This window comes from Armatimonadota bacterium (genome assembly GCA_017993055.1).
Taxonomy (GTDB): Bacteria; Armatimonadota; UBA5829; order DTJY01; family DTJY01; genus JAGONM01.
In genome coordinates, this window is sequence record JAGONM010000001.1 from 114,786 (window position 1) to 172,456 (window position 57,671).

Below are 57,671 nucleotides of genomic sequence, written 5' to 3' on the forward strand. Positions count from 1 at the left end.
TTCGTGGAGGAAGGTCACTTCAGTGCCTCTCGAAAGCGTTCCGGCAGGCTTGCCGTTGGCCACCAGCGGGACGTTGTCTTTCGCGATGCGGGCGATCGAACCGGCCGACAGCTCATCCGACGGGATGACGAGTTTCTGCTCGGCCCGAATCGGCTTGCCGGGGGCCAGACCGTTGGCCTTCTCGATGTCGGATACGGTGACGGAGTACTTCTTCGCTATGGAGTAGAGGGTGTCTCCCGCGCGGACCGTATGCGTCTGGTCCGCGAGGGCTTGACCTGAAATGAACAACAGTGCTGCCAGTGATGCCACTGCTGCCAGGATTCTCCGTAAGGTACGATTGGCGTCTGATAACAAGGCGCTTTTCTCCCTTCGGGCCTGCAGCCCGTGTTTGATTTCGCATGCAGCAAGTCGGATACGAGCGTCCTCTGAGGCCGGGATACGGCTCCCGGGGGGAAGCGCGACCCGATCAGAACACTATCCTGCCATGCGGCACTGCGCGCAATAATACCTGAATGCGCGAGCGATGTCAACCCCGGCCTGCAAGCAGAGCAGTCGGAGTGAACCGCGTCATGCTCTGGTTCTGCGACCGGCAGTCTATCTCCTCCCCGTCCGAAGAAAGATTCTTCGCTTTGCTCAGAATGACGCGAGTTCAGCGTCAGAGACTGGCCACCTTCACCGGCCGGCCGAGTTCCGCGGACTTCCATGATGCCTCGGTGAGCTCGATCACGCGCAGGCCGCAGATCGGCGGCGCCCACACTGTGTCGCGGCCGAGGATGGCGTCCGCCAGGTTCTGATCGGGGTTGCCTCCCTCGGGGAGCTCCTCGGGCGTAAAGATCTTGCCGTCCGGGCCGCAGTGCGTGAGCTGGCCGTTGCGGTAGAAAAGCACACCCTGCTCGCCCCAGATCGTGAAGTCCTCGTACCAGCAGGGAGCATCGCCGACGACGCTGACCGTTGCCTGGGCGCCGTTCTTGAACTTCATCGAGAGCGCGGAGTTGATGTCCACGAGCGTGCCGAGGTTGTCTATGTAGCCGCAGACCTCGTCCACGGCGAGGCCGGTCGTCCAGAGGATGATGTCAACCAGGTGGCTGCCGGAGTCATTGAGCTGCCCTCCCCCGCTGAGCGCCGGGTCCTGGCGCCACTTGCCGGCCTGACTGCGCTTCCAGTCCTGGCACAGGAGAGCGGATACGTACGTCACTTCGCCCAGCTTGCCCTCGCGGATGACGTCGCGCATGTATCGGAACGCGGGCTGATAGTGCCGCTGATAGGATAGCACGAGGACACGGTCCTTCTCCTCGACCTTCGCGAGCAGCTTGTGAGCATGGTCCACCGTGCAGACCATCGGCTTCTCCAGTAGGACGTGCTTGCCCGCGTCGAGGCAGTCCATCGTCTGCTGGAAATGCAGGGTGTGCGGGGTGGCGATCTCGACGGCGTCCAGTTCGACCTTCTCGAGCATCTCCCGATAGTCGTAGAAGACGGGGAGTCCCTTCACCTCAGGGATGAACTCGTAGAACCTGCCCAGCATCTCGTCGCTTATGTCGTCGAGCGCGACGATCTCGACCTCGGGCATTCCGAGCAGCCTCCTCGCGTGCCCCCGCATGATTCCGCCGCATCCGATGAGTCCGATTCGAATCTTGTCTGACATGGATGTCCTCCGATCAGGGTTCAAAGTTCAAGGTTACAGGTTGCAGGTTCAAGGTTCGGCCCGCGCGTTCTTCACCAGAGCATCCACCGCCCGGGCCTCGCTGAGCACCGATTCCAGCGTGTCGAGCGAGATCATGGTCGCCGCGTCCGAGAGGGCCTTCGACGGATCGGGGTGCGTCTCGATGAAGAGGGCGTCTATGCCGACGCCGCACGCGGCGCGGACCAGGTAAGGCACGAACTGAGGGTCGCCCCCGGAAGCCGTCCCAAGCCCGCCCGGGCGCTGAACGCTGTGGGTCGCGTCGAAGACGACCGGGTAGCCCAACTCTCTCATAACGACGAGGCTGCGCATATCCACGACAAGGTTGCCGTAGCCGAAACTCGATCCGCGCTCCGTGAGCAGGATGCTCTCATTGCCGGTGGACGCGGCTTTCTCGGCGACCGGCCTCATCTCGGCGGGGGACATGAACTGCGCCTTCTTGAAGTTGACCGGCTTCCCGGCCGACGCCGCCGCGAGCACGAGGTCGGTCTGCCGGCAGAGGAATGCCGGTACCTGAAGCACGTCAACGACCTCGGCGACCGGCTTCACCTGCCAGACTTCGTGTACGTCGGTGAGAACGGGCACCCCGAGGGAGGCCCTGATGTCCGCCAGCGCCCCGAGACCGTGCTCCATCCCGAGGCCGCGGAACGAAGACACCGACATGCGGTTGGCCTTGTCGAAAGACGCCTTGAAGACGTAGCCTATGCCGAGATCATCGCAGATTGACTTCGCTCGTTCGGCTATCTCGAAGCAGATGTCCCGGCTCTCGATGACGCATGGGCCGGCGATGAGCGCGATCGGCTTGTTGCCGCCGACGCTGATGTCTCCGATTCTGATCTCTCTTGTCATGCTGCTTGCTCCAGTGCCGCCCGAACCTTCTCGAGGTCGTCGGGCGTATCAACGCTGGTCGGCGCGAAATCGGTCGCGACCATCCTGATCGGGTAGCCGTTCTCGAGCGCGCGAAGCTGTTCCAACGATTCGGCCTGCTCCAGCGGAGTCGGGCAGAGCATCGGGAACTCCAGCAGGAAATCGCGGGTGTACGCGTAGACGCCGATATGCTTCCACGACTCCGCAGGCTGTCTGGGATACGGGATGCGCGCCCGGCTGAAATAGAGAGCGAAACCACGCGGGTCGGTCACGACCTTCACGACGGCGGGATCGTCGGCCTCGTCGTTCTGCAGAGGGCACATCAGGCTCGCCATCGGCACCGTCGGGTCCGCGAGGATCGCCTCCGCCAGCAGATCAATCGCCGCGGGGTCGAGGAGCGGCTCGTCGCCCTGGATGTTCACTATCACGTCTGCATCGGGACAGGCCGGCGACTGGGCGGCTTCCGCGAGGCGGTCGGTGCCGGACAGGTGTTCGGCAGAGGTAATGACGGCCTTGCCGCCGAAAGCCTCGACCGCGCGGAATATCTCCTCGTCGGGAGTCGCCACCAGCACTTCCGTGAGCGATCTGGCCTCACTGGCGTGCTCGTAGACCCACTGGATCATCGGCTTCCCGGCGATGTCGAGCAGGGGCTTGTTCGGCAGTCGCGTCGCGGCAAGCCTGGCGGGGATGATTCCGACTGCGGCGCGTCCGGCGACGTCGGGCCTGCACTGCCCCTCCCGACCCGGCATCGCGGAGTGCATCCTCTTCACGAGATTGGTGGTTGACTTCCCCTCGACTTCCGGGAGGATGCGGACCTCGCCTCCGTAGGACTTGACGATTTCGGCCTCCGGGAGATCATCTGCCCGATAGTCGCCGCCCTTGGCATGGATGTCCGGCCTGAGCTCGTCGATCAGCGAGCAGGGAGTCTCCTCGCAGAAGAGAGTAACGTAATCCACGCATTTCAGCCCGGTGAGCAGCTCCGCGCGATCGAACTCGGACACGAGGGGGCGGTCCGGGCCTTTGATCTGCCTGACGGACTCGTCGGTATTGACACCGACGACCAGGCAGTCGCCGAGGGACCTCGCCTCCTGCAGATAGCGCAGATGGCCCACGTGAAGGATATCGAAGCAGCCGTTGGTGAAGACGATCCGTTTGCCCTGCCCGCGCATTTCGTCGAGGAGGCCCTTCAGCACCGAACGCCGCACGATCTTCGTGATGGTCATCTGCTTCCTCCTTCGCCCAACAGGAAACGAATCTCGTCCGCCGTCACGGTCGCGACGCCGACCTTGCGGACGACGGCGGCCCCGGCGCAGTTGGCGAGGACGGCCGCATCACGGATCTCCGCTCCGGCGGCGAGTGACAGGGCCAGCACGCTCACGACGGTGTCGCCCGCGCCCGCGGCATCGTACACCTCAACGAGGTGCGGCGGGATATCCTCGGACTCGCTGCCGGTCACGACCCTCATTCCGCGAGGTCCTCGGGTGATCACGAGTGCCTCAGGCTTCAGGGACTTCATGATGCGCGCGGAAGCGCGGTCGAGGTCTCGGTCTTCGGTGATCGCGATACGGGACAGCGCCTCGGCTTCAAACTGGTTGATCGTCACGACCGAGGCCGATTTGAACTGCCTCGCGGTGCCGGGCTTGAGGTTGGCGACGACCCGCTTGCCGATGCTCCGCGCGCCCTCGATCGCCGCGCGCACGACCGGCCCGCACGCCACGCCTTTGTCGTAATCGGAAAAGACGACCACGTCCGCAGTCGGCAGGCGTTGCTCGATCATCGAAGAGAGTCCTCTTGCGACCGAGGGGCTCAGCCTGGCGCTTTGTTCGCGGTCCACCCGCACCACCTGCTGACTGTGGGCAATGATCCTGGTCTTGCGCGTCGTGGGCCTTGACGAATCCACAACCAGGCCGCCCGCATCAACTCCGGCCCGGAAGAGGCACTCCCTGAGCCGGAGACCATACTCGTCGTCGCCGACGACGCCGACCATCGAGGTCTTCCCGCCGAGCGCCTGGATGTTATTGACGACGTTCGCGGCTCCTCCCGGCATATAGGATTCGCGCTCGACCTCGACGACCATGACCGGAGCCTCCGGAGAAATGCGGCGCGCGTTGCCCCAGACGTACTCGTCTATCATCACATCGCCGATGACGAGGACGTGCCTGCCGGCGAACCGAGCGATTATGCTGTTCAACGTTGCGTGAGACAAGTCCCGCTCCCATCATCCCAGGCGGATCGAACACACAGGGTGTTTCCATCCCGCCGATACCTTATCCTTCAGGCGGTCAGTCCTCAGAAAGAAGCCGTGCGTACAGTCTCTCGGTCTCATCGAGCATCGTATCTAGACTGTAACGATCCTCTACCAGGCGGCGTCCGTTCTCTCCCATCCGCGCGGCCGTGTCAGGGTTCTTCAGGACGGTCAGAATACCCTGAGCAAGTTGACGGGAGTTCGCTTTCTCAACCAGGATGCCCGTGCGTCCGTTGACGACCTGTTCGCACACCGCGCCGACATCCGTGGCTACGACCGGGCGGCGCATCGCCATCGCCTGGCTGACGACCTGAGGCACGCCTTCATAGCCGATCGAGGGGTGGACGAAGACATCGAGGCCCGCCATCACCTCGGGTATGTCCTCCCTGTAGCCCAGCATCAGGAACTTGTCCGCGATCCCGAGTTCGGACGCGCGCGCCGACAGGCGCTCTCTCAGCGCGCCGGCGGAAGGCCCGTCACCGGCGAGGACGAACCGGGCCTGCGGGTACTCCTGCAACACCGAAGCGGCGGCCTCGATCAGGTAGGAATGGCCCTTCATGTGTCGGAGCATGCCGACGGAGCCGATGACCGGATTCGTGTCGTCGGCCCCTATCTCGTCCCGGAAGGCGCTGCCGGTTACGCGGTCCGGATCGAAGGCGTCGAGGTCTATGCCGGTGGGGATGGAGAGGACCCGCGCGGGATCGAGGTCAACGCGCTCGATGATGTGGCGCCTGAGGGTCTCTCCGGCGGTGACGACGGTATCATGAAGGGACCCGTAGAGCAGTCTGGTCTCGAAGCTCCTCTTCACGGGGATCGAGAGGTGCCGCGTGCGGACGACCTTGACGTCGCCCGAGAGCCTGGCCGCGAACCCGGCGCACCAGCTGTCCTTCGAACTGTGGGTGTTGACGATATCCACTTCGCGGCGGCGCAGGAATGCTCGCACGCGACGGATGCCGGCGATGTCGAACGCGCCGTGCAGCGACATTATGTAGGTCTCGATGTTCTTCTCTCTCGCGCGCCGGGCGATCTCCGAGCCTCTGCGGCAGGCAAGCATCACGCGGTGTCCGCGACCTAGCATCCCGACGACCTCGGAGATGACGCGCATCTCCTGGCCGCCCCATCCGCTTGATGATTCCGTGTGCAGGATAACCAACGGGCGCATGAAACCCTCCCCTTCAGGTGCTCGGGCCTAAACCGCCTCGAAACGGGCATGCGAAGACTACAGGGTATGCTTTCACCATCGGACAGCGGTTTGCCTTTGTGGGGAGGTGATTCGTGTTGCGGCGGCAGAGACCGGCGGGGCTCAGGGATTTCAGAGGTCGCCACTGACGGCGGCGCCCTTGGCATCCAGCACGGAACGGTACACGGACAGGACACCTTCTACCATGCGGGCCGGCGAGAACTCGCGCTCGACAAATGCCCTGCCCGCCGCGCCCATCCGCGCCCGCAACGCAGGGTCTCCGAGGAGCCTGCACACCGCCTCGGCGACAGCCTCAGGATTCGCGGGCGGCACATGGATGCCGGTTACTCCGTCCTGCACGGCCTCGGGTATGCCTCCGACCGGAGACGCGACGACCGGCACTCCGGCGGCCATCGCCTGCAGAATCGCCACTCCGAGACCCTCCATGAGCGCAGGGTGTACGAGCACGTCCAACTCACGAAACACCTGCGGCATGTCGTTGCGGAAGCCGGCGAATACAACCCCGTCGGCGACCCCCAGGGTCTCGGCCTGACGCTTCAGGACATCGGCCAGGGGACCCGCTCCCAGAACGATCAACCGGGTATCCGGGTAGGCCTCGATGATTCTCGGCATTGCTTCCAGAAGATACCTGTGTCCCTTGCGCTCGATGAGCTGGGCGACGATGCCGATGAGAGGGCTGTCGCCCGGTACGCCGAGTTCGGCGCGTAGGTTCGGGTCGCGGTCCACATCATACTGCGCGGAGTCAACCACGCTGTGGACGCACGCGATCTTGGAGGAATCCACGCCTCCATCCAGCAAAACGTCCCTGATCGCCTGAGAAATCGTGATGATACGGTCGCACAGGACCCCATACTTGAGCCGCGTCAGAAAGCCGGGTCGCACGGGATTGTCTATCCTGCGCGACAGTATGACCGCCGGAGCGCGGGCCGTTCGCGCCGCGATGCCCCCCAGAACGTCGGCCCCGCGCCTGCTGTGCAGATGAACGACATCAGGTTTCCTTCGCCTGATGATGCGGTGGAGCCGACAAATGAACGTCAGGTCGAAATCCGAGCGGAGCGGGACGGGGACGACCTCGATACCTGCGGCGGCGGCGTTCTCCGCGATGGCGCTCCCGTCGGGACACACGAGCACAACCTCATGGCCGCGGTCCTTGAGACCCACCATCAGATATACCACCTGCGCAGGCCCCCCGAGGGCGTGCATCCCCGTTTCAATGTGCAGTGTTCGGAGCGTGTCCAAGCTCTGAGTCTCCTGAGAACATCTTACCGCGCCGGCAGTATCCGTGCGAGGCGCCGACCCGCCTCAGAGAGCACCTCGTCCGAAGTGATTGCCCTCATGCATGCGAAGTCGGTACACGTCGGATGCCTCATGCAGGGTATGCAGTCCATCTCCTTCACGACGACCGAAAGGAGTTCACCACGCATAAGGTGTCTCCACCTAGTCGGGCCGAAGATGCCTATCGTAGGACGGCCGAGCGCGATGGACATGTGCAGGAGGCCGGTATCCACTCCGAAGACCAGATCCGCCTCCTCGAGTACGGCTCCGGCCTGTTTGAGAGTGGTGCGGCCGACGACGTCGCCGGGCTCGCGAGTCATCAGACCCCGAATGCGCCCGATGAGATTCACGTCGGCGGACGAGCCGAGGAAGACCGGAAGCGCCTCGTATCGAGCGATAAGGCCGTCAGCCAGTCCTGCCCAGCCCTCTTCGGTCCAGTGTTTGTGGGGCCAGGTGGTGGCCGGCGCCAGCGCCGCGATCAGCCGCCTGTCCGGAAGATGCCTTGCGGTCTCCTCATCGAGGATTCGACGAGCATAGGCTCTGTCGTCCTCGGTTAACGGCATGCACATCTCCGTGTGCGAAGCATGGACTCCGAGCAGCCTCAGCGCGTCGAGATAGCGCTGCGGCCCGCGCGTTCCGGTCAGGCTCAGCGGGTACAGGTGTGTATAGAGTCGCGTGCTGCCTTCTCGCCCGCTATCGAAACCGAGGACGCACTTCGCGCCGGACGACTTGGCGACGAGCGCGCTTCTGAGAAGGCCTTGAAGGTCCACGGCAACGTCGAACCGCTTAGATCGGAGTTCGCGGCCGAGCGCCCGGAGGCTCTTCCAGGTCGCCGCAACGCTCAGCGGGTTCCAACTCAGGTCCGCGGGCCGGTCCCAGACGATCACCTCATCGAGATAGGGATTGCCGATCAGGATATCCCTCGACTTCGGCTCGACGACCCAGGCTATGTAAGCTCCCGGAAAAGCCGCGCGGAGCGCCTTCGCCACAGGAGTAGTCATTATCACGTCGCCGATGGCGCTCAGCTTAACGATCAGGATTCGACCGTCAGGCGCGACTCGTACGCAGTCCTGCATCACCGCGCATCCTCTGCCTTGAGTTTGCGTTCAATCAGTCTCCACAAGCCATCCTCGTCGCTCAGCGCAAGCCTGGTCGATAGCGCGAGCAGCGGGACTCCCGTGCACATGCCAGCCAGCTTGACGGCGTCCTTCTCGGTCACGACCACGAACTCCGCACCGCACGCGCGTGCCCTGCTCTCGACCAGCAGAACGTCTTCCTGCGAGTACGCATGGTGGTCCGGGAAGCGCTCGCATCCCGCCAGGACCGCCCCGGCATCGGCAAGGGTCTTCTCGAACGATGCCGGATGGGCAATCGCGGACATCGCGAACACCCGGCGGTCGCGGACGCTTTCGAGACTGACTCTCTCGCCGCCTTCGACCGTGTACAGAGCCGTCGGCGCGTGTCTCGCCCTGCAGACCATCGCCCGGGGAGCAGCCCGCTCGACGACAGCCCTGATCTCGTCCACCAGGTCCGCATCACCGGTCACGACCACGCAGTCGGCCCGTTGGAGCGAGGAGATCGGCTCGCGCAACCTCCCAGCGGGGAGCGTCCAACCGTTGTCGAAGGGAAGCATCCCATCTATCAGAACAATGTCCAGGTCCCGGTGCAGTTTCCAGACCTGGAAGCCGTCGTCGAGGACGGCGATCCCTGCCCCGAACTCCCGGACGGCGTGCATGCCGCTCCGATGCCTGTCCTTGCCGACCAGGACCGAGACTCCGGGCAGCTTCAGGGCGAGCATGGCGGGCTCGTCGCCGACCTCGCCCGGAGACAGCAGAACCCTCTCCGGCGTAGAGACGATGCCGAACTCCCCGGAGAGCCCGCCTCCGTAGCCGTAGCTCAACACGGCAGGATTCCGCCCGCGGGAGATCAGCCCCTCGCAGAGATAGCGCGTCATCGGCGTCTTGCCCGTCCCGCCGACCGTGATATTCCCGACGCTGATCACCGGGACCGTGAGCCGCTTCCGCCGTCGCAGGCCGAGTTCGAACGGGAGCAGGTAGAGCCGCAACGCCGACCGATAGACCAGCGACAGGACGCGGAGTCCGGCAAGCACGAACATATCCGTCAGCCCTCGGCGCTTGCCGTACACGACCGCCTCGAGGTACTCGAGCGCGCCGCCGCTACTCGCCATGCTCGCCCTCCAGAAGGCCGACGATCGCTTCGGCACATCGGGCTGACGCGCCTCGATTGCGCTCCACGAGTTCACGGCAGGCATCGTCTATCCCGGCCAGCAGGTGCGGGTCGGCAAGAAGCTTCCTTGCTTGCGCGGCCAGTTCGTCAGCGTCGCGAACCTCGAAACCCACTCCGGCGGAGAGCGCCATCTGAGCCATGTCGCGCGTCTTGTGGGTATACGGGCCGAACAGCACCGGCTTCCCCTGCAGGATCGGCTGGAAGATGCTGTGCCCGCCCTTCGGGATGAGGCTGCCCCCGACGAAAGCGATCGTTCCGACCGCATAGACGGACCCAAGTTCTCCGAAGGTATCGAGTATCAGGACGTCGCAGCCACCCGGCGAGACGGACTCCTTCACCGTGCGCTGAGCGCATCTGAGGCCGCGCGATTCCGCGAGCGACCTGATCTCGCCGGCGCGCTCGAGCTGTCGGGGGGCGATGATGAGGCGCAGGCCGGGATCTTCGCCGCGCAGGGACAGGTACGCATCGAGAACGGGCTCGTCCTCGCCCGGATTGGTGCTTCCCGCAACGATCACAGCCGCCCCGACGGGTATCCCCAGATCGAACCTGAGCGCCTCGACGTCCGGGGCCGGGAGTCGGCCTCCCTTCTCGTCGAACTTCGTGCTTCCGGCAACGACAACCGCCCCTCGGTCCGCGCCGAGCGAGACGATCCGCCTGGCGTCCTCATCGGTCTGCATCAGGAAGCGGTCAATGTTCGAGGTCGCCCACCGGAAGAGCCAGGGCATCCGTCGGCTGCCCTTCAGGCTTCGGTCCGATATGCGCCCGTTTACCAGCGCGGTTCGGGCTCCCCGGCGGCGCGCGGCGGCCAGGAAGTTCGGCCATATCTCGGTATCCACCATGACGAAGGCGTCCGGCCTCACGCGGTGGAGCGCGCGATTCACGAAAGGCAGGAGGTCCAGCGGAAAGTAAGCCACGATGTCGGCCAGCTTGCAGGACTTGCGGGCGACGGCGTTTCCGGTCTGCGTGATCGTCGTGTGCAGGAGCACCGCGTCGGGCATCAGCCTCTTGATCTCCTCATGCACGGGAAGCGCGGCGACGGTCTCGCCAACCGAGGCCGCGTGAATCCACACGAGCTTCCGACCCGGCTCGCGGTCCGCAAGTCGGGGAAGCGACCCCAGGTTCTCGCGCCAGGAATCACTCGACTTCCGAGACACGAGGATGCGCCAGAGGAAATAGAGGAGCAGCACCGGCGAACAGAGGACCAGCAGCAGGTTGTAGAGGATCGCCGACACCTTGCGTGAATGCTCCTCTCTCAGCTCTCGACGGCGTTCGACTCCGACCGGACCGGCTCCGCCGGGAGCGTGTGCTTCCTGCTCTGGATGGCATACAGCTCAGCGTACGCGCCGCCCATAGCCATCAACTCCGAGTGCGTGCCGGATTCGACCACTCGGCCCTTCTCCAGAACGAGGATCATGTCCGCGTTCACTACCGTGGAGAGCCGATGCGCGATTATCAGCGTCGTCCGGTCGGCCATCAGCCGCTCGAGGGCCTCCTGCACAACCGCCTCGGATGCCACGTCGAGCGATGAGGTCGCCTCGTCGAGGATGAGCAGCCTGGGGTTCTTGAGCAGGGCACGGGCGATTGATATTCTCTGCCGCTGACCGCCGGAGAGCTTGACGCCTCGCTCGCCGACGAGCGTCTCATAGCCTTCGGTCAGGTGGGATATGAACTCGTGCGCGTTCGCGGCATTGGCGGCATCCACTATCTCCCCGAATGTGGCGTCCTGCTTGCCGTAGGCGATGTTTTCCCTGACGGAACTGCTGAAAAGCATCGTTTCCTGCGGAACGATTCCGATCTGCCGCCTGAGCGAGCTCAGCGTCACCGTCCTGATGTCAATGCCGTCTATCAGCACCCGGCCGCTGGTGACGTCGTAGAACCTGGGTATGAGATTGGCTATGGTGGACTTTCCGGCCCCGCTCGCGCCCACGATGGCGACCTGTTGCCCGGGCTCCACCTGGAACGATATGTTCTTCAGCACGGACGTTGCGGCGTCGTACCCGAACCAGACATCCGCGAACTCCACTCTTCCTTCGAGTGGCGGCATCTCGACGGCGTCCGGCGATTCCATCACCTCGGGAACTTCGTCCAGCACGTCGAACACACGCTGAGCGCCGGCCATCGTCTGGTGATACGTGACGTTCAGTCGGGCGATCTGCCTCGCCGAGACCGCGATTCTGTCGAGCGCGAAGAGGAATCCGATGAGCTGGTCCACCCCGAAGCCCGAGACGGTGTTCGCGGCGACCATGCGCCCGCCGTACCAGAGCACGAACGCGATGCCGATCACACTGATCATCTCGACCGTCGGGGTCATCATGGCGTTCCGGCAGACGGCCTTCATCGCGGCTGCGTAAGTGCGGCGGTTCTCCTCGGCGAATCTGGCGGCCTCATACTGCTCCATCCCGAAGGACTTCACGATGCGGACTGCCGAGAGCGTCTCCTGAACCGCAGCGGCAATATCCGCAAGCCGTACCTGCAGGATCTCCGAGAGCCCTCTGATCTTGCGGCCGACCTTCTGGATGGTGAACGACATGAACGGCAGCACCAGCACGGCAATCAGCGCGAGCCGCCAGTTCCAGTAGAAGATGACCGCCGTGCTGCCCAGCGCGACGAGCGGCGCGGATACGACCTGTATGACCTGAGGCGCCGCCGCCTGGACGAGGCCGACGTCGTTCGTCATTCGTGACATCAAGTGGCCGGTCTTCGTCCTCTCGAAGTAGCTAAGAGAGAGCTTCTGAAGATGCCCGTAGAGATCGTTCCTGAGCCGGACTGCGATCCTCTGGGTCCCGGAGGACACGAAGTACATCTGACCGTAGGAGAAGCCCCACTTCAGGATGTGGATGCCGACGACGATCAGCGAGACGCGGTTCAGCATCGCCGGGTCTCTCTGGATGACCGTCCGAACGACGTCGCTGATGAGCTTGATGAAGTAGACTTCTATGCCCGATACCGCCACGGTGCAGAGCAGGCCGAGGGCGAAGAGCTTCCAGTAGGCGAGAAAGTAGCCCGCCAGACGCTTCTCGGCGCTGCGCATGTGGAGATCGCGTTTTCTCTTGTGCTTTGCCGGCATAGCGGTTGCGTATTCCTAGCCGCCGCGCCCGATCAGGTCGAGCGCAAGCGATGCGGTCTTGTCCACCGCGCCCGGACTGCCGAGCACGCTGACGGTCTCGGCCAGGCACTCCAGCATCCGACGACGTTCGGCCGTCTCGTCGAGCAGCGGCTCCAGGAGGGCCGCGATCCGAGAAGGAGACGCATCATCCTGAAGCAGTTCCGGACAGATCTCCTCATCGGCGATTATGTTCGGCATGCCGAAGAATCCGATTCCGCCGCCCATGAGGCGGTATTCGAGCTGCATCAACCTTGACCCGCGATAGACGACGACCATCGGACAGCCGAGAACAGCGGCTTCCAGCGTCGCGGTCCCTGAGCAGACGACCGCGGCGCGGGAATACGCAAGAACTTCACGCGACATTCCGGACAGCAGATTGACGGTAACCGGCCCGGGCGGCTCCGAGATCCCATCGCGCCGCATCAGGGACTTCACGGACCCGGCGATGCGGGATCGGACTCGCCCGGTCGAAGCCTCCTGCCGCCCGTCGAGTCGCACGTCCAGCCACGGCATGCCCTGAAGGCCGTCCGCAAGCGCGCGGATATCCACCGTCGGCGCGATCGGAACGGCATATTGCAGGTCCGGCCTCGGCCGGCTCAGCCCTGCCGCCGACGCTATCATGGCCGGCAGATTGTGCGCCACCTCGTGATCGCGGCTGCCGGGCAGCAGAGCTGCGATCCCAGCCGATCCGTCGAACCCGAAACCCCCGCGAAACTCGGCCTCAGTGAGCGACGGTTTCGCGGAATCGAGCAAGGGATGTCCGAAGAACTCCGCGCGGAAGCCTTTGCGCCGAAGCGTCTCGGCAGACCAGGGGAACGGGGTGACGACGGCGTCCACCAGTCCCTGCAGCTTCTCATACGTACTGCCCCTCTTCCACGACCCCGGCGGGAAGTAGTACAGAACCTTTATCCCCAGCCCCCGGACTCCGCGCGCCAGGCGGACGTTGAACGCGCCGAAATCTATGAGCACGAGCAGGTCCGGAGGATCGGCCTCGATCCGCCTCACAAGGCGAGACTGGATTCGAATCAGCCCGGGCACGAGCTTCAGCGACTCGGCGAAACCTATGGCGCTCCACGATGAGCTGTCGTGCATCAGGTCGGCGCCGGCCTCGCGCATCCTGCGGCCGCCGATGCCCCATATCCGCGCAGACGGGACCATTTCGCGGATGCGGGTCGCAAGCCTCGCCCCCTGCAGGTCGCCCGACGCTTCACCGGCAATCATGGAGATGACCGGGCCGCCGCTCATCATCTACCGCTGGTCGAGCTGCCGTCCGGCGAACCCGACCTTCACACTCCGCACGAACTCGAGCAGGTAGTCCCGCTCAGGGCTCGGCTCGACCTCGCTCTCGATGCTCTCGACAGCCTGCGAGAGGTTCAGGTTCGAACGATAGAGCAGCTTGTACGCCTGCCTGAGGCCGTTTCGCACGGCCGGTCGCACTCCGCTGCGGCGGAGGCCGATCACGTTCAGGTCATATACCTTCGCGGGGCGGCCGTCAACCATCGAGAACGGCGGGACATCCTGGACGATCTTCGAGTAGCCTCCGACCATCGCCATCTTGCCGATCCGCACGAACTGGTGCACTCCGACCATACCGCCGAAGACAACCTTGTCTTCCACGATCACGTGGCCGCTGATGCCTACCATGTTGGCCATCATGATGCCGCTCCCGATCGTGCAGTTGTGCCCGACGTGGCAGTAGGCCATGAACATATTGTCATTGCCGATGGTGGTGACGTTGCCCTCGCCGGTCGCCCTATGCACGGTGACATACTCGCGGATGATGTTGTTGTCGCCCAGGGACAGGAAACTCCGCTCACCGCTGAACTTGTGATCCTGTGGGCGGCCTCCGAGGATTGCTCCCGACCATACCCGGCAGTTCTTCCCAATCGTCGTATAGGGCTCGATCATAACATGCGGCGCGATGACGCAGCCGTCTCCGATCCGCACGTCAGGACCGACTATGCTGTACGCGCCGATCTCAACCCCGATGCCAAGCTCGGCGCCCGAATCAACTATCGCTGTCTCGTGTATCACAACGCCTCCCGAAGCGGCATGGGCGACGTCACTTGGCAACGAGAGTTCGGTCGGACTCTGTAATGGCTTCATCTGATTCCTCCACGGACTCCATGCCGTTCGGCTCTACGAGAGCGAACACAAACTCGCCTTCGCACACGACTTGCATGTCCACTCGACCGGTGACTCGAACCCTGCCCATGTTGCCCCGGTTCTTCACCAGTTCGACTTCGGTAACGAGTTGGTCCCCGGGAACAACAGGCTTTCGGAAGCGGACCTTGTCAATACCCCCGAAGTAGGCCAGCTTGCCGTCGTTTCCCGTCATACTTAGAAGCAGCACGCCGCCGACCTGCGCCATCGCCTCCAGAACCAGCACCCCGGGCATGACCGGATGGCCGGGGAAATGCCCCTGAAAGAAAGCCTCGTTGAAGGTAACGCTCTTGAGTCCGACGGCCCTCCGACCCGGTTCGATCTCCAGTATCCTGTCTACCAGCAGGAACGGATAGCGATGCGGCAGTATAGCCTGAATCTGTTCCACATCCAGCATGATATCAACCTCCTTGCCCCGGTCCGGTCTGACGGCCGGGGTCTTCCTTCAACATTCGCCTCGCCAGCGCCACGTGCAGCGCATGGCCCGATCTGATTCCCATCACGTCCGCGTCCGGCATGCCGCCGATGAGTGAAAGGTCGCCCACCATGTCCAGAACCTTGTGCCGAACGATCTCGTCGGCAAATCGCAGGTCCTGCGAATAGCGATCGCCGTGCACGACCAGGACGTTGTCTTCTCGGCCTCCGAGTCCCAATCCGGCGGCCCGGAGCTGTTCGACCTCCTCCGCCATGCAGAAGGTGCGCGCAGGAGCGATCTCCCGCTTGAACACCTCGGGACTCATCCAGGCGCTGAACGCCTGCTCCCCGATCATCGGATGGTCGAACGAGACCAGCCCGGTCACCCGGAAGCCGCTCGCGGGCAGCGCGATGCAGCACTTCTCGCCGTCCATCACCCACACCGGCAACTCAGCCTCGATCCGGGGCGGCTCGCCGCCTCGCGGCTCGATCCCGGCCTGTTCGATGAGATCAACGAAGGGAAGTGCGCTGCCGTCGCCCGCGGGAAGCTCCGACCCGTCAACTCGGATGAGAGCGTCGTCCACACGCATCCCGAACAGCGCTGCCAGAACGTGCTCCACGGTGCTGACCTCGGCGTCCCCGGACCTAAGGCAGGTGCACCGAGAGGTCCCGCAGACATTGTCCACCGATGCCTCGATCGAGCCCCCCGGCGTCACGAAGACTATGCCGGTTTGCGCCGGCGCGGGCTCCAACGTCATGGTACAGGGTTCGCCGGTGTGCAGGCCGATACCTTGCATGGAGACGGCGGACCTCAGCGAGTGTCGCCCACCGGAGTTCATTCAGGGCTCTCTTCCAGCGCCCTGATCCGCTTCTCGAGGTGGCGAACGGTCTTCAGCAACTCGGGCAGCTTGCGGGTGGCGGCCTGGACGCGCATCTCGTCCTTGTGCGGCCGGGCGGGAAACCCGTAGACGAACGCGCCGGCCGGCACGTCCCCGATCACGCCGGTCCGGGCGCACATCATCGCGCCGTCGCCGATCGTCACATGGTCCGCCACCCCGCACTGGCCGCCGAACATGACTCGGTCGCCTATCTCCACACTGCCCGAGATGCCGGTCTGCGCCACTATGATGCAGTTCCGGCCTATGGTGACGTTGTGCGCGATATGCACCATGTTGTCTATCTTGGTGCCGCTTCCGATCTCGGTCTTTCCGGTGCGCGCCCGATCAATCGTGCAGTTGGCGCCGATCTCGACGTTGTCGCCGATCACCACGCTTCCGACCTGCGGAATCTTGATGTGCTCGCCGCCGACCGCAATATAGCCGAACCCGTCCGCGCCGATCACCGAGCCGGCGTGAATCGTCACTCCGACGCCGATCGTTACGTTGTCCAGAACCGCCACCATCGGGCGGATGACCGATCCATTCCCTACACTGACGTTACTGCCGATGTACGCGTATGGATGGATCCAGACCCCGTCGCCGAGCGTAACGTCGTCCCCTACAAAGGCATTGAACCCGATGGAGACGTCCCTGCCGGCCTTGAGGCCTGTTCCCACTCGGGACGTCGAGTCTATCCCGACCGGACGCTCAGGCTCCGGGGTCAAGGCGGATATAGCCCGGGCGAACGACAACTTGGGGTTGGCCGCTCGGATCAGGGGTTTGGACGCGCTCTTCGCATCCGGATGCGCTATCACCGCCGCCGCCGCCGAAGCGAGCGCATCATCCAGGTTCTTCGGGGAGTCGGCGAAGACGATGTCGCCCGCACAGGCGTCCTCAATGTCGGCGGCGCCGGCTATCACCACGGACGGATCGCCGACCACTTCTCCGCCGACCATCCCCGCCAGCTCCCCCACGGACTTGCGAATCATCTCTCGTCTCCGCCGGGAACGCTTCCCGGACGAGCCGTCTCTTCGGCGGCTGCGGATCGAGTCTCGGCCGGCCCGACGCGCGCGTCGGCTGTCCTGGGCTCCGACACCTGCATCTCGGTCTCGAGACGCGCCAGTTCCATTTCTCCGGCGTAGGCCGCTTCGACCTTTGCCAGCGAGGCCCCGGCCTCTTCGAGCCTCCGGCTGAGGTACTCCCGATCGTTCCCGACAGCTTCCGCCAGGCGCGCCTCGAGCAGTCTGACTCGCAGCCGGCAGTTCAGAAACTGAGGCGCATACTTCCTCTCGACATCCAGCATCGGCTCGGTGACCCTGGCGAAAACGGGCTCCGGCGGACTGGAGAACCCATCGGCTGTGTCGAGTGGGGTGGATGAAGCCCGATTGGACGCCATCTCCCGGCGACGGGTTTCCCACTCATCGCGCACTGCGGCGATCTCCCGCTCGATCTCCCCGGCAAACGATGACGGGCTGCCAACCGGCCGCGGACGCTCGCGGCCCGGACCAGGCCCGGCTGCTTGTAGATGCGGGACTCGCAAGTCGAGTGGGAACGCACCGCTCCGCACCGACACCTCCACCTGGTTTGGCGGGGATGCGACGGCGGAAGGCGCATTCTCCATCTCCTGAACGACAGTTCGCACTCCGTACCCGCCCAAGGGTACGGCTGCCGCCAGCATGAGTGTCCAGAGAACCGGTGCGAGCCGCATTGAACTGCCGCTAGCCTTTGTTGAGCCTTGCTATGACGTCGGCGGTAATGTCATTCGATGAGTACACGACGAGCACGGTTTCGCCCGCGGACTTGTTGAAGACCATGGTGATGTTCTTCTGCTTGGCCACTGCCGCGACCGCTGCCTGCACGTCCTCCATGACCTGCTTGCTGAGCTCGTATCTCTTGGCCTGCCATTCGGTGTCGGCCTGCTTAGCCGAGTCGCGCAGTTCGGTCTCAGTCTGCTTGGCGACTTCCTGCAAGGCCGCCATGGATGCCTTCTCCTCGTCGGTCGGCGTGGTCTTCTGGCGGAGCGCCTGGAGGTCCTTCTCCTTCTGAGTGGACATTGCCTCCATCGTCTCGATGCGCTTCTTCTCAGCGTCGGTCGGCTTCTCTTTCGCCTTCAGAGCCGCCAACTCGTCGAACTCCGCCTTGGTCAAGAGCGGATGGGTCTGCCTGAGCTCGAGCTTCGACTGAAGCTGCTGAAGCTCGGCCATCACCTGCTTGTCCAGATCCTGCTTCTTCTTGTAGTCGTTGAACGCCTTCTCGACGTCCACGGACGCGAACACCTGCGCCTCCGCGGACACCGCGGGACCGGTGAGGATTATGCCCAGCGCGAAGCAGAACGCTACTGCGGCAACTGTGATGATGGTGCGTATTCTCGGCATGTGATAGCTCCTTCTGGTAATGGATTTCCGCCCCGGCATTCCTGATAGCGGCGGCTCGATCATGGCAGATCGCCCCGTTCGGGACAAGGCGAAAGCGTCTCTAGAACACGTGTCCCAGGCTGAAGTGCGCCCTCGATCCCTCGGTGCCGAAGCCGTAGTCCAGCCTGATCGGGCCTATAGGCGTACGGACACGGATGCCGACGCCGTAGCCGACGCTGGGGTCGAAGTCGGCATGCTGTACCAGGGAATCCCCGAAGGCGTCTCCAACATCGAGGAATGCGCCCTCGGCGCCCCACGCATCGCCGACGTCAACGAATCCGACGCCGGTCAGCCCGGATGAGACCGGGAAACGGTATTCGGTACTCAAGAGGAAGGTGTTCCGGCCCCAGAAACGATCCTCCTTGTAGCCTCTCAGAGTCTCGGCGCCGCCGGTGAAGTACTGCTCGAAGAACGGCACCTTTCCGGTAAGGCTGCCGACCATCAGGCGGACGGCGATCGTTCGGCGCTTCTCGTTCGGGTCCTTTCTCATTCCGCCCTTGCTGAAGTACTTGCGGAAGTCCACGCTGTACTTGCTGAAGAACGAGTCGCCCTCTTGATCAGCCGCAGTGGTGAAGTTCGACTGGCCGAGTTCCAGGGCGTACGAGCTGTACATGCCGCTCACCGGGTCGAGTTCGGAATCCCGGGAGTTGTTCGTAAACCTGAGGGTGGCGGATGCCACGTCGCCGGCCTGGCTCAGCAGCCTGCGGGCCTCGTAGTCCGGATCGCTCGGGTCGAGCAGGTCCACCCGCGTGTCAACCGACTCTCCTCTCAGGGTAAGGAAACCCTTCGAGGTCCGGCTCAGAGGCCGGCCGAGCGTGATGCTGGCGCCCTGCCTGCGCTCGTCGTAGTCGCTGTCACCGCCGGTGGATCCGAGCACGTTGGAGGAGAACCTGTATATCAGCTTGTTGTAGAGGCTGGCTGAGAGCGAGGTATGCCTTGCGTCCAGCCACGGCTCATAGTACCCGAGTTCGTAGCTCGTTCCGCGGCTCGTGTTGCCGACCTCCCACAGCGCGCTGATGCCGCGTCCTCGCCCCTGGAAGTTCGTCTCGGAAACCTTTGCCTGACCGACAAGCCTCTGTCGCGAGCTGTACCCCACCCCGAGCGTCACCTGGCCGGTCTTCTTCTCCTTGAGCGGGATCACCACCTTCAGCTTCCCGATCTCCGAGCCGGGTTCGAGCTTGTACCACTGCTCCACGTCCACCTCGAAGAAGTCGAGGTCGTAGATTCGCGTGAGGTCGCGGATCAGCGTCCGGCTGTTGTAGACGTCCCCGGGCTTGAGTTCCATCTCGCGCAGAATGACGATGCTCTTCGTCTTCTTGTTCCCGGTCACCTCGACAGACTCGACGACGTTCTCCATGATCGGAATGGTGAGCACGCCCGTATCGGGGTCAATGCCGATCTCTTCCGTAACGTCGGCGATGTATCCCTGGCCCCTGTAGAGTTCGCGAATGGCATCGGCGTCACGCTCCAGCATGTTCGTGTTCAGCACGTTGCCGACCGACGTGCGCATGAGGGCAAGCAACTGCTCGGCAGAGATCGCCGTATTGCCGACGAACTTGATCTGCTTGACCACGGGGTTCTCGACGACATTGAACACTACCCGCAGGCCGCCTTCCGTGGTTTCGGTGCCTACGATCACCCGCTCGAAGTTGCCCATGGACATGATTGCCTGCCGGGACTGTTGAACGGCCTCTTCGGCAAAAGTGTCGCCGGCCTTGAGTGTCACGGCCGTCAGGACGGCTTCCTTTGAGATGTTCTGATTGCCGGCCACGGCCACCTCGGTTATCAGTTTGTCCTGGGCTGAAATCGCGCCCGGGAGAACCAGGCCGAGTGCCAGCAGCATGATGATCATGCCGGCGGTCAGTCTTCTGAAGCGCATTTGCAGTCCTACCTTTCCTTGCGATTCTTCCTGCACGTGATCCGCACTCTCCGATTGCAGGAGGTGCTCGGGTCCGCCGTCCGTACGGGTCAGGCGGCCTGGCGCTACCCCTCCAAATAAGCCGAGAGACGCCTGCGAAGCATCTCTCTGGCCCTGAAAAGACGAGTTCTGACGAGATCGAGCGACAACCCCGCGGCCTCAGCGACTTCCTTGTAGGACAGGCCGTTCATATCCCTCAGCACCACGACCATTCGAAACTCGGGCGGGAGGGCCTGAATCGCGCCCTGGATCGTCGCGCCCAACTCCTGCGCCTGCACAAGGCCCAGCGGGTCCGCTGATTCGTCCCCATGCTCCCGCCGCTCCGCGGAATCGCCTCCGCCGACGGGCTCGTCGAGCGATCCGGCCTCGTGGGCGCTCCGGCGGCTTGCTTCCTTCAGCTTGTTCTTCCCGGCGTTCACGGCGATTCGGCAGAGCCAGGGATAGACAGCCGAGGCCGAACCCCTAAACCGGGGATAGGCCCTGTAGGCCCTCACGAAGGTCTCCTGCGTGAGATCGGCCGCGTCATCGGGATCGCCGATCAACCTGTAGATCAGGTTGTAGACCCGCTTGTGATAGTCCCTGAGCAACTCATCGAACGCGGGTGGATCTCCGACCGCATCGTCGGCCTTCGCTGCGTCCCCAACTGCATCATCCCGCGCGCCTCGCCCTAGCCCGAGTATCAGAAGAAGCCGGAGAGCACCCGGGGATACCTCCGCCAGCGGGGAGAGGCTCAGCGCGCATCGGTTGGAGTCCGGAGACATAGTATAATATTACCCGCGCCGACGCAACTATCCTCTCACTGCCGGCTAGAAGCGAATCCGGCCCTCCGCGCTCACGCCGAACACCCTGTTGTCACCCGTCCAGCCGCTCAGTTCCAGGTAGTTTCTCAGCCGGTATGAGAGCTTCAACTCATACTGGCTGTCGGCGTAGTCCGGTCTCGATCCCAGGGCGGCCGAGTAACTGATAAAGAAGTCGCCGCCCAACTGGTCGCTTATGCTGACCTGAACAGCCTCGCGATAGCCCATCTCGAGCGAAAACTCGTCAACGCCGAACGCTTCCTCGAGGGCCTGTTCGATCGGCTCGAACACGGTGGGCAGCATCGCGGACGAGAACAGGCCGGACAGCTCCCTGCCGATGTCCTGACCCGAGCCGCCCCTCAATATCTGCTCGAACTGGTACTGCCCGGTCGCCAGCGCGATTATCCGCTGCTCCGACAGCCCCACCGGCGACGAGGTGAACGTCGGCCGAATATGGTCGAGCGGCCCGGTCGCCTCCATCGTCACGGTGTACCTCGTCCGCTTGCCCAGCGGCGAGATGTCCACGAGCGTGCCCCTCGCCTGGATGTCCAGCAGGACCATCACCGGCTGCCCGGGAGTAAGCCTGATCTGCATCTCGCTTCCCGGCAGCATCTTGAACGAGCGAAGCGGGAGCATGATCGTGCCGTCCGCGAGGCTGATCGTGCCGTCCACGGCCGGAGCGCTCAGGCGTCCGCCGATGGACAGGTAGCCGGGAAGCCCGGTCTCCAGCCGCGACGACTTCATCATCAGGTCGCGGCCGAGCGATACGCGAAGATCGAACTCCGGGTCGAAGGCGAGCGGTTCCTTCCGGTCCGGTCTGTCATCGGTGCCGGCGAGCCTCACCGTGCCTGTCGGAATGGACACGTTTCCCGACAGGCGGGGCTTCCGCCAGTCGCCGACCGCCCGAAGATTCGAATCGAGAACGAGATTGACGTCTTCCCCGTACTGCCCGCTGATGTCCTTTCCGGACACCCTCATGGCCGAAGTGCGCGCGGCGAGATCGAGGCGCGGCTTCATACCCGTCAGGTCTACCTCTCCGCTGACGGAGAACCCGCCGCCGCCGGACGAGAGGCCGGTGAGCGTATCAACCGAGAGCGTGTGCCGGTTGAGGGTGATATCCGCCTCGATCTGCTCGAACGTCTCATTCAGGCGGGCGACCTTTACCCTGCCTTCGCGCCACTTGAGGCCGCCCTGCACAGCGGGGCTGTCAATCGTCCCGGTCAGATTCAGCTTGCCGGCGAGCGCCCCTCCCGTCTCTCCCTCGATGGCGTCGCCCGCGAATGCCGAGAGGAGTTCCAGGCTCTTCTCGTCTACCAGCATCTCCATGAAGAGCTGCCTGTCCCGCGGCACTTCGTGCTTCTCCCAGTCAATCGGGATGAAGCCCGAAGCGCTCAACTGACTGTCTCCGAGAACGACCGTCAGATCGTCAATATTGATCCTGTCCCCTGGCGATTCGCCGTCTTCGCTCGAAGAACTCGAGAACCTCGCGCGGAGGGCGTCGAACGCCGTGCCTTCGACTACAGGATGCTGAATGTCAAAGGACGCATCTACGGAAGGCGCCTCCGCGGTGCCTTCCGCTATAATGGTTACGTCGCCGATCCCGGAAATGTTTTGTTTCAGTCTCAGCCATTTGCCCGCCGGACCCACGTCGAGTCCGTGCGCATCCAACCGCAAGCCAATTCTCTTCTCCGGGCCGAAAACCGCCTCGGCGACGAGATCGGTATCTCCGTCGAGCGCCTCGAGCCTGCTCACGCTGAATACGTCGCCCTGCCAATCGGCGTCGAGGTTGACCGTCTCTATGTCGCTGGGGCCTATCCTCGCGCCGCGCACCCGGGCTTCGATGTGGAGATCGGGGATCGCGCCGTCGTCGGAAGCGACGAAGCCGCCTGATATCTTTGCGCCGAGGACGCCGTGGAGAGGCCTGGGGATCGAGGCGAGGCGGCGGTGCAGAAGCGCGGTGCCGTCGTTTCGAGGGGCTCTGGCCGCGACGGCCATCAACCTCTCGATCAGCGCGTTCCGGACCTCTCCCGACACCTCGACGGTATTCAGCGACGGCGACCACCGCAGATTCGAGACCGAGTACTCGGCGTCTCCGTCCGCGATTGACGCCCTGCCGACGTGAACGCCGTCGGCCATCCACGCCGCGTCGGCAGCAAACGAGCCGATGGGCTCACCGTTGACCGTCGGGTTCCCGGAAGTCAGGGCCGCCCGGGCCTCGGGCAGCTCGGAGGTGCCGGAAATCTCGCCGCTCACATCGAGATCGCCGGAGAGCACGGCGTACTTACGGATGCCCCCGGCAAGGCGGGACAATGGGAGGCCGCGGGCGCTGAATACCGCCGATATCCGATCGTCTCTCAGGCCGTACGTGCCGCCGGCTTCGATGACGCCGGCGCCGATGCGGACCTCGAAGCCCTCGAGGGCGAACAGCGAGTTGCGGTAGGAGACCCGCCCCTCCACCGAGTCGAGCGCCCCGCCGGCGACACGACCATCCTCGATTCGGAAACCCCCCGCAATCTCCGGAGACGCGAGCATCCCGGAGACGGTGAGATCGGAGGAAACACGCCCGGCGAGGGCAACCGGCAGGCCGGCGGACGCCGCCCATCGGGCGACATCGAAATCCTCCAGGCGAAGCGTCAGCCCGGCACTGGGAATGATGGAGAAGGGGTGCGATATCTGTCCCGACGCTGTCAGCGTCGCCTCGGAGTCGTTGACTTCCATCTCGCGAAGGACGATCCGGTCCCGAGACACGTTCACATCCGCGGTGATCCGCTCGGCGCCGATCTCACCGAACTTCACATCATAGCCTTCGACACGACCGTCGAAAGTCGGCGCTTCGGCGCGCCCCCCGAGTCTGCCTGTAAACTGCAGGGCGCCCGAGGTCGGCCGTTGCCAGTAGAGCCTCTGGAGCTCGGCGAGGACAATGCCCGAGCCGGACGCCTCGAGATCGAGATCGCCCCGGGACGAAACGCTTCCTGAGAACGCGACTCGCCCGCCGAGCGTCCTCGCGCTGAAGTCCTCGATCCTCGCGACGATCCCGTCATACGTCATGGCGATCTCGCCCGAGTCGAACTCGTGTCCGCCGAACGACCCTTCGGCGATCGTGCCGCGATAAGTCGCCAGCAGTCCTGAAGGTCTCCATGCAACCGTGAAGCCGCCCGAGGTGAGCGCCTCGACCGGGTGACCTCTGAAGATGGGAAGCCGCGACAGGCGAACTCCCGAAGCGGCGCCCCGAATATCCGCTCCCCGGCGCGCGCCCCACCCGAACTCGCCGGAGACCTGCGCCGACCCGCCCGCGAAGCGCCCGACCGAGCCGCGGAACGACACGCCGTCGCCGACATACCTGCCCTCGAGACGGACTGCCTCTGCAGCATACTCCTCGTATGAAACCCCCGGCGCCTCGATCCTGAAGACCGCCGTCGGCGACTTCGACGCTCCGGTGACCGAAACGAGCGCCTGACCGGACGTCGGCAGGATGGTGCCCTTCGGCGCGGCTACCCCAAGAACCCGGCTGATCTCGCGGAAGTTCGCGCGGTCGGACTTCAGATCGAGGGCGAGCCTGATGTCCTCGAACCCGGTCACATTTCCTGAGATGAGCACAGGCGTCGAGCCGAGCCGCGCGTCAAGCGCAAGGGAAACCTTCTCTTCCCTGAGTCCGACCGTACCCTTGACGCCGGTTGCAGGCTCGCGCATCCAGTTCAGCCGGACCGAGGCGTCGGAGACGAGAAGCTCGGCCTCGTACCTGAAAGGCTTGTCGTCTCCGGCTTGCGAGAAGGTCATGTGCGCGTCGGCTCTGCCCGATCCCACATGCATGAACCGCAGGTCGTGCGGGTACTTCGACCAGTATGAGGCATCGGCGTTCATCCCGCTGAACTGCCCCTCGAACGAATGCCCGGCCATATCGTACCGGCCGACGATGGAGACCTTGCCCAGGCGTTTCGGATCACCGTCGGCGGCGAGCCTGAGCGCAGCGATCGGCGCTTTGGTGAGGTCTGCAATCGCGTCGATCCCCGCCAGGCGGTTGATCTGCGGCTCACCCTCGACCTTGCGGTCCAGCAGGGTCACGCTTCCTTCCTTGACAACCGCCACCGCGCGGAACCGATCCATCCGGCGGTCCTTCGATGGTCTGAGCAGGCCGGAGACGTTCCATCGGCCGTCGGATCTGCGTTCCAAGAAGACGTTCGGGCGGATCACCTCGACGGTCTCTATCGCGCGGAGGGGGTCGTCGCCACCCCTGACGACGTCCAGCAGCCTCACGCCGACCCGGACCGATTCCGCGTCGAGGAACCGATCGCGGCCGCGCTCGTCCGACGAGAGCGATACGTCGTGGAACACCATCCCGCTCAGAGAGACGTCAACCCTGCCGACACGGAACCTGCCCTTGACCTGCTCGGAGACGATCGAAGAGAGGGTCTGAGGCAGGGACCTCCACGCGGACCGGGCGGACGTGATGAGGTACGCCGCCGATACCGCAAAAGCGGCGGCCATCGAGAGAAGCAGTATGGTTCGTGCGGGGCGCCTTGGTCTTCGCATCGAGAAGCCGGCCGTAACCGGTAGCCACTACTCAGTAACCCGGTGTGAACCTCGCGTGGCACGGGTCAACGGTTACCGATCACTATCCCTGCTGACCTCCTCGGCGTGATAGGAACTGCGGACGAACGGCCCGGACGCGACGTAAGAGAACCCCATCTCGCGGCCGACTCGAGCGTATTCATCGAACTGAGACGGCGGGACGTACTCGACCACGGGGAGGTTTCGCTTTGAAGGCTGAAGGTACTGGCCGATGGTCGCGATGTCGCATCCTGCCCGGCGGAGATCGCTGAGAACCTCTAGAACCTCTCCCTGTTCCTCGCCGAGCCCGACCATCAAACCCGACTTAGTATGTATAGACGTGCGAAACCTCCGGGCTGTTTCAAGCACCACCAGCGAGCGCTCGTAGACCGCCTGCGGCCTCACGGTCGAGTAGAGCCGCGGCACGGTTTCGACGTTGTGGTTGAGGACGAAGGGCGCCGAGTCGAGGACGGCCCGGAGCGCGTCCTCATCGCCCCCGAAGTCCGGGATGAGGACCTCGACCTTCGCGCCGGGGATCGCGGCCTTGAGCTGCCGGACCGTCTCGGCGAAGTGCCCGGCCCCGCCGTCCGGAAGGTCGTCGCGCGTGACCGAGGTGACGACGACATACCTGAGTCCGAGTCTGACCGACGCCTCAGCGACGCGGCGCGGCTCGTCAGGGTCAACCGGATGCGGAGCGTCGTGTGAGACCCCGCAGAACCCGCAGCTTCGGGTGCACGCATCGCCGAGGATCATGAACGTCGCGGTGTGGCGCGAGAAGCACTCGCCTATGTTCGGGCAGCTCGCGCTCTGGCAGACGGTGTGCAGGCCCATGGAGGCCAGGAAACCCGCCATCTCCTCGTACATTCCGCGCCTCGGCGCCTTGACCGTGAGCCACTCCGGGATTCTTCTATTCATCGTTCGACTCGCCCGACAGGTCAGACCACTCCAGCGCGAGCCCGAAGACCGCCGCGACCTTCTCCGCAGCGAGGGCCTTCACCCCGGCCATGTCCACCGGACTGCCGAGGATGCGCTCGATCGAGGTGACTTCCTTGCCCACCAGCCCGCATGGGTGGATGAACGACCAGTGGGAGAAGTCCGGGCTGACGTTCAGCGCGAAACCGTGGTAGCTGATCCAGCGGCGGACGGCCACCCCGATCGAGCAGATCTTGTCGCCGCCGACCCACACGCCGGTGAGTCTCGGGACCGCCTCTCCCTGGATGTCGTACCGGGCCAGGACTTCTATCACACTCTGTTCAAGTTGTCTCAGGAAAAGGTGTACATCCCTGCCGTGACCGCGCAGGTCGAAGATCGGGTAGCCGACCAGTTGTCCCGGCCCGTGATAGGTGATGTTGCCCCCGCGGTCGGTGCGGTGAACCTCGACCCCTGAGAGTCGGAGGCGCTCCTCGTCGGCGAGGATGTTCTCGGCACCGCCCGCCGTGCCGATTGTGATGACGGGGTCGTGCTCGAGGAGAAGAAGCGTGTCCGGGATTCGCGCGTCGAGCCGGAGGGCGAGAAGTTTCTTCTGGAGTTCCAGCGCCTCGCCGTAACCGATCCGCCCGAGATCCACACACTGCATCCGCCCGCCGCTCGCCATTTCGGTTCAAGTATAGGTTTGGCGGCGGGCGGAGTCAAGGCGGACCGAGGTATGTTTCGGCATCGTTCACCCGACAACAAGACCGCCCAGTCCTGAGTACGTCCTCCGGGACGTGTACCGAAGGACGGCCTCGTGCCGCAAGAGCGCCCTTCGATACATTCTCCGCTTCGCTCCGAGAACTCAGGGTTCGCGGCGGCTGGAGTGGAATACGCACAGCGCTACCCCTCAGGGGACGACCAGGCCGGACAGAAACTCCTCCGTGATCCGCTTGCCGACGAGGTAGGTCTTGCGGTCGGGGTGCCAGAGGACGTTGTTCGCGCCTCGCGTGGTGAAGCTGGAGTACACCCCGCAGTCCGTGTTGCCGGGATGGTCGGGCGTGGCCTCGATCCCGTCCGGCCCGACGCCGCCGTTGTCCATGAGTTGCTTCGACTCGCTGAACCACACAGGCTGGTCGGCCCCCGGGCGGAACTCCCCGAGGGCGATGAACCCCGGCCTTCGGGGCTTGGCGGTGGCTTCCGGCTTGGTGACGACGTCTCCCCGGTTGTTGTGGTGGAGCAGGACGTACCGCCCGTCCGCGAGTTGATAGATCGGACAGCATCCGACCGGCTCCAGGATCGGCGCGCCGAAGTCCCTGCGGAGGAGCGGCCGGGTGTTCGTCCAGTTCCTGCCGTGGTCGGAGGAGACGCTGTACCAGATGCAGCCGCTGTTCGTCCGCATGACGCAGAAGAGCCGCTCGTCCGGCAGGCGCACGATGCTCGGCTCCTGGGCGATGCTCAGCTCGGGGTACATGAAGTGCGGCACGCGAAGCGCCTTATCACCCCACGCGCTGTAGGCCACCCGCAGGTCGCTCACCTCGGGGTCGGAGTCCACGTTCTCGAACCGCATGAATTCGACCACCGACTCGATCTGCGTCCAGCTCTCGACCTCCTTCTTCCAGGCGCGGGCGGGGTTGAGCCAGTGCGAGTAGCCGACGAAGTATCCGCCGCTGAGGTCTCGCATCGGGATCTGCCAGACGATCCACTCGGCCGGAACCCTGCCCTCAGGGTCGTCGTAGGGACTGGCGGGCATGGGGATGTTCTGCGGCGGGGACCAGGTTCGCCCGCCGTCGTCGCTGTATACGCCGTCCATCGTGCCGGTGTGCATCGGTATCCAGCCCTTGACGCCCTGGTGCTGGTTGTAGACGACGTAGATGCGGCCGCTCGCGGAGAGCATCGGGAACGCCCAGCTCGCCATGTGGGCGGGGTCGCCGTGGTGTCTCGGCCCGGCGATGTGAGTCGGCGGCTCCCAGGTCGCGCCGTCGTCTTCCGAGCGGGAGAAGACGACGCGGTTCGCGGGGCCGGACTCGGGAGCGAGGGCCTGGGTCCAGACGGCCGAGAGCGCGTCGCCGGGGCCCTCGAAGACGAGGAAGTGCTCGTTGTGCGAGTCCTCGCTGGCCTCGTCCAGGCTTTTCGGGATGTATGTGATGTAGTCCGGGCCGGTCCGCCGGGCCTCGCGCTGCAGGATGTCTTCAGTCGGGTTCATCGGCTTCGCACCTCCATCGGCATAGTTCCGGAGAGCCCTGCAATCCTCCTCGTTTCGCTTAGAGGGATGCGCCTCGAGACATTCGGGACGGACTTCCGCAGAAACCCGCGCACTATATGTTCTGCGCACATTGCGGAGGTCGAGCGGGGAACAGGTTCCGCCAAACCATTCGCCCTATATGTTTGGCGAAACGCGAAACCTCCTTCGGCAAGATGACGTCGGCAGAACGTCGGCAGTATATAGCGTTGCCGTACTGCCGACGTTCGGAGGTCTGATCATTGTTGCCAAAACGCGCGCCATATATGTTTGGCACGATGGCACTAATCACGAGCGTGAAGCTGACCGGCGCAGAGATGCGTTTCGTGGAAGGCCACGTTTGCACGTCCGCCTTCGGCGGAGCGGGCGGACATGCGTAAACGAGCCCTTGGTCTTGGCGAAATGGCCCCATCGTGCGGGCGGTTTCTCGCGGGAGAGGCCTCTTACCCACGAGGTGGAAGGCGTCCAGCCTGACCGGTTGTCCTGCCCGGTGTGATAGAGCTTTCGAATCGCGATCACCTCTGGTCGGGAGGGAGTTGGAATCCGGCTCCCTCCCGTGCTTATCAGGCTACTTCGACTTGGCCTGGGCGTGCGGCGCTTTGTTCGACGCGGCCTTCAGGATATTGAGTAGGCCGGCACAACGTCCGCTCAGCGAGAGAACCGCTACTTGGCATCAACCACGCACGGCCTCTCGCGAATGGACTTCGCAATCCACAGCCTGCTGCCTGGTTTCAGGCCCAAGCCATCCGACCGAACATGTAGCACGCGCTCATTGTCAGCCCACACGACGCTCGCTTGACAGAGATGAGGTATCGCTTGGTATGGGACGTAGATACGGTCGGCAATGAGCATTATCGGCCTGTCCAGTATGATGCTCTGACCGTTAATCTGAAGCAATCTGGACTTGGGGCGGAGCTTGATGCTCCGCTCGGCTATGGTCAACTCAGCCTTCCCCTTGTCCCAGTGGATGCTTCCGCCATAGAGCAACGGCAGGTATCTGGCGTACAGGTACCCTGCGCCATCCACTCGTAGGACCGGATACTTCAAGTCCAGGGCTATTCCATCCACCTCGATGCCGCCTTCCTGGCGCGGCGCAGCCTGCGCCGACGAGGAACTGCGCCGCTGGTTCGTGATCCCGGCGGCGTCTTCCCTCGACAGCTTCCTCAAACTCGCACCCGCGTATCCTCCCGCGTCCGTGGCAAACACCTCTCCGGTAATGGCATCAACAAGCACGCTGACCTCCGTGCCCGAGGCCAAGCCTGGGACTACGGGATCATTCAGTTCGTCGCAGTAGGCAGTTGCAGTATACTCGGATGAGGCGTGTAACACAACACTGATCGCCCATGACAGCCTTTGCATGCCCAAGTCATCGCCAATGATCCACAGTCCGTGGTTATCAAGCACGAAGCCGGATTGAGGTAAGACTGGATTATGCGGATCTTCGCTGTCGCAATCTATGATTGGTATCGTCCACCCATAATCAATCGCCAACTGCTCTGCCTGCTGAGCAGTGACTACGGCGCTCGTGGGGACCGTGGGCGGAGGACCATGACGACCGATATATGATACGACCACGCCAGACCATTTGTCTATGCTGCACCCAGCGTTGTTCAAGCAGTAGTAAGCACCGCTCGGAAGTTGTTGCACATACACCGTCGAAGCATTGTCGGCATTAAGCGGCTGGAGGTTCAGCAATTCAAACTGCGGGTAGTGCGCAATCAGGAAGCCACGCACTACCGAGTTCAACTGGGCAATGGGCATCTGACTGCTCTCCGGCCAGTCTAGTTTGGCTGTGTAGTCGCGGCTCGCAACCCTGTCAGTCCAGAGTCGTACCTCGCCCGTCTGGCAATCCACCCAGAAGTAGTGCACCCCATCTTCAGACTCGAGCGCGTAGTAGGCACCACTATCCAGCTCGACACTCACACCTTCGAGTACTAGTGAGAGGTCGGTATCACCGATCCAGTCACGAGCAGATGTGATCGCCTGCTCCAAGGTGACAGCGAATGACATCGTCTCGGGGTCATAGGGGATTATCTGCGCTCGCGCCACCGACAGCATCGCTAGCGCCAACGATACCACAAACACGGCAGTCCGTAGTCTGATCTGCATTTCGGTCTCCTTCTACCTACCACACTCAACTGGCGAGCCATCGAACGTCAGGAAGGGGTCAATGTCACCCCGACTCCATACGGCCTGCTCGCCGTAGAACTCAAGGAGAGTCTCTATCTGAGACACTCTGGCCGCCTCCAGTATCCAGTTCCTGCCGGCGGCATACTCTCCAATAGGAAATTCCAGATGGTCATCTGTAGGGTGCACTCTGCTCTATGCTTCAAAGAACTTCTTGATCCAAAGGTCAAGCATCTTATTGCTGATCTCACGACTGGTAGCTAACACGTGCGCCACGCCCTTCTGTCTCAACGCCTTTCCCAGGGTCATGCCTGAGCCACCGTCCATCCTGCCCGTCTTGCAGCCTGCCAGGATCACAAGCTCAACCCCCTCCAACGGCGGCAGGTCTGATATGTAGGCTGTCTCATATCCTGGCAGACTGACGCTATGGTCGGCAGCAACGGCGCACTTGTGCGTCAGGCCTTTGTGGATGACCATGGCCTTGCTGGTATAGGGTGCGCCAGCACCGTGCGCTTGCAGTAGCCACACCAAGGGTGGAACGCGACGCCCCGCTGAGTCCTTGCCTCCACCTCCCCATAGTGCAGTGACGACTGTGCTTGCATGCTCGTCGGTCGGCTCTACCAAGGCTTTCCACTTTCCGTATTTCTTGTGCTCACCGGCTACGATTCTATGCCATTTTCGATTCGGCGGTGATCCCATAAGCACATGATGCTTCCTCGCCCATTCCCATGCCGCTTTGATGCCTGCTGTCATCACATCGTAGCCATGGTACATGCAGACAGCTGGACCTGACACTGCCGCATTGAGATCCAACGCCCACCGATCTACTCCGTTTCGATAGAGACCACCGTGATCGTCTTTGATGTGGAGAACGAAACGGTAGGTGCCGGCGTAGGGCATCTTCTCAACGGGGACCCGGATGCGCAGGGCATGCTCGATGCCGTCGGCGGTGGCGTGGAGGCCGTCGGTATCGTTGTGGGTGATGCAGTCCTCGTTGGCGATGTTCCAGTCGTGAACCATCTCGCCTTCCGGGTCGTAGAGCCAGATGACGCCCGCGCTCGCGTTGACACCAAGCGAATCCTTCAGGACGTACTTGCGGATGACGTAGATGTACTTGTCGTCCGATTCGTCCTCCGGCGTGCCGTTGTCGTCATACCCGTCGTACTCCACGTCGCAGATCGGGTTGCCGCTCTCGTCCGACGCGCGCACGATCTTCAGGTACTCGCTCCGGTAGGTCTCCTTGTCGCCGGCAGTGCAAGGCGGTTCCGGCGGAATGCCGTTGCAGTTCAGGCAGAGGTTTTCGTCAGCCTGGTTAGCCGTCACTTCGAAGGTGTACGTCCCCTCAGGGAGGTAGTTCGTGTCGTAGCTCTCTCCCGTCGGCGTCCCGTTCCAGTAGAACGTGTGGACCCCGGCGGTTTTCCCGTAGTGCTGCAGTGTGGCCGACGGGGACCAGCCTGATCGGTTGTCCTGCCCGGTGTGATAGAGCTTTCGAATCGCGATCACCTCTGGTCGGGAGGGAGCCGGAACCCGGCTCCCTCCCCGTGCTTGTCAGGCTACTTCGACTTGGCCCGGGCATTTGGGGCCCTTTTCGGGGCGGGCGCGGCCTTCAGGATGTCGAGCAGGTCGGAGGGGACCATTAGCCGCCCGTCCACGATCTTCATCTTCTGCGAGAGCTTGATCGTCCCACCGGTCCATTCGATGGTGTCCTTGCCGGGCACGAGCGTGTAACGGTTCTTGCCGATGAAGAGCCGTACCCCCTCGTTGCCCAGCCAGTGGACCCGCGAGCCAGGAACCTCGGCGGCGAGGCCGCGGAGGGAGATAAGTGCACCTGAGACGCAGGGCTTGGGGGGTATGGGCATGTGCCCTCTACCCATCGGTTCTGCCGTCCTGATGATCTCTCCGGTTAACGCATCCACCTCCGCGTAGTATGTCAAGTCTTCCCTTTGGCCGCTCTCGCCATACACGACCAAGGACCACATGGTATGATCCGGATCTGCGCTAAGAACAGGATCGGATTCAGCCGCGCCGGTCACCAATCCCTTTGCTGTCTTCACGATCTCTACCGCCTGCTCCGGCGCAATCTGGGGTTTCTGTGGAGACGGCATCGAAACCGAAAGACGGTAACAGCCGTAGTACTGAATGCGGCCGTCGGCGGGGTTGACATCCACCTTCACATCGTTGGGAACTCTTGCGCCGTAGATATTCTCGCGGCTCCAGAAGAACGACCATCCATCACCATCCCACTCCGGCTCATCAAGTTGGAAGCTCATGGTGTCAAAGCCAGCGTACTTGGCCCGTGCCAAGTCCTCCGCAATCTGCCGGCACTGCTCCCCCGTCAGAGGACCTGTGGGTTCTTCCGTATCCTGAGAATAGGCATCTCTGTAGAACGCACTGGTCACCTCACCGGTGACTGCATCGACTGTCCAGCTATGGTCCTCGTTCTGCATGTCATCAAGGTCGTAGATCCTCACGTGCCGCCATTCCGGACCTTCCAAGTGCGCCTTGAGTTCCCAGCACTTGAGCTGCAGTGTGTTGTCCCCCTCAAAGGCTCGGACGGCGTTCATAGCCTGCTCGGGAGTGATGACGGATTGCCCGCTACATCCCTCAATCATGGTGACCAGAATGCAGCATGTCAGAGCCAGGATGCGCAGTTGTATCACATCTGTTACCTATCCCTCTCTACTCAAACCCGTACTTGGGAGGAACGATCTTGATGCTTGGGTTGCCGAATAGGACAGGGAATACCCGATAGGTCCTCTGCTTCACGCGACCGTTCGCTTGGTCGCACTTGGCCTTAGCATCCTTATACGCCGTGCCGACCAGTATCCCCTTACATACCTCAGTCCAGAACACGTCATGGAAGGCTTTGCATGGCTCCAGCGCGAAGAGGAGATTGCTGAACCCGACCACGGCTCGCGCACCGTACTCCGCGAAGTGGTAGCCTATGGACCTGTTCTCAGGGATGTACACTGGGATACCGCACCGGATTCCACCATTCGCGCCGGCTGAGTAGCATGCCATCAGATAGGCGAGACGTATATGGCTGAGATCATGGCCAGCTATCATGAACCTCTGATCAGCGGTGCACTCTGTTGCGACGTAGATGCCCGAGTCCTCGTTTGGCAAGTTATCGAAGTTCAGATATGTGTAGCTCGTGCCCCCTTCAAAATCGCCGTGTCCCGCGTACATCCACACGGCACTCCATCGTCTGTATCTCCTGTCGGCCGGGCCTACCCACATGTTAAGCGTGTGGATAGTGTGACGAGGTTGCTTGTCGGTCATCAGACCAGTGCCACCGGTCTCAGGGCCACCCGGCGGCCAGTATGGCGCATAGACGCCCGCCTCTGAGCGCCAGTCTCCGACTCGGTGCAACCGCGAGGCCACGTCCGCTCCGTAGAGCGGTGCCTCGGGAAGCGTGCTCCTACACCACACGGTAAACGAATGGACACGGTTGTGGCAGTTCAGATCCAGCGACCACCGATCCACTCCGTTTCGATAGAGACCACTGTGATCATCCTTGATATGGAGCACGAAACGGTAGGTGCCTGCGTACTCCATCTCGGATATCGGCACACGGATGCGGAGGGCGTGCTCGAGGCCGTCGGCGGTGGCGTGCAGGCCGTCGCAGGCGTTGTGGGTGATGCATTCCTGCTCAGCGATGTTCCAGTCGTGAACCATCTCGCCTTCCGGGTCGTAGAGCCAGATGACACCTTCGCTCGCGTTCATGCCGAGCGAGTCCTTCAGCACGTACTTGCGGATGATGTAGATGTACTTGTCGTCCGATTCGTCATTCGGCGTGCCGTTGTCGTCGTAGCCGTCGTACTCCACATCGTAGATCGGGTTGCCGCTCTCGTCCGACGCGCGCACGATCTTCAGGTACTCACTGCGGTAGGTCTCCTCATCGCCGGCAGTGCACCCGGGTTCCGGCGGAATGCCGTTGCAGTTCAGGCAGAGGTTTTCGTCAGTCTGAGTAGCCGTCACCTCGAAGGTGTACGTCCCAGCGGGGAGATAGTTCGTGTCGTAGCTCTCCCCCGTCGGCGTCCCGTTCCAGTAGAACGTGTGGGCCTCAGAGGTTATCCCGTCGTGCTGCAGCGTGGCCGACGGGGACCACACCGCACCTCTGTTATCGTCCCCAGTGTTGTAGAGCCTGAGCGTGAGCGTGACCGGGTCGGAGAGGTCGTTGTCTTCGATCGTCACCTATATAGGGATGGTCGTTTCCTCCTCGCCGGTCCAGAACACGACGCCTTCCGGGTCCGCGGATTCAACCGTCAGATTCTTCACGCCGACCTGGGCGGGCTGGATGTCCGTGACCGTCTGTTGGGAAGTGCACGGGGTCATATCGGTTGTACCCCGAAGCAGGTAGTCGCCAACCTTGTCGAGGTTGTGCTCCACGCCGTTCCCGTCCGTAACCCGCTCGATGGTCTGCCACAGCAGAAGCGGATACATATATGAGGTTATTCCGTTTTCGTCGGGCAGATTGGTGGTGCATCTCTCTCCGAGCGCGATCACGTCATCGTCGGTCCAGGGGTCGTTTGCGGTGTGACGGGTCTCCAGACCAGGCATACCATGCGCCACGCACCGGGTTGTGACCTGGTACTTCACAGCGGTGGTCCCGCCGACCGGGCCGGTGAGATCGAGGAAGGATGCATCGTAGAACGGCTCCGCGACCTCGATGTCCATCGTCTGCGCGTCGTCCCCGCATCCGGCGCGTACTGTCTTCGTGCCTGGAGTAGTCCAGTAGGTCTGGAAGAACGCACCCGTGCCTGTCTCAGGCACGCCGCCTCCCGACCAGGATATCAGATGCTCGTAGCCAACGGGGTTGGTGACGGCGGTGAGCCCTACCGTGCCTTCCGGGCAGGGACATACCGGCGCGTTCGGAAGGCCGATCCACGGAGCGTTCTGCACGACGATCGAGTCAACCTCGACGCCGGTGATCGTGATGGTCTGGGTGGCGAGATCGTCGTTCTCCTGGTTCGTACAATGCACCTGATCGTCCGCCTTGAAGACGAAGTCCTTCGGTCCGGTCCAGTCGCACGTGATCGTGCACTCGCCCATGTAGATCGTGTCGTTCACCTTCGTCGGCAGGGGGCACTCCTCCGGCCAGACCGGGAACGTCAGGTCGTCCCAGCAGCAGTCCGAGTCGTGTTCGTCGCAGTCGCTGGCGATGTAGGTGAACTTGACCGCGCATCCGCGGAACACGACATTCGAACTCGAACCGGGGCCGATGCCCTCGGAGGTAACCGTAAGGCTGACGACTCCCGCCTGAGCCGATATGCAAACCGCAAGTAGGAGGCCTATCAGCGCGACGTTCAGGATACTGCTTCGCAGCCGCCTCACCGGACTCCTCCTTCCTCCAGCCAGGCCATCGGCGCGGTGGGAGTCCGCTCGGTGAAGACCGATGCTTTCAGGTCGGAGAGCTTGCTTACCTCCGCCTTCGGGGAGTTCGGGCCGAGGTAGTGGTAGCTGTAGAGCACGACCCCGGGCGCACCGGCGGCCTTAGCGTCGGTGATATGCTTCGCCGCAAGCGCTCCCGGTATCCTCCACGCGCCGACTCCGATGTAGACGTGTCGGTCGTGCGACGCGGCAAGCGACTTGGCGGATTCGACGCCCATTGAGTCGCCGGTGAGGTAGACCATCGGTACGACGAAATCAACCAGGCCGTCCCTCGTCCATGCGTCCCATTCCTGGAGGAACTGCATGGCGGCGAGCCTCGGATCGGAACACATGACGGAGGCGGAGAGCTTCACCGAGGTCTTCGATTCCGACAGGACCTTCCTGATCCCGGCGACGAGGGAGTTGACCTGCTCCGTCCGCCACTTGCGCCAGTCGGGATCGTTCGGGTTGGGAGTCCCGCTCTTGCCGGTCTCGGCGTTGAACCGGGCGACGCTCTGCGCGTTGTAGCCGGCTCCGACGCTCGGATACCGGATGTTGTCGAGGTGGACGCCGTCTACGGCGTAGTTGGAAACGACCTCGCAGACCACCGAGAGGACGTGCTCCTGCACGGCGGGTAGTCCCGGGTCGAGGTAGATCTTTCCGTGGTCGAGCGCTGTCTTGCCCGCCGAGTCGCTCATCAGCCATTCCGGGCGCGTCAGGTGGACGGAATCGGTGGCGGGAACGTACCACTTGGAGTCGAGGGCGACTTCGTAGACGGAGAGCCAGGCGTGGACTTCGATGCCCTGCGAGTGGGCCTGGGTGATGATATCGGCGAGGGGGTCGTAGTCCGCCGCGATGTCGGCGGCTCTTGGAACTATCGCGGACTTGTAGTAGGCATCTCCGCGCTTGCGGACCTGCACGATCAGCGCATTGACATTCGCGGCTGTCGCGGCGGTCACCATCTGCGTGACTTCCGCGCGGCTCTTGAAGCCGGGATGGAACGCGTCCACGTACAGCCCGCGGAACTCGTCGGCTCGCAAGATGTGCGCGCCGATTAGAAGAAGCACGGCCGCCGCGAGCCACATGCGATACTGCAACCTCATACTGTGTACCTTCGTGTTCCGGCAACCTTCGAGTGCGAGCGATACTTCACTTTCAGGTACTACAGAGGATGAGGAGGTACTGCGCGGTTTACAGGTCCATCGGAGATGAAGTGCGGAGATCGCACTGCGATTGCCTGTTCGCCCGTACTATATCATGGTTCTACCCCCCCCGTCAATGTTCTAAACGTGAATTGTTCTGGTCGTTTCGGTGAAGATACGGACCGGGAGTGTCAGCCCCCGTAGGCGAGGCAGAGGGCATAGATGCGTTCGACACCGGCGCGGCGGAGGGCGATGCTCGCCTCGTGAATCGTGCTGCCCGTCGTGGAGACGTCGTCCACGAGCAGGACGGTCTTGCCGCAGATCGCGGCGGGGTTGACGACGCGAAACGCCTTTACGAGGTTCGTACGCCGCTCCTCGCGGGAGCACAGCACCTGCGGCTTGGTATGACGCGATCGGATGAGGAGATCGGCCACCAGCGGGATATCGGTCCGCTCCGAGAGATGCCTGGCGAGTAGTTCGCTCTGGTTGTAGCCCCTCAGCCGCTGCCGGATCGGGTGGATCGGGACCGGGATGATGCACTCGGCCTTCAGCCATGGAACGCCATCGTGCCCGTCGAGATAGCGGTGCATCATCTCGCCGAGCGGGCGCGCGAGCATCCGCCTGCCGTTGTACTTGAACTCGTGGATCGCCTCGCGGAGAGGGGCGTCGTACTCCGCCGCGCCGCGCGCCTTCGTGAAAGAGCGCACCCTGCCCTCGCAGTTGGTGCAGCCGGAGATGTGCAGGGTGTGACCGCATCGGGCGCACGTCGGCTCCGCGACCGGCTCGATCCTGCCGATGCACGACTCGCAAAGATGCTCCTCGCCGAAAGTATCGCACGCGAGGCACTTCGGCGGGTATACGAGATCGAGCAGGCCGTTCAGCAGTTCTATCGCGGGGTTGGCCATCAGGGTCACCAGTCTCCTGCATCCACATGCCGTCCAGCCCTGAGTGCGTCCTCTGGGACGTGTATCGAAGGACGGTCAGGTCCTGCAAAACGTTGTACAGCCAGGTCGTCCTTCGATACGTCCTGCCGTTCATCAGGACTACTCAGGACTGACGGTTCCAATCGCCTCTTTACAGTCCTTCGAAGCGGCAGATGTTCCGGAACTCGTCGTACCGGCAGGCGATGTCATCGCGGGTGAGTTTCGACATCCGACCGAGGCTGAAATCCTCGACATTGTATGACGCGACCGTGCTGCCGCAGACTATCGCCTTGCGCAGATTGGCCTCGCTCGCGTCGTCCGTCGAGGCGACGTAGCCCATGAACCCGCCCGCGAACGAGTCGCCGGCGCCGGTCGGGTCAACCACCTCGTCAAGCGGGTACGAGGGGGCCGAGAAGAAGGCTTCCTCCGTGAAGAGCAGCGCCCCGTGCTCGCCCTTCTTGATGACGACGCACCGGGGGCCGATCTCGCGAATCTGCCTGGCGGCCTTGATGACGCTCGACGTGCCGCAGAGCTGGCGGGCCTCGGCGTCGTTCATGAACGCGATGTCCACGCGCTCCAGCACCTTCAGCAGATCGGGCTTCTTCGTCTCGATCCAGAAGTTCATGGTGTCGCAGACGGCGAGCTTCGGGGCCTTTACCTGGTCGAGCACCTGGAGCTGAAGCGTGGGATCAATATTCGCGAGGAAGACGTACTTCGCATCACGGTAGCCGTCCGGCAGACGCGGGCTGAACTCCGCGAAGACGTTGAGCTGGGTGTCGGTCGTGTGCGCCTGGTTGAGGTCGTACTCGTAGTAGCCGGACCAGCGGAAGGTCTTGCCGGGGACCCGCTGAAGGCCCTCGCAGTCAATGCCGCGCCGCTCCAGGAAGGCGACGTGCTCCTCGGGGAAGTCCTCGCCCACGACGCCGACGAGCTTGACGGTGGTGAAGAAACTCGCGGCGACCGATGAGTATACGGCCGCGCCGCCGAGGGCCTCTTTCACCTCGCCGAGCGGGGTCTTGACGTTGTCGAAGGCGACGCTTCCGACGATGAGCAGGGGTTCGCTGGTTGTCATTGCTTCTCTCCGGGATGGGACATATGAGACGAATGGGACCTATGCGCGGCCCGCGATCCTCGCGCGGAGCACCATCAGCACGAACCTCGGCAGGGTCATCACCTTGCCGATCTTCTTCGGGTTGCCGGCGAGTCGGTAGACCCACTCGAGGCCGTGGCGCTGCATCCACTTCGGCGCGCGCTTGACGTTGCCGGAGAGCACGTCGAGACTGCCTCCGACCCCCATGCAGACGGGCACGTTCAGCGTCCCCATGTGCCGGCGTATCCACTTCTCCTGCATCGGGATGCCGAACGCGACGAACAGCAGATCGGGCGCGGCCTCGCGTATCCTGCCCAGGACCTCCTCGGTATCCTCCGGCCTGAAGTAGCCGTGCTGAGTACCGACGATGTTCAGTCCGGGACACCGCTCCTTGAGCCTGTCCGCGGCCGCATCCGCGACTCCGGGGGCCGCGCCGAGCAGGAATACCCGGTGGCCGAGCCGACTCGCGCGCTCGCACAGGAGCACGAGCATGTCGCATCCCGAGACTCGTTCGGCGAGGGGAGCGCGGTTGAGCTTCGCCGCCCAGAGGATGCCGATACTGTCCGGCGTGACGAGGTTCGCGGAGTTGACGATCTCCTTCAGCTCGCCGTCCTTCTGCGCCAGGACGACGCAGGAAGCGTCGGCAGTGACCACGATATGGGGCGAGCGGCTCCGGATGAAACCTTCGATCGCCTCGAGCGAAGCCGCCATGTCCACGTGGTCAATCCGAACGCCGAGCAGTTCTATGCGGTTGCGCGTCTCTACGTTCCCATCTCCCACGATGACAGATACTTCTCCTGTTCCGGAGTCAGCACGTCAATCTCGACACCCATTGACCTCAGCTTCAGGCGGGCGATGTCGGCGTCAATGTCCTTGGGCACGGGGTAGACTCTTCGCCCGAGAGAGGCGGCGTTCTTGAACATGTACTCGGCGGCGAGCGCCTGGTTCGCGAAGCTCATATCCATCACGCTGGCGGGATGCCCCTCGGCGGCGGCGAGGTTGATCAGCCTGCCCTCGCCGAGCACGAAGAGCCGCTTGCCGTTCCCCAGCGTGAACTCCTCCACGAAGTCGCGGACCTGGCGGCGCTTCACGGCCATCGTCGCCAGCGTGTCGAGGTCGAGTTCGACGTTGAAGTGGCCGGAATTCGAGACGATGGCGCCGTCCTTCATCACCTCGAAGTGCTCGCCGCGGATCACGTTGACGTCGCCGGTGAGGGTGCAGAAGACGTCGCCGATGAGGGCGGCGTCGGCCATCGGCATGACCTCGAAGCCGTCCATGACGGCCTCGATCGCGGGGAGCGGCTTGACCTCGGTGACGACGACGCGGGCGCCCATGCCCCTGGCGCGCATGGCTACTCCGCGGCCGCACCATCCGTATCCGGCGACGACGAAGACGCTCCCGGCGAGAAGGAAGTTGGTCGCCCGCACGATGCCGTCAACGGTGCTCTGCCCGGTGCCGTAGCGGTTGTCGAAGAAGTGCTTGGTCTGCGCGTCGTTCACGGCGATGATCGGGTAGAGCAGGACGCCGTCCTTCTCCATCGCGCGGAGGCGGATGACTCCGGTCGTGGTCTCCTCGGTGCCGCCGACGATGTTGCCGGCGAGGTCCTTGCGGTCCGAGTGTATGACCGACACCGTGTCCGCGCCGTCGTCCATCGTGATGTTCGGGCGGAAATCGAGCGCCGACTGGATGTGCTGGTAGTACGTATCCCGATCTTCGCCCTTGATCGAGAAGGTGGGGACCTCATAGTCGGCGACGAGCGACGCCGCCACATCGTCCTGGGTAGAGAGCGGGTTCGACGCGCAGAGGGCGAGTTTCGCGCCGCCGGCCTTGAGGGTCCGCATCAGGTTCGCGGTCTCGGTCGTTACGTGCAGGCAGGCGACGAGCGTGACGCCGTCGAGCGGTTTCTCCCTCTCGAAGCGCTCCCGGATCAGCCTGAGCACGGGCATCGAATGCTCGGCCCACTCTATTCGGAGCTTGCCCCGACCTGCCAGTCCGATATCCTTGACGTCGTGAGCTACCATCTGAGCCACCATATTGATATGTCCTCCTACTTCTTTCCGTTGTTACGCGCCGGGTTGACGATGACCCCGTCGAACACGGCGGCATTCGATTTGACCTGGCATCCCGAGCCGACCACGCACCGCTCCAGCATCGTCTGCCGCATCACTCGCGCGCCGGTCCACAGGATGCTCTCCTCGACGACCGCATCCTCTTCCACGATGCAATCGTCGGCCAGGACGCTGTTGGCCAGGACCCTGGCGTTCTTCTCTATCCGGCAGTTGTTGCCGATCACCACGGGATAGCCTACCTCCGCGCTCGGATCTATGTCCACGTTGTCGCCCATCCAGACGTACTTGCGGACTTCCTTGAGCGGGAACTTGATGTTGATCCGTCCCTGCAGGGCGTCGGTGTGCGCCTCCTGGTACTGCCTCAGGCTCCCGACATCCCGCCAGTAGCTCGAAGTGAGGTAGCCGTAGAAGCGCCTCTTCTGCTCGAGCAGCAGAGGGAACACGTTGTTGCCGAACCCATAGAAGGTGTTCTTCGGGATGAACTCGAAGATTTCCGGCTCGAAGACGTAGACGCCGGTGTTCGCCATGTTGCTGAAGATGACCTCGCCCTTCGGCTTCTCGAGGAACCGGGTGATCTTGCCGCGCTCGTTTATGAGCACGATGCCGTACTCGGTGGGGTCGTCCACCAGGGAGAGCGCGATGGTCGAGAGCGCCTTGTGATCCCTGTGCTGCTTGACGAGGCGCTTGAGGTCTATGTCGGTGATGTCGTCGCCGCCGATGACGATGAACGTGCTGTCGAAGAACTCCTCGCAACGCTTGACGCTGCCCGCGTCGCCCCAGAGCCTGTCCTCGTGGGAGTACTTGATCCTGACGCCCCACTTCGATCCGTCACCGAAGTGCTCCTCGATCTGGTCGCCCAGATAGTGCAGGTTCACCATGATCCTGGAGAACCCGTTTCGGGCGAGCAGTTCGACTATGTGCTCCATTACCGGTTTGTTGACTACCGGAACCATGGGCTTAGGCATGTTGCGCGTCAGCGGATCGAGCCTCGATCCGGCTCCCGCGGCCAGTATCATTGCCTTCATGTCTTGCTCCGATCTCTATCTCGCCGAGGGGCCGCCGCCGGCCTACCCGTCGAAGAACGAGCGCACGGAGGCCGCGACGTGCGCGTGCTGTTCCGGAGTCAACTCCGGGAACACAGGAAGCGATAGCACCTCCCGGCATGCTCGCTCCGCCTCCGGGAAGTCGCCCTCCGCGTGGCACATATGGTTGTACGCTTCCTCGAGGTGAAGCGGCCCGGGATAGTACACCCCAGTATCTATATCGCGCGTTTTGAGGAACTTCCTTAGCTCTTCGCGGCGCGTCGCGCGCACGGTATACTGATGGTACGCATGTTTGAGGCCGGGCAGTTCGGCCGGAAGTTCGATCTCGAGCCCGTCGAGCAGACGGTTGTAAGAGTGAGCGTTCCTTCGACGAGCCTCCGTCCACTCCGGCAGGTGCGACAACTTGACGCGCAGGACCGCCGCCTGAAGCTCGTCGAGCCGGCTGCAGTAGCCTACATACTTGTACGAGTACGTGCCCGCGCTGCCGTGAAACCTGAGATGCCTCGCCTTGTCCGCCAGTTCGGCATCGTTCGTGACGATCATACCGCCGTCCCCTGCCCCGCCGAGGTTCTTCGTGGGAAAGAAGCTGAGCGACATGGCGTCGGGATACTCGCCGATTCCCCGCCCCCGGTACTCGCATCCGATCGCCTGCGCGCCGTCCCAGACGATCTTGAGGCCGTGCGCCTTCGCCAGGTCCGACAGCCGAGTGATGTCCGCGGGCTGGCCGTACAGATGCACGGGGAGGATCGCACGCGTCTTCGGCGTGATCCTGCGCTCGACCTCGGCGGGATCGAGATTGAACGTCCGAGGTTCGACGTCCGCGAAGACCGGCGTCGCGCCCAGGAGAGCGATCGCCTCGACCGTCGCCACGAAGGTGAACGGCGTCGTGATGACCTCGTCGCCCTCGCCGATTCCCACCGCCGCGAGCGAGAGTATGAGGGCATCCGTGCCGGATGCGACCCCGATGCCGTGCTCCGCGCCGCAGAGATGCGCGATCTCCTGCTCGAGCGCCTTGACGTTGTCGCCAAGTATGAACCGCCCGCTGCGAATCACCTCGAGCGCGGCGGCGTCTATATCGTTTCCGATCAACCGGTACTGGGCCTGAAGATCGGCCATCGGCACTTTCACGTATGACTCCTCATGCTTCGTCAGCGGGTCTTGCCCTCGACCATCGCGCGCATTATCGGGGCGATCTTCGGATCGAGCATGCACATGGCGGTGAACGCCTGGCAGTACGTCGCGATGCTTCCGATATCGTACCGGTGCTCGCCTTCGTCGAGGACGACGCACCATATCCGATTGTCGTTTCTCAGGCTCAGCTTGATGGAATCGGTTATCTGAAGCTCGCCGCCGAAGCCCGGGGGCGTTCGGCGGATCCAATCGAATATCTCCGGCCGGAAGACATACCGCCCTGCGATGGCGCAGTTGCTCGGAGCGTCCTCCGGTTTCGGCTTCTCGACGAGATCGCGTATCTCGAATGCTCCCTCGGCCTTGCCGACGGGAGCGACCATGCCGTACTTGTGCGCGTCCTCGATCGGCACGCGCTCGACGATGATAGCCGCGTATGCGGGGTTCGCCTCGTAGGCGGCGATGAGCCGCCGGGTCGGGTGTTCCCCGCCGTCCTCGTGCGTGATCACCGAGTCGCCGAGCGCGACGAGAAAGTCCTCGCAGTCAACCGCCTCCTCGGCGCGCAGGATCGCATCCGCGAGACCCTTCTGCGTCTCCTGGAAGACGTAGCTGATGCAGACCTCACCCCCGCACGCCGCGTGGCCGAAGTACTCCTGAATCCCCGCCTTGTGCGGCGAGACCACGAATATAATATCCTCAATGCCGATGGCATGCAACTCCTCGACGATGAACTGCGCGGCGGGCTTCGGGCCGAGCGGGAGCAGCTCCTTCGGAGCGATGTTCGTCAGCGGTCTCAGCCGGGTGCCGTAACCGGCGGCGGGAATGACTGCCTTGCGGATTCTGTTCTTGCTCAAGCGTATGTACCTCCCGTAGGTTCGCCGTGGAAGCCGGTGCGGATCGAGTGGAAGCATGAGTACAGGCAGGGGACAGGCGAGGTGTCCGTGCGTCCGCGCGGGGGCGGCCTATGCGTGTTGCCGGCGATCAGTGCAAAAATCATGGGGTACGCAAAAAACTGGAGCCGACGGTCAGATTCGAACTGACGACCTGCGCATTACGAATGCGCTGCTCTGCCAGCTGAGCTACGTCGGCTCGCGTTCACCGGGCCTCGGCGCGTGCCGAAACGCCCGCAGGGTTCTTCTATTATGGCATGGTGCCGGGACCCAGAGTCGAACTGGGGACACGTGGATTTTCAGTCCACTGCTCTACCAACTGAGCTATCCCGGCCCGTTGCGAGTACAAGGAACTGAAGCGCAGAGAACCAAGACCGGAACGCGCCGCCTCTGGATTCCGCGCTCCGGGTCTTTGGCGCTTGAGAACTGGCGGGGATGACGGGACTCGAACCCGCGGCCTCCTGCGTGACAGGCAGGCGCTCTAAACCAGCTGAGCTACACCCCCGCGTTGGGAGTACAGAGTGACGAAGTGCGAAGTACCGACACGCGGAACCGGTCTGTGCGCTCAGTACTTCCCCGCTCTGTACTCGGATGGTGGGCGAAGAGGGACTTGAACCCCCGACATCTTCCTTGTAAGGGAAGCGCTCTCCCAGCTGAGCTATTCGCCCGCTTTTCGCGCCACCAGGACCGGACACAGGCGAAAGTATATCAGATGCCCGGCCGAGTGTCAATCAAAAAAACAGGTGTCTCCACCTGTCGTCAGTCGCGCTCTCTATCAGCGATTGTCGGACGCGCCAAGTATATCACTCCACGCCCCAGGTGTCAACCGCAGTGCAGAGGGGCGCCCTACTCGTTCACCCGCGAGAACTGGACGATCGTGACGGGGTCGTCCGCGGTCACCGGGCGGTCGTAGATGCGGCCAAGGAGGCTCATCACTTCCTCGAGGCGGCGGAGTTCGGGGCTCTCCTTCTCGATCTCGCGGGGGGTCAGTTCGGACGCAGGCTTCACCGTCACGCAGTCTATGATGGCGGTGAAAAGCTTCTGGCGGACGCCGTGACGCCGTCCGACCGTAACCCACACGAGTTGACCCGAGCGGTACTTGTCGCTCTTGTCGCCCAGGCGGATGGTGGCCGTCTTGCGGCCCGACCTCAGCATATCGGCATAGGCTTCGGAGTAGAAGTTGATCGCGAACATCTGTCCTGATCTCCCCTGGGATGCGTACGGCCGAGAACGACGGCCGCCGACCTGTAGGGGGATTATATGACTGTGCGCCGAACCTGTCAAGGGAATCGCCCGTCCGCCCTTCCGGCGCATCTTCGGATCGACGCGATTACTGATCATTCCCGGGCTCAAGAAGAGGGTCTCTCCCGGCTAGCACCCACGCTTGGCGATGTCAGGATTCTCCGCGCCGAGTGGCTTAATCTCGAGCGACGCAGTTCCGTTCTCATACCAGCATGCCCGCCGGGATTGCCGTCTGGTCCGACCGATCGGAGAAGTGCCAGCGCTGTGCAAGCCTTCCAGTCCGGCTCGGCGCTGGGTGACGCTCAAAAAAAGCTTTGACAAACGGTGCACTTCGGGTATAATAGAACACGTAAGACTAAGTGCACAATGCACTTAGTGGTCGCGTTGACCTTGTACGAAAGGAGCAACATCGTGTACAAGCCAATCGCATTCATCTGCGCGTTGTGCCTGGTTCTCGCAGTCGCGTTCGCCGCGTTCTGCGGAGCCCGGACCGACGATCCCCTGGGGATTGCCGTATCCCCTCAGACCCTGATCCTGAACTCCGTGCAGGGAGACAGGGTGACGGTCCACACCGATATCAAGTTGAGCACAGTGGACACGTCCTCGCTGGCGCTGAACGGCGTTCCTGCCTCCGGGGCCTGGGCAGATGCCACCGGGTGCCTCGTCGCCGGCTTCGATGAGGCTGCGGTCGAGGCGATAGTAGAGCCGCCCTCGGCGGTCCTGACCCTTACTGGGACGCTCAAGGACGGGACTGCATTCTCGGGATCGGATGAGGTCAGAGTAACCCTCAAGTAAAGACTGGACAGAATTACTGACGACGGATGACGGGCGCAGAGTCGCCCTCATCCGTCGTTTCCATATGGGCGGAGACGGTCGAGGCCAAGGAGGGCGGCGAGCTTCTTTCCGGTTAGTATCGGCAGGTCTGCCCGGATCTACCTTCCTCCTCGGCGACGTATTCTCTTCATCCGCCCTGTTCCGCCGGCTCTCCTTCCGCTGGTCGGGCTCTCGTCAGACGTTGCCCTCTCAAGCAGAAACGTTACCGCTCCGACGGCGGCCCGTCCGAGAACGCTCAGCCATGCGCAGGAATTGCCGGCTGCGGGCGCGTCGGAGGAGCGACGAGCGACAGGCCTCGCCTGCAACTGAATGACCTCAGGCGACTGACACACCGGAACAGCCTCGAGGACGAGTTCGAGCACCTCGTTCGGGCATACCTGGGCGCAGGCTCCGCACTGCACGCACTTGGAGTCATCCACGCTGATGACGCCGTCAACGAGCGACAATGCCTCAGGTACGCAGACCCTCATACATTCGGCGCATCCGTTGCATTTCTCCGCATTGATTCGGATCGGCATCTGCCAGCCCTCCTCCCGTGTTCGCGGATCGGAGTCCGCTCCTGCATCAGTCGCAGCCGTGAGAACAACTGCTTCCCCCGGCGACCAGGGTGCCGCCTAGGTAGGCATGAAGGACGTCCTCGACCCTGCCTTGAGCCCCGAGGATCACATCTATGCCGTGCGAGGCGAAGAGATCAAGCGCCCTTCCGCCCATGCCGCCGGCGATGACGAGGTTCGCGCCCTTCTCGGCAAGGAACGGGGGCAGGATGCCCGGCTGATGCTCGGGGGTAGGGACGGACGTCTGCGCGACGATCTTGCCGTCCTCGACCTCGAAGAACGTGTACTCGGCGCAGTGGCCGAAGTGCGCGGACACGTGTCCGCCGTCATTTGCGATTGCGATCTTCATGTTCTTTCCTCCTGTATCAGATCTCCCACGACATACCCGCCCGGCCCTGGACGACTCTTGGGCCGAGCCGGCCTCTCAGGTATTCATATGCTGCCTGCCCGGTACAGTGGCAGCAGGCGATAGTCTCAATCGGTTTGCTCTCGAAGAACTCCGCGACCTCATGCAGTCGAGCCTCATCCACGCTGCCAAGGTGCATCCCGCCGACCGCGAGCTTGATCTCGTCCGTGCCGGCGATCTCCAGAGCGGCGAGCAGGTTGTTCTCGACACCTCTGTGAGCGCATCCCAGGAGCACCGCCGTGCCGGTTTCTCCCCTGACGACGAGGCATTGCTCGTCCTCGAAGGTATCCTGAATGAGGCCCGGATCACCATCTGTAAGGAAGCGTCGCTCCAGGATGCCAACACCACTGCGAAAAGGGATTCCGCCGCTCAGAGTCATGCCGGGCAGGATCTCCGCCGGTCCCCTGTTGAAACGGATGACCCTTTCGGCGACGGTCGAACCCGCCGGGATGCCGATGGACCTCATGCCCTGCTCGGACGCGGAATACTTACTCCGAAAGCATGCGGGGTGCGCGCAGCATACCGCGTGGGGCGCGAGGCTCATCGTCACGCGCAGGCCTCCGGTGTGGTCGTAGTGCCCGTGGCTGAGCGCTATCGCCTCGATCCGTTCCAAATCCGCGCCGAGGGCTTCCAGATTGCGCACGACCGCGTCGGTCTGCCCGGTGTCGAAGAGCAGAGACCGTTCGTCGGACTCGACGAGCATGCTGAGGCCGTGTTCCGCAATGAGGCCGTCATCAGCCAGGTTGTCTACTGCAATGGTGACTCTCACCCGATACCCCCGCTTCTTTGCTTTTCGCGATGCTCTCGATCGAGTTGGTGATTGCGGAGATCATGTTCACAAACGGATTGGCTTCGTAACGCTCGATCATGCCCTCGTCGGCAAGCCGCGAGATATGCGGGTCAATCGGTATGTCGAGCAGGTATGGGATGCCCATCTCCGCGGCGAGGGTGTTGCCATCCGTCTTGCCGAAGGGATAAACCCGTTCCTTGCACGACGGGCAGTCCATCCAGGCCATATTCTGCACGAGGCCGAGTATCGGCACCTCCAACTGCCTGCACATGCTGACGGCCTTTCGGACGACCATTGCCGCGAGTTCCTGGGGTGAGGTGACGATGACCGTACAGTCCATCGGAAGGCTCTGCATCACCGTGAGGGGCGCATCCGCCGTGCCCGGCGGAAGGTCAATCAGCAGGTAGTCGAGATCGCCCCAGAAGACCTCCGTCCAGAACTGCTTGATGGTACCCGAAATCATCGGGCCGCGCCAGATGACGGCGTCATCCGGCTTGCTGAGAAACAGGTTGATCGAGACTATCTTGATGCCGGACTCGGCGCTCGGCGGGAAGATGCCGAGTTCGGTCGCGTCGGGCCGATCGGTGACGCCAAACATCCGGGGGATGCTCGGCCCCGTGATGTCCGCGTCGAGTATGCCGACGGTACTCCCCTGCTTCCGAAGCGCGGTCGCAAGAAGGCCGGTCACCAATGACTTGCCGACTCCGCCTTTGCCGCTCATGACGCCTACGACCCGAGATACCTTGTTCGATTGTTCCGCGAGCGACGGCTGCTCCGTCGCCTTCATCTCTTCCACTACTTTGCCTCCGTTGTCTTAGTTTCCGACGTGTCCTCAGCACTCTGAGGACTACCCCATCGGCTCAGAAACTTGTCATCGTTCCTTTCGAGAAGCCCGAGATAGTCGGCCATCGCGCGCCATAGTGCCGCTACGCCGAGGTTCGAGCAGTGCAGCTTCCATTCGGGCATCCCCCCAAGGTAGTCGGCTACGTCCTCCGGGGTGATCAATATGGCATCGTGGATGTGCTTGCCCTTCGCCATCTCAGTGGTGGCGCTGGCGCTGGCGATCGAGAACGGACATCCCTGACATTGAAAAGTAATCTCCGCAAGGTGCATGTCCCGAACCTTGATGTACATTCGCAGGAAGTCGCCGCACTCGGGATCGCCGATGGTCGCGCATCCGTCGGGATCCTCCATCGGGCCGACGTTTCTTGGGTTATTAAAATGGTCCAGCAGCTTCTCCGTGTACACGTTCCCCTCATCGCTCGCACTTGCGGAAGGAAATCGTCCGCCCGTTCCTTCCCGTAGCCGCGAAGAGACCTTCTCGAGTCAGCTCGTCCACGATCTCTTGCTCCGTAAAGTGATGATCGCCGACGCTCAGCAGTCCGTCGAACTTGAGCACGCGATGCAGTTCCTTCACGACCTTTGCTGTGCCGGCAAGCTCGTGAAGGGTATCGTAGAGCAACACAACATCCACACTGGAGTCATCCAGTCGGGTGTCGCAGTCTGTACAGATGCCCGTAAGATTCGGCGGACCCCGCCTGGCGGCTTTTTGCGTTACACAGCGTATTGCTGACGGATTGCGGTCTACCGCGTAGACCCACCCCTCCGGCCCGACCAATCTAGCAGCGGCGACTGAGTAGCTTCCAGGACCGCATCCGAAGTCCAGAACCACCTGTCCCGGCATCAACGGAAGCCGAGTCAGTACATCCGCAGGCCTTCTGACCCGGTCGCGAATGGCAAAGCAGAATGCCATCAACGTGAAGTGAAGGTCAGGCATCTTCCGGCGTTCCCGCTCGGACGGCATTGATAGCAGGGCGATAGTGCGGATCGGCCGGCCGACCGGCCGACTCGATGAGACCGTCGGTCATCAGATCCCTGAGAATCTTGACGACCTCATTCACGTGCAATCCCGTGCCCGCAATGATGTCACCCAACGTACACGGCCGTCTCTTCAGAAGTTGAAGGACCTCGCTCTTTGAACCCTCGACTCGTACGGCTTGCCGATCATCTGGCTGAGCAGTAATTACCTCTGACGACGGCCCGAGAATCTCCCGCGCCTTCTCCAGCGTCTCCGGGGAAACCGCCGAGACGCCTCCGGATCGCGACGGCCTTTCGACTGTATTGATCTGCACCTTGTCCGGACCCAAGCCGCTGATGACGGCTGATATCGCAGCCAACTCGGCGTCGGAGTCATTGAGATCGCGCACCAGCATGACCTCCAGCCAGATGGCGCCGGCGAACTCCTGCCGAAGCAACCGCAGACCTTCGACGACCATTTCGAGAGTCAAGCCTTCGCACGGCCGGTTGATCCGCCGGAAGGTCTCCTCGGTACCTGCATCCAGGGAAGGCACGATGAGATCAGCCTCCGAGACACCTTGAATGACGGAGAGATCGGAGAGCAGCGCCCCGTTCGTGATCACGGCGCTCGGAATGTCGGTCAACTCCCTGGTCCTCGAGATCATCGCGCCCAGGTCGCTGTTAAGCGTCGGCTCGCCTGAGCCGGCAAATGTAATGTAGTCGGCTGTGTTGCCTTTCGCCAGCCATCGCTCCAGTTCGGACATGACTTCATCGGCGTCTACCAGTTCTTCGGGCTCGGCGGTCAGCCTCGTGGTCCGGCCGAGTTGGCAGTAGACGCAGTCGTAGCTGCATACCTTGAACGGCACGATATCCACGCCCAGAGATCGACCGAGCCTGCGTGAAGGCACGGGGCCGTAAAGATGCGCATAGTCCTTCTTGGTCATTGCCGCAACTCCCGACGATAGCATCATTTGCGCTTTCACCCGCATTCGGCGGTCGGTTCGTCCTGGCAGACGGGATACTTCGCCGGGGTGTACTTAAGCTTGTTCTTCAGAATCCACTTGATCGGCGCCAAGATGTTTTTCTTCATCGCAGGACTGGCGCTGCCGATCATCCAGCAGTTCTGGCCGCAGGAAGCGGCGGCCCGCCTTACCTTGTCCGCCTGAGGGCTGTTCCATATCTCCTCGAAGCTCGACTCCTTGATGTTGCCCATGCTCATCTCCAGGACGTTGCAGGGGCGAATCTCGCCGAACGGGTCCAGCAGGAAGATGTCCCTGCCCATCTCGCACGGCAGCAGCCTCTTGCCGCCGTAGACATAGTTGATGATCCCGTGATTGAAGTAGGCGCGAAACCAGTTCTTCGGGTTATTGCTCTTCAACTGGTCGCGTATCAACTCATGGAAACACTCCGCGATCTCGTCTTTCTTCTGCAGGGCATTGTCCGTCTTGTGGAAGTAGTAGCCGTTGTGAAGAATGGCAGTAGCAAACTCCAGGCCAAGGCCCTTGGCAAGCTCGTACAGCTCCATCAGATCCTTCGCGTTCCGATCGGATACGGTACACCCGAAGCCGATGTCCTTCACGCCGAGACGCATCAGTTGGAGTATGGTGCGCAGTCCGTGGTCGAATCCATCGGCGATACCCCGCAACTCGTCGTTCGCGCTTGGGAGCCCTTCCAGGCTGACGCGTACCCCGACCTCCGGGTACTTCTCGACCAGCGCCAGCACACGCTCCGTGAAGTAGCCGTTGGTGCTGATCACTATCCGCTCGCTCTTCCGCCTTGCGACGCCGATGATCTCCTCGATGTCCGTCCGCAGGAACGGCTCGCCGCCGGTGACGTTCAGGAACTTCAGACCAGACGGCAACTTCTCGATATGCTCGAGCTGAATCTCATCTCGCGGGTCGGATGGATACTGCCACGTGTTGCACATGTGGCACCTGGCATTGCACCTGTAGGTTACGGTCAGAATTCCTTCCATTAAGTTCTCCTCTCGGCGCTAGAAATAGAGATCCCTCTCTCCCGCTCTGACACGCGTGATTCTCTCCCGAGTCGCACTTCGGCGCTCAGGGGTCGGTATGTCCTCGATCATCCTCCGGGCCAGTTTCTCACTCGCGGTTCGCGTGGCCTCGGACGCGTAATCCTCCACGTATTCCTGGAATGTCAGAATGGCATTCGGCAGGCAGAACTCCTGTATCAGGCCGGGCTTGGCAAGGTCCATGAAATCCTGCCCGGTGCGCCCAAGCCTGTAGCAGCCGGTGCAGAAGCTGGGGATGTAGCCCTGCTCGACCACCGCACGAATGACCTCATCAACGGGCCGCGTGTCCCCAAGCGAGAACTGCTCGTCATCCGGCGAATGCTCTTTCCCGGAGGCATATCCGCCGGGATTCGTCCGCGAGCCCGCGCTGATCTGGCTGATACCGAGGTCGAACACCTGGTGCCGCAGACCGGGGCTCTCGCGGGTCGAAAGTATCATGCCGGTGTAGGGCACGGATAGTCGCAACACCGCCACCAGTCGCTTGAACTGATCGTCGGTCACGGGCGAAAGCGGTCGGTCGGAGATTGGAGCGCCCTTGGCCGGGTATATCCTGGGAATGGAGATCGTGTGAGGCCCCACCCCGTACGTCCTGTCAAGATACCGCGCGTGCATCAGGAGTCCCAGCACTTCGAAGCGGTAGTCATGCAGCCCGAACAGCGCGCCGATGCCGACGTCATCTATGCCGGCCTGCATCGCCCTGTCCATGGCGGTGAGCCGCCAGTCATAGTCGGCCTTGACTCCGCTGGGATGCACCCGCCGGTACGTCTCCCGATGGTAGGTCTCCTGGAAGACGACGTATGTGCCGATCCGCGCTTCCTTCAATCGCCGGAAGTCCTCGATCGAGAGTGGGGCGATCTCGACGTTGATCCTGCGTATCTCCCCCTTGCCGGACCGGGTAGAGTATGCCGTTTCGATAGCTGAGAGAAAGTAGTCGAGGCTTCGCTCCGTGGGATGCTCGCCCATGAGCATCAGCAGGCGCTTGTGCCCCTGATCCTCCAGCAGCCGGACTTCGTTCCCCACCTCGGAGAGAGTCAAGGTCCGCCGCACGATGTCCGGGTTGTCCCGACGGAACGCGCAGTACAGGCAGTTGTTGCTGCAGAGGTTCGAGATATACAACGGTGCAAAGAGGACGAGTCGCTTGCCGTATATGGCCAGCTTGACGTCTCGCGCGGCGGCAAATATCTCCTGCTCCAGATCGCGATCCTGTACGGCAAGAAGGGAAGCAGTTTCCGGCAGGTCCAGGCCGTGCATCTCCCGAGCCTTACTGATTATGTCACGTATCTCTCCGGGATCGGTACTGGCTGCATCAAGCGCATCTGCGATCTTACGCTCATTGATGATACGGGTATCTAGCAATTGTCTCCTACTTCCACCACCCTGCGGCCCTTATCGCCGATGAAGCGGCCCTCAGCCGTAGCCTTCTGTCTCCCGTTCTGCAGCACGGACGCCTCAAGCTCATAGAACCTGCCCCGCCGTCGGACCAGACATGCAGCAACGGTCATCCAGCGGTTCACCACGACCGGCTCCCTAAATCGAACGTTCAGCCGCACCGTCATTGCCTCTATACCATCCGCAAACAGGCAGTTGGTCATGGCCGAGTCGAGCAGCGTGGCGACGATACCTCCCTGTACCAGACCCGGGTAGCCCTGGTATTCTTCGCCCAACTTACCCTCCGCGCTGACCCGCGACATACCGGCGGGTCGGAACTCCAGATGCAGCCCTCGCACATTCCGGTCTCCGCAGGCAAAGCACTCAGCGTGTGCCGAACTCATGTGAGCAACCCCGCTGTCCCGACCCAAGCCTCCCTCACTGCCGATGCCGCGGGACCGTTCGAGAACTCGACGAGCGGTCTTCCGGCAGCGTTCGCGTGGGTGACCGTCTCGTCGAAGGGTATCTCACCGACGACCGGGACTCCGTGCTCCAAGGCAAACTCACGGATGCTCGCGCTGTTCTCAGGATTCAGGTCAACCTTGTTGATGATGACCGCGCACCGATGACCGAAGTGCTCGATAAGTTGAACCACACGTTCCATGTCGTGCATGCCGGAGAGCGTCGGCTCAGTCACTACCAGCGCGAGGTCTACGTCGGTGAGCGACGCCGTAGCCGTGCATCCGATCCCCGGGGGACCGTCTATCAGGATGAGATACCTGCCGTCTCGGAGGGCCAAGTCTTCAGCCTGTTGGCGAACGACCGTGACAAGACGCCCGGAGCTTTCTCCTCCCGGCATGAGCTTCGCGTGGGCCATCGGACCGTACTTCGTGGCTGAGAGGTAGTACTCTCCGCTCTTGATGGTCTCAAGGGTCAGGGCATGTGCCGGGCAGACAAGAGTGCAGAGCCCGCATCCTTCACAGGCGAGCTCATCCACTTCCTCGGAAGTGATCGCATCGAACCTGCACCTTAGCTCGCACATACCACAGCGGACACACTTCTCTTCATCGCGGACTGCGATCTTCGCGCCGTAGAAATCACTCCGCACCTCGATATCCGGGTGGAGAAGAAGGTGGAGATTCGCCGCGTCAACATCGCAGTCTGCAAGCACCTTGTTCTCGGAGAGCGCGGCGAACGATCCGAGCACCGTCGTCTTGCCGGTTCCTCCCTTTCCACTCACAACCGTCATCTGTCTCATTCTATCAGAGTTCACATGTAGACTCCCGAGTTGTAGATGAGTGAGGAGCAACGAGTGAAGCCTCATCGTGTACCCTCACCTGACGCTCCTCACTCATCACCGCTCATTACCATCTGCCTCTGCCGCGGCCCATTCCGCGACCCATGCCCCGGCCACCGCCCCGGCGGCCAAACGGCCTAACGCCGATGCCGGCCCCCGGCCAGAAGCCGCGAAGGCGACTCCAGAATCCGAGCGCGCCCTGCTGGTTGGGAGCGCCCGACTGGGTGGGCAGAGCACAATAGCCCCTGCCGCCACCTGTTAGCGGGCCTTGTCCATTCGGACCCGTACCATCAAACCCTGGCATATTCTTCACCTCCTGAAAGAGTGTTCGTTAGTCGCACGATCTCGTCGTACGTATTGAGAAATGCTTCCTTCCATTCGGGAAGCGCTGCGGTCAGCGTATGACCGCTGGAGTAGGCTTCGGCGATCTCCCGGGACTGCGGTATTCTCAGCAGAAGAGGTATCTGCTGCTGAAGACAGTAATCCTCGATGCCGGGATCGGTCGGCCCGTCCCTGTTCACGATGACACCGCACGGGACATTGAGCGCCTTGCAGGTTTCGACCGCCGCCCCCAGGTCGCTCAGACCGAATGGGGTGGGCTCCGTCACCAGGATGCAGAAATCGGACGACTCGACGGTCTCCTGCATCGGGCATGCCGTACCCGGGGGAGCGTCAACTATGGTGATCATGTCGGCACTGATCCGACGCTTGACGGCCCGGGTGACGGGGCCGCTGCGCTGGACCCCTACGTGGACCGTGCCGCTGTGGAACTTGATGCCCTCCGGGGTCCGGCCGCTCGAAACAACACCGACCTCACGCGCCTCCTCGTCAATGGCGCGTCTAGGGCAGATGTAGACGCATGCGCCGCAACCGCTGCACAATTCCGGGAAGGTCAGCACGGCATCGCGGATGACCGCGATCGCGCTGTACTGACATACCTCGGCGCACTTGCCGCAGGCATCGCACCGAACCTTGTTGACGCACGGAACCAGCACGGACACGGTTTCCGTACTCGCGATCTCAGGCCGGAGCAGCAGGTGTGCGTTCGGCTCTTCGACGTCGCAGTCGAGAATCCGCACTCCCCCGGGGTGGCGCTCGTTCAGGGCAAGGACGAGGCTCGTCGCGATGAGCGTCTTGCCGGTGCCGCCCTTGCCGGCCGCTACCGAAAGAACGGGTAGACTCGGGGTTTTCGCAGGCATGCTACCGGCGCCCACCGCGTCCTCCGCCACGGCCCATACCGCCTCCGCGACCCATGCCACCTCCACGGCCCATGCCACCTCCCATTCCACCGCCCGGCGCGGGCCCGCCTCCCGGCGCCTGGCCCGGAGGCATTCCATAATGCGCCTGAACGCTGGCTCCGCTGATCTGCTGGAGTTGACCGGCCTTGAGCGCCTCGACGTTCTGTCGAACCGAACCACTTGAGCCGGTGTAGATTCTGATGCCGCCTGCATTCAGCGCCTGAAACGCATTCGGGCCGAAGTTGCCGGCCACGACGGCTTCGACAGCCTTCGACGCGACGAGTTGGGCCGCCGCGATACCCGCGCCCTGTCCCTGCATCGCGGCGGTGTTTTCCACAACCTCGAAGACCATGGAATCCGTATCAACGATGAGAAAGTAAGCGCATCGGCCGAATCGTGGATCGGCCATTGCCTCGAGATTGTCTCCGGTCGAGCATACCGCAACTTTCATGTCAGTCCTCCTGATTCTCGATCTCGGCGATCTGAGCTCTGATCGCCTCCAACTGCTGTTGGAGCATATCCGCCTGGTTCTTCAGCAGAGCTACCCTGTCGAATCCAGTGGGCTCGGCACCCTGCCAGGCCTGCTCCATCTGCGGAGTAGGCCACTGGCCCGACATCATGAACTGGGCACAAGGCCCGAGTCCGCTCGCACTCCGGCCGACCCATCCGGGGCTGTATCCGAATCGCATCCAGCCCGGGAGTCCGGTCGCGTAGTACATGTTTCTGTGACGCATTTTGTAACCTCCGTTTCGTCTATTCGCCCTGTCTGGGCTATTAGGTGTATTTTACACCTATTATCCGCAAAAAAAAGAGGGAAGCAACGCGGAGCGCGAGTCGCGTCAACCAACTCTGCCGGCTGCTGAACTCTTCTGTGCGTCCTCGAATTCCCTGAGGAATTCGTCCATCTCAGCGCGCCGCTTCTCGATGATCTGCGCCCACTCCGTGAGATGCACTTCGCCTTCAGGCGTGAGCGAGTAGCAGCGTCTCGCCGGTCCGTGCGAGCCGAACTCCCAGGAAGAGACGACCATCCCGTTCGCCTCCAGTTGGCGCAGCATTCGGTAGACTGCGCCCGGCTCGATTTCGGAGTCGGTCATCGCCAGCTTCTGAACGTGCTGGATCAGATCGTACCCGTGCGTGTTCGGATGCTGCTTGATCGCCATTATGACCACAGGCTCGATTAGCCTGGATAGTTTCCCCATGCTGCAGGAGCAAGGAGGACCCCCCGCTCCGTGCCTGGGACAGAACTGTCTTCGCACCGTATTCCACCAGTAAGTGTGTATTCCACATATATGATACACCGCGCCGGCTCGTCTGTCAAGCCCCTTTGGCAGGTCATATCGAGTATCTTGTGCACGGCTCATTTCCCAGCTGTCTCCGGGTTCAGGAATAAGGTCGCCACCAGCACGAGCCTAGAGCGACGCACCCG

At 62.8% G+C, this 57,671-nt stretch carries 55 protein-coding genes and 4 tRNA genes (1 of these 59 only partly in view); 2 read left to right on the forward strand and 57 right to left on the reverse strand.

Annotation, left to right across the window (positions count from 1 at the left end; translation table 11 throughout):
* The 24 genes from KBC96_00490 to KBC96_00605 form a co-directional block, all read right to left on the reverse strand.
* Window positions 1-309: the start of a C40 family peptidase gene (locus tag KBC96_00490; protein MBP6962864.1), read on the reverse strand. The gene continues 486 nt to the left of window position 1, outside the view; 309 of the gene's 795 nt are visible here — the first part of the coding sequence; its start codon is at window positions 307-309; the stop codon falls past the left edge of the window.
* Window positions 310-655: 346 nt separating this feature from the next.
* The gene (locus KBC96_00495) at window positions 656-1,642 is read right to left on the reverse strand and encodes a Gfo/Idh/MocA family oxidoreductase (GenBank protein ID MBP6962865.1); all 987 of its coding nucleotides are present in this window, start codon (window positions 1,640-1,642) and stop codon (window positions 656-658) included.
* 48 nt (window positions 1,643-1,690) lie between these two features.
* Window positions 1,691-2,527, reverse strand: a complete 837-nt coding sequence (gene kdsA / locus KBC96_00500) for a 3-deoxy-8-phosphooctulonate synthase (GenBank protein MBP6962866.1) — start codon at window positions 2,525-2,527, stop codon at window positions 1,691-1,693.
* Entirely contained in the window at window positions 2,524-3,768 is a 1,245-nt protein-coding gene (kdsB, locus tag KBC96_00505; protein ID MBP6962867.1) for a 3-deoxy-manno-octulosonate cytidylyltransferase, read from the reverse strand. The genes kdsA and kdsB overlap by 4 nt, the downstream gene beginning before the upstream one ends.
* Window positions 3,765-4,751: a bifunctional hydroxymethylpyrimidine kinase/phosphomethylpyrimidine kinase gene (locus KBC96_00510; protein MBP6962868.1), complete on the reverse strand. Its 987-nt coding sequence runs from the start codon at window positions 4,749-4,751 to the stop codon at window positions 3,765-3,767. Before KBC96_00510 ends, kdsB begins: the two co-directional genes overlap by 4 nt.
* Before the next feature lie 76 nt (window positions 4,752-4,827).
* Window positions 4,828-5,952, reverse strand: a complete 1,125-nt coding sequence (locus KBC96_00515; GenBank protein ID MBP6962869.1) for a glycosyltransferase family 4 protein — start codon at window positions 5,950-5,952, stop codon at window positions 4,828-4,830.
* A 150-nt stretch (window positions 5,953-6,102) separates the two neighbouring features.
* A complete protein-coding gene (locus tag KBC96_00520) occupies window positions 6,103-7,194 on the reverse strand; it encodes a glycosyltransferase family 4 protein (protein ID MBP6962870.1) in 1,092 nt (363 codons plus the stop codon).
* Window positions 7,195-7,253: 59 nt separating this feature from the next.
* On the reverse strand, window positions 7,254-8,342 hold the full coding sequence (locus KBC96_00525; protein ID MBP6962871.1) for a glycosyltransferase family 9 protein: 1,089 nt from the start codon (window positions 8,340-8,342) through the stop codon (window positions 7,254-7,256).
* Complete coding sequence (lpxK, locus tag KBC96_00530) at window positions 8,342-9,454, reverse strand: tetraacyldisaccharide 4'-kinase (GenBank protein MBP6962872.1); 1,113 nt, start codon at window positions 9,452-9,454, stop codon at window positions 8,342-8,344. Before lpxK ends, KBC96_00525 begins: the two co-directional genes overlap by 1 nt.
* On the reverse strand, window positions 9,444-10,745 hold the full coding sequence (locus tag KBC96_00535; GenBank protein ID MBP6962873.1) for a 3-deoxy-D-manno-octulosonic acid transferase: 1,302 nt from the start codon (window positions 10,743-10,745) through the stop codon (window positions 9,444-9,446). The genes lpxK and KBC96_00535 overlap by 11 nt, the downstream gene beginning before the upstream one ends.
* Window positions 10,746-10,765: 20 nt before the next feature.
* Window positions 10,766-12,580, reverse strand: coding sequence for an ABC transporter ATP-binding protein (locus tag KBC96_00540; protein MBP6962874.1), 1,815 nt, complete (start codon window positions 12,578-12,580; stop codon window positions 10,766-10,768).
* Window positions 12,581-12,595: 15 nt separating this feature from the next.
* Window positions 12,596-13,867, reverse strand: coding sequence for a hypothetical protein (locus KBC96_00545; GenBank protein MBP6962875.1), 1,272 nt, complete (start codon window positions 13,865-13,867; stop codon window positions 12,596-12,598).
* Window positions 13,868-14,725, reverse strand: a complete 858-nt coding sequence (gene lpxA, locus KBC96_00550; protein MBP6962876.1) for an acyl-ACP--UDP-N-acetylglucosamine O-acyltransferase — start codon at window positions 14,723-14,725, stop codon at window positions 13,868-13,870. It lies immediately after the preceding gene.
* Window positions 14,682-15,179 (reverse strand): 3-hydroxyacyl-ACP dehydratase FabZ, encoded by a 498-nt coding sequence (fabZ, locus tag KBC96_00555; GenBank protein ID MBP6962877.1) that lies wholly within the window; start codon window positions 15,177-15,179, stop codon window positions 14,682-14,684. The genes lpxA and fabZ overlap by 44 nt, the downstream gene beginning before the upstream one ends.
* 4 nt (window positions 15,180-15,183) lie before the next feature.
* Window positions 15,184-16,035: a UDP-3-O-[3-hydroxymyristoyl] N-acetylglucosamine deacetylase gene (lpxC, locus tag KBC96_00560; GenBank protein MBP6962878.1), complete on the reverse strand. Its 852-nt coding sequence runs from the start codon at window positions 16,033-16,035 to the stop codon at window positions 15,184-15,186.
* Window positions 16,032-17,063 (reverse strand): UDP-3-O-(3-hydroxymyristoyl)glucosamine N-acyltransferase, encoded by a 1,032-nt coding sequence (gene lpxD / locus KBC96_00565; GenBank protein MBP6962879.1) that lies wholly within the window; start codon window positions 17,061-17,063, stop codon window positions 16,032-16,034. Before lpxD ends, lpxC begins: the two co-directional genes overlap by 4 nt.
* Window positions 17,060-17,716 carry a hypothetical protein gene (locus KBC96_00570; GenBank protein MBP6962880.1) on the reverse strand — a complete coding sequence of 219 codons (657 nt, stop codon included), beginning with the start codon at window positions 17,714-17,716 and terminating at the stop codon, window positions 17,060-17,062. Before KBC96_00570 ends, lpxD begins: the two co-directional genes overlap by 4 nt.
* 76 nt (window positions 17,717-17,792) lie before the next feature.
* On the reverse strand, window positions 17,793-18,449 hold the full coding sequence (locus tag KBC96_00575; GenBank protein MBP6962881.1) for an OmpH family outer membrane protein: 657 nt from the start codon (window positions 18,447-18,449) through the stop codon (window positions 17,793-17,795).
* Window positions 18,450-18,549: 100 nt separating this feature from the next.
* Window positions 18,550-20,367: a BamA/TamA family outer membrane protein gene (locus KBC96_00580; GenBank protein ID MBP6962882.1), complete on the reverse strand. Its 1,818-nt coding sequence runs from the start codon at window positions 20,365-20,367 to the stop codon at window positions 18,550-18,552.
* A 104-nt stretch (window positions 20,368-20,471) separates the two neighbouring features.
* On the reverse strand, window positions 20,472-21,167 hold the full coding sequence (locus KBC96_00585; GenBank protein ID MBP6962883.1) for a sigma-70 family RNA polymerase sigma factor: 696 nt from the start codon (window positions 21,165-21,167) through the stop codon (window positions 20,472-20,474).
* Window positions 21,168-21,212: 45 nt separating this feature from the next.
* Window positions 21,213-25,733: a translocation/assembly module TamB domain-containing protein gene (locus KBC96_00590; GenBank protein ID MBP6962884.1), complete on the reverse strand. Its 4,521-nt coding sequence runs from the start codon at window positions 25,731-25,733 to the stop codon at window positions 21,213-21,215.
* Window positions 25,734-25,805: 72 nt separating this feature from the next.
* Window positions 25,806-26,666, reverse strand: coding sequence for a lipoyl synthase (gene lipA / locus KBC96_00595; GenBank protein MBP6962885.1), 861 nt, complete (start codon window positions 26,664-26,666; stop codon window positions 25,806-25,808).
* Window positions 26,659-27,327, reverse strand: a complete 669-nt coding sequence (gene lipB, locus KBC96_00600) for a lipoyl(octanoyl) transferase LipB (GenBank protein ID MBP6962886.1) — start codon at window positions 27,325-27,327, stop codon at window positions 26,659-26,661. The genes lipA and lipB overlap by 8 nt, the downstream gene beginning before the upstream one ends.
* 243 nt (window positions 27,328-27,570) lie before the next feature.
* On the reverse strand, window positions 27,571-28,866 hold the full coding sequence (locus KBC96_00605; protein ID MBP6962887.1) for an exo-alpha-sialidase: 1,296 nt from the start codon (window positions 28,864-28,866) through the stop codon (window positions 27,571-27,573).
* Window positions 28,867-29,144: 278 nt separating this feature from the next.
* Between KBC96_00605 and KBC96_00610 the strand changes: the two genes are divergently transcribed.
* Complete coding sequence (locus KBC96_00610) at window positions 29,145-29,282, forward strand: hypothetical protein (GenBank protein ID MBP6962888.1); 138 nt, start codon at window positions 29,145-29,147, stop codon at window positions 29,280-29,282.
* A 283-nt stretch (window positions 29,283-29,565) separates the two neighbouring features.
* Here the strand turns inward: KBC96_00610 and KBC96_00615 are convergent, their stop codons facing one another.
* The 18 genes from KBC96_00615 to KBC96_00700 form a co-directional block, all read right to left on the reverse strand.
* Window positions 29,566-31,011: a hypothetical protein gene (locus KBC96_00615; GenBank protein ID MBP6962889.1), complete on the reverse strand. Its 1,446-nt coding sequence runs from the start codon at window positions 31,009-31,011 to the stop codon at window positions 29,566-29,568.
* A 213-nt stretch (window positions 31,012-31,224) separates the two neighbouring features.
* A complete protein-coding gene (locus KBC96_00620) occupies window positions 31,225-32,532 on the reverse strand; it encodes a hypothetical protein (GenBank protein ID MBP6962890.1) in 1,308 nt (435 codons plus the stop codon).
* 50 nt (window positions 32,533-32,582) lie between these two features.
* Window positions 32,583-33,689 (reverse strand): PepSY domain-containing protein, encoded by a 1,107-nt coding sequence (locus tag KBC96_00625; GenBank protein ID MBP6962891.1) that lies wholly within the window; start codon window positions 33,687-33,689, stop codon window positions 32,583-32,585.
* Window positions 33,690-33,708: 19 nt separating this feature from the next.
* Window positions 33,709-35,226, reverse strand: a complete 1,518-nt coding sequence (locus KBC96_00630; protein MBP6962892.1) for a hypothetical protein — start codon at window positions 35,224-35,226, stop codon at window positions 33,709-33,711.
* On the reverse strand, window positions 35,227-36,366 hold the full coding sequence (locus KBC96_00635) for a hypothetical protein (protein MBP6962893.1): 1,140 nt from the start codon (window positions 36,364-36,366) through the stop codon (window positions 35,227-35,229).
* Window positions 36,363-37,505, reverse strand: a complete 1,143-nt coding sequence (locus KBC96_00640; GenBank protein MBP6962894.1) for a family 10 glycosylhydrolase — start codon at window positions 37,503-37,505, stop codon at window positions 36,363-36,365. The genes KBC96_00635 and KBC96_00640 overlap by 4 nt, the downstream gene beginning before the upstream one ends.
* Before the next feature lie 230 nt (window positions 37,506-37,735).
* Entirely contained in the window at window positions 37,736-38,449 is a 714-nt protein-coding gene (locus tag KBC96_00645) for a ComF family protein (GenBank protein ID MBP6962895.1), read from the reverse strand.
* A 169-nt stretch (window positions 38,450-38,618) separates the two neighbouring features.
* Window positions 38,619-39,539, reverse strand: a complete 921-nt coding sequence (locus KBC96_00650) for a sugar kinase (GenBank protein MBP6962896.1) — start codon at window positions 39,537-39,539, stop codon at window positions 38,619-38,621.
* Between the two features lie 39 nt (window positions 39,540-39,578).
* Window positions 39,579-40,268, reverse strand: coding sequence for a WecB/TagA/CpsF family glycosyltransferase (locus tag KBC96_00655; protein ID MBP6962897.1), 690 nt, complete (start codon window positions 40,266-40,268; stop codon window positions 39,579-39,581).
* Window positions 40,269-40,318: 50 nt separating this feature from the next.
* Window positions 40,319-41,578: an adenosylhomocysteinase gene (locus KBC96_00660; GenBank protein ID MBP6962898.1), complete on the reverse strand. Its 1,260-nt coding sequence runs from the start codon at window positions 41,576-41,578 to the stop codon at window positions 40,319-40,321.
* Between the two features lie 26 nt (window positions 41,579-41,604).
* Entirely contained in the window at window positions 41,605-42,651 is a 1,047-nt protein-coding gene (locus KBC96_00665) for an NDP-sugar synthase (GenBank protein ID MBP6962899.1), read from the reverse strand.
* A gap of 42 nt (window positions 42,652-42,693) precedes the next feature.
* Entirely contained in the window at window positions 42,694-43,797 is a 1,104-nt protein-coding gene (locus KBC96_00670) for a DegT/DnrJ/EryC1/StrS family aminotransferase (protein ID MBP6962900.1), read from the reverse strand.
* Window positions 43,798-43,817: 20 nt separating this feature from the next.
* Window positions 43,818-44,651, reverse strand: a complete 834-nt coding sequence (locus KBC96_00675) for an NTP transferase domain-containing protein (protein MBP6962901.1) — start codon at window positions 44,649-44,651, stop codon at window positions 43,818-43,820.
* 159 nt (window positions 44,652-44,810) lie between these two features.
* Window positions 44,811-44,886 (reverse strand) — tRNA-Thr (locus tag KBC96_00680).
* Between the two features lie 59 nt (window positions 44,887-44,945).
* Window positions 44,946-45,021 (reverse strand) — tRNA-Phe (locus tag KBC96_00685).
* A gap of 93 nt (window positions 45,022-45,114) precedes the next feature.
* Window positions 45,115-45,192, reverse strand: a tRNA-Asp gene (locus KBC96_00690).
* Window positions 45,193-45,279: 87 nt separating this feature from the next.
* A tRNA-Val gene (locus tag KBC96_00695) sits at window positions 45,280-45,355 on the reverse strand.
* A 178-nt stretch (window positions 45,356-45,533) separates the two neighbouring features.
* Window positions 45,534-45,881: an ASCH domain-containing protein gene (locus tag KBC96_00700; protein MBP6962902.1), complete on the reverse strand. Its 348-nt coding sequence runs from the start codon at window positions 45,879-45,881 to the stop codon at window positions 45,534-45,536.
* 459 nt (window positions 45,882-46,340) lie between these two features.
* Here KBC96_00700 and KBC96_00705 point away from each other — a divergent pair, with 459 nt between their 5' ends.
* Window positions 46,341-46,724 carry a hypothetical protein gene (locus KBC96_00705; GenBank protein MBP6962903.1) on the forward strand — a complete coding sequence of 128 codons (384 nt, stop codon included), beginning with the start codon at window positions 46,341-46,343 and terminating at the stop codon, window positions 46,722-46,724.
* A 137-nt stretch (window positions 46,725-46,861) separates the two neighbouring features.
* Here the strand turns inward: KBC96_00705 and KBC96_00710 are convergent, their stop codons facing one another.
* From KBC96_00710 to KBC96_00780, 15 genes are all read right to left on the reverse strand, one after another.
* Window positions 46,862-47,281 carry a 4Fe-4S binding protein gene (locus KBC96_00710; protein MBP6962904.1) on the reverse strand — a complete coding sequence of 140 codons (420 nt, stop codon included), beginning with the start codon at window positions 47,279-47,281 and terminating at the stop codon, window positions 46,862-46,864.
* Between the two features lie 46 nt (window positions 47,282-47,327).
* Window positions 47,328-47,666 carry a NifB/NifX family molybdenum-iron cluster-binding protein gene (locus KBC96_00715; GenBank protein MBP6962905.1) on the reverse strand — a complete coding sequence of 113 codons (339 nt, stop codon included), beginning with the start codon at window positions 47,664-47,666 and terminating at the stop codon, window positions 47,328-47,330.
* A 16-nt stretch (window positions 47,667-47,682) separates the two neighbouring features.
* Entirely contained in the window at window positions 47,683-48,492 is an 810-nt protein-coding gene (locus KBC96_00720; protein MBP6962906.1) for an MBL fold metallo-hydrolase, read from the reverse strand.
* Window positions 48,458-49,300 carry an Mrp/NBP35 family ATP-binding protein gene (locus tag KBC96_00725; protein ID MBP6962907.1) on the reverse strand — a complete coding sequence of 281 codons (843 nt, stop codon included), beginning with the start codon at window positions 49,298-49,300 and terminating at the stop codon, window positions 48,458-48,460. The genes KBC96_00720 and KBC96_00725 overlap by 35 nt, the downstream gene beginning before the upstream one ends.
* 8 nt (window positions 49,301-49,308) lie before the next feature.
* A complete protein-coding gene (locus KBC96_00730; GenBank protein MBP6962908.1) occupies window positions 49,309-49,761 on the reverse strand; it encodes an iron-sulfur cluster assembly scaffold protein in 453 nt (150 codons plus the stop codon).
* 7 nt (window positions 49,762-49,768) lie between these two features.
* Window positions 49,769-50,290 carry a class I SAM-dependent methyltransferase gene (locus KBC96_00735; protein MBP6962909.1) on the reverse strand — a complete coding sequence of 174 codons (522 nt, stop codon included), beginning with the start codon at window positions 50,288-50,290 and terminating at the stop codon, window positions 49,769-49,771.
* Window positions 50,283-51,254: a radical SAM protein gene (locus tag KBC96_00740; GenBank protein MBP6962910.1), complete on the reverse strand. Its 972-nt coding sequence runs from the start codon at window positions 51,252-51,254 to the stop codon at window positions 50,283-50,285. Before KBC96_00740 ends, KBC96_00735 begins: the two co-directional genes overlap by 8 nt.
* A gap of 35 nt (window positions 51,255-51,289) precedes the next feature.
* Window positions 51,290-52,285: a radical SAM protein gene (locus tag KBC96_00745; protein MBP6962911.1), complete on the reverse strand. Its 996-nt coding sequence runs from the start codon at window positions 52,283-52,285 to the stop codon at window positions 51,290-51,292.
* An 18-nt stretch (window positions 52,286-52,303) separates the two neighbouring features.
* Window positions 52,304-53,698 (reverse strand): [FeFe] hydrogenase H-cluster radical SAM maturase HydG, encoded by a 1,395-nt coding sequence (gene hydG / locus KBC96_00750; GenBank protein MBP6962912.1) that lies wholly within the window; start codon window positions 53,696-53,698, stop codon window positions 52,304-52,306.
* Window positions 53,692-54,006, reverse strand: a complete 315-nt coding sequence (locus KBC96_00755) for a PaaI family thioesterase (protein ID MBP6962913.1) — start codon at window positions 54,004-54,006, stop codon at window positions 53,692-53,694. The genes hydG and KBC96_00755 overlap by 7 nt, the downstream gene beginning before the upstream one ends.
* 104 nt (window positions 54,007-54,110) lie before the next feature.
* Window positions 54,111-54,968 (reverse strand): ATP-binding protein, encoded by an 858-nt coding sequence (locus tag KBC96_00760; protein MBP6962914.1) that lies wholly within the window; start codon window positions 54,966-54,968, stop codon window positions 54,111-54,113.
* A 329-nt stretch (window positions 54,969-55,297) separates the two neighbouring features.
* The gene (locus KBC96_00765) at window positions 55,298-56,206 is read right to left on the reverse strand and encodes an ATP-binding protein (protein MBP6962915.1); all 909 of its coding nucleotides are present in this window, start codon (window positions 56,204-56,206) and stop codon (window positions 55,298-55,300) included.
* A gap of 1 nt (window position 56,207) precedes the next feature.
* Complete coding sequence (locus KBC96_00770) at window positions 56,208-56,696, reverse strand: NifB/NifX family molybdenum-iron cluster-binding protein (protein MBP6962916.1); 489 nt, start codon at window positions 56,694-56,696, stop codon at window positions 56,208-56,210.
* Between the two features lies 1 nt (window position 56,697).
* Complete coding sequence (locus KBC96_00775; protein ID MBP6962917.1) at window positions 56,698-56,979, reverse strand: DUF5320 domain-containing protein; 282 nt, start codon at window positions 56,977-56,979, stop codon at window positions 56,698-56,700.
* A gap of 105 nt (window positions 56,980-57,084) precedes the next feature.
* Window positions 57,085-57,405, reverse strand: coding sequence for a helix-turn-helix transcriptional regulator (locus tag KBC96_00780; GenBank protein MBP6962918.1), 321 nt, complete (start codon window positions 57,403-57,405; stop codon window positions 57,085-57,087).
* Window positions 57,406-57,671 lie beyond the last annotated feature (266 nt).

Excerpts from the sequence above, each read along its gene's own strand:
- KBC96_00710 (MBP6962904.1), bottom strand. The coding sequence starts at position 47,281 with ATGCCGATCCGAATCAATGCGGAGAAATGCAACGGATGCGCCGAATGT.
- KBC96_00775 (MBP6962917.1), bottom strand. The coding sequence starts at position 56,979 with ATGCGTCACAGAAACATGTACTACGCGACCGGACTCCCGGGCTGGATG.
- KBC96_00585 (MBP6962883.1), bottom strand. The coding sequence starts at position 21,167 with ATGTCTCCGGACTCCAACCGATGCGCGCTGAGCCTCTCCCCGCTGGCG.
- KBC96_00660 (MBP6962898.1), bottom strand. The coding sequence starts at position 41,578 with ATGGTAGCTCACGACGTCAAGGATATCGGACTGGCAGGTCGGGGCAAG.
- KBC96_00520 (MBP6962870.1), bottom strand. The coding sequence starts at position 7,194 with ATGCACGCCCTCGGGGGGCCTGCGCAGGTGGTATATCTGATGGTGGGT.
- KBC96_00655 (MBP6962897.1), bottom strand. The coding sequence starts at position 40,268 with ATGGCGGCTTCGCTCGAGGCGATCGAAGGTTTCATCCGGAGCCGCTCG.
- KBC96_00745 (MBP6962911.1), bottom strand. The coding sequence starts at position 52,285 with ATGGAAGGAATTCTGACCGTAACCTACAGGTGCAATGCCAGGTGCCAC.
- KBC96_00735 (MBP6962909.1), bottom strand. The coding sequence starts at position 50,290 with ATGCCTGACCTTCACTTCACGTTGATGGCATTCTGCTTTGCCATTCGC.
- KBC96_00645 (MBP6962895.1), bottom strand. The coding sequence starts at position 38,449 with ATGGCCAACCCCGCGATAGAACTGCTGAACGGCCTGCTCGATCTCGTA.
- KBC96_00515 (MBP6962869.1), bottom strand. The coding sequence starts at position 5,952 with ATGCGCCCGTTGGTTATCCTGCACACGGAATCATCAAGCGGATGGGGC.
- KBC96_00770 (MBP6962916.1), bottom strand. The coding sequence starts at position 56,696 with ATGAAAGTTGCGGTATGCTCGACCGGAGACAATCTCGAGGCAATGGCC.
- lpxD (MBP6962879.1), bottom strand. The coding sequence starts at position 17,063 with ATGATTCGCAAGTCCGTGGGGGAGCTGGCGGGGATGGTCGGCGGAGAA.
- KBC96_00605 (MBP6962887.1), bottom strand. The coding sequence starts at position 28,866 with ATGAACCCGACTGAAGACATCCTGCAGCGCGAGGCCCGGCGGACCGGC.
- kdsB (MBP6962867.1), bottom strand. The coding sequence starts at position 3,768 with ATGACCATCACGAAGATCGTGCGGCGTTCGGTGCTGAAGGGCCTCCTC.
- KBC96_00615 (MBP6962889.1), bottom strand. The coding sequence starts at position 31,011 with ATGCAGATCAGACTACGGACTGCCGTGTTTGTGGTATCGTTGGCGCTA.
- KBC96_00665 (MBP6962899.1), bottom strand. The coding sequence starts at position 42,651 with ATGAAGGCAATGATACTGGCCGCGGGAGCCGGATCGAGGCTCGATCCG.
- KBC96_00580 (MBP6962882.1), bottom strand. The coding sequence starts at position 20,367 with ATGCGCTTCAGAAGACTGACCGCCGGCATGATCATCATGCTGCTGGCA.
- KBC96_00495 (MBP6962865.1), bottom strand. The coding sequence starts at position 1,642 with ATGTCAGACAAGATTCGAATCGGACTCATCGGATGCGGCGGAATCATG.
- KBC96_00780 (MBP6962918.1), bottom strand. The coding sequence starts at position 57,405 with ATGGCGATCAAGCAGCATCCGAACACGCACGGGTACGATCTGATCCAG.
- KBC96_00725 (MBP6962907.1), bottom strand. The coding sequence starts at position 49,300 with ATGAAGGCGACGGAGCAGCCGTCGCTCGCGGAACAATCGAACAAGGTA.
- lipB (MBP6962886.1), bottom strand. The coding sequence starts at position 27,327 with ATGCAGTGTGTGGATCTCGGGCGGATCGGTTACGGCGAGGCGCTGGAA.
- KBC96_00740 (MBP6962910.1), bottom strand. The coding sequence starts at position 51,254 with ATGACCAAGAAGGACTATGCGCATCTTTACGGCCCCGTGCCTTCACGC.
- KBC96_00590 (MBP6962884.1), bottom strand. The coding sequence starts at position 25,733 with ATGCGAAGACCAAGGCGCCCCGCACGAACCATACTGCTTCTCTCGATG.
- KBC96_00545 (MBP6962875.1), bottom strand. The coding sequence starts at position 13,867 with ATGATGAGCGGCGGCCCGGTCATCTCCATGATTGCCGGTGAAGCGTCG.
- KBC96_00650 (MBP6962896.1), bottom strand. The coding sequence starts at position 39,539 with ATGACAACCAGCGAACCCCTGCTCATCGTCGGAAGCGTCGCCTTCGAC.
- KBC96_00640 (MBP6962894.1), bottom strand. The coding sequence starts at position 37,505 with ATGAGGTTGCAGTATCGCATGTGGCTCGCGGCGGCCGTGCTTCTTCTA.
- KBC96_00540 (MBP6962874.1), bottom strand. The coding sequence starts at position 12,580 with ATGCCGGCAAAGCACAAGAGAAAACGCGATCTCCACATGCGCAGCGCC.
- KBC96_00760 (MBP6962914.1), bottom strand. The coding sequence starts at position 54,968 with ATGAGACAGATGACGGTTGTGAGTGGAAAGGGAGGAACCGGCAAGACG.
- KBC96_00525 (MBP6962871.1), bottom strand. The coding sequence starts at position 8,342 with ATGCAGGACTGCGTACGAGTCGCGCCTGACGGTCGAATCCTGATCGTT.
- fabZ (MBP6962877.1), bottom strand. The coding sequence starts at position 15,179 with ATGCTGGATGTGGAACAGATTCAGGCTATACTGCCGCATCGCTATCCG.
- KBC96_00765 (MBP6962915.1), bottom strand. The coding sequence starts at position 56,206 with ATGCCTGCGAAAACCCCGAGTCTACCCGTTCTTTCGGTAGCGGCCGGC.
- lpxA (MBP6962876.1), bottom strand. The coding sequence starts at position 14,725 with ATGAAGCCATTACAGAGTCCGACCGAACTCTCGTTGCCAAGTGACGTC.
- lpxC (MBP6962878.1), bottom strand. The coding sequence starts at position 16,035 with ATGAACTCCGGTGGGCGACACTCGCTGAGGTCCGCCGTCTCCATGCAA.
- KBC96_00575 (MBP6962881.1), bottom strand. The coding sequence starts at position 18,449 with ATGCCGAGAATACGCACCATCATCACAGTTGCCGCAGTAGCGTTCTGC.
- kdsA (MBP6962866.1), bottom strand. The coding sequence starts at position 2,527 with ATGACAAGAGAGATCAGAATCGGAGACATCAGCGTCGGCGGCAACAAG.
- KBC96_00700 (MBP6962902.1), bottom strand. The coding sequence starts at position 45,881 with ATGTTCGCGATCAACTTCTACTCCGAAGCCTATGCCGATATGCTGAGG.
- lipA (MBP6962885.1), bottom strand. The coding sequence starts at position 26,666 with ATGAATAGAAGAATCCCGGAGTGGCTCACGGTCAAGGCGCCGAGGCGC.
- lpxK (MBP6962872.1), bottom strand. The coding sequence starts at position 9,454 with ATGGCGAGTAGCGGCGGCGCGCTCGAGTACCTCGAGGCGGTCGTGTAC.
- KBC96_00715 (MBP6962905.1), bottom strand. The coding sequence starts at position 47,666 with ATGAAGATCGCAATCGCAAATGACGGCGGACACGTGTCCGCGCACTTC.